Raw genomic sequence first — 57,256 nt, 5'->3', positions numbered from 1 at the left:
ACCGGCGGCATGGATTGCCGAACAGGCTGGGTTTAAAGTGCCTGAAAAAACCAACATCATCATCGCCGAATGCCGCGAAGTCGGCCCGAACGAGCCGTTGACCCGCGAAAAACTTTCGCCTGTTTTGGCCATGATTAAGGCGGATTCGACCGAACAAGGTTTGAAGTTCGCCGAAGAAATGGTTGCCTTTGACGGCTTGGGACACTCCGCCGCCATCCATACCGCTAACGAAGAATTGGTCAAAACGTTCGGCTCCCGCGTCAAAGCCCTACGCGTGATTTGGAATTCGCCTTCCACCTTCGGCGGCATCGGCGACGTGTACAACGCCTTCCTGCCTTCTCTGACCCTCGGTTGCGGCTCTTACGGTAAAAACGCCGTCGGCGGCAACGTCAGCGCAGTCAATCTGTTAAACATCAAAAAAGTAGGCCGTCGGAGAAACAACATGCAATGGTTCAAAGTGCCCGCCAAAATCTATTTTGAACGCGATTCCATTCAATATCTGCAAGACATGAAAGACTGCGAAAAAGTCATGATTGTGACTGACCGTTCGATGGTTGACCTGGGCTTTGTCGATAAAATCACCCATCAACTGCATCAACGCAAAAACAAAGTGACCATCCAGCTGTTTACTGACGTTGAAGCCGATCCGAGCGTCCAAACCGTCTATAAAGGCACGGATTTGATGCGCAGCTTCCAGCCGGACACCATTATTGCGCTGGGCGGCGGCTCGCCGATGGACGCGGCCAAAGCCATGTGGCTCTTCTACGAGCAGCCGCAAGTCGATTTTGAAGACTTGGTACAAAAATTCATGGACATCCGCAAACGCGCGTTCCGCTTCCCTGAATTGGGCCGCAAAGCCAAATTTATCGGCATCCCTACCACATCAGGCACAGGCTCCGAAGTAACACCGTTTACCGTCATCAGCGACGGCGACAAAAAATATCCGATTGCCGACTACTCGCTGACACCGACCATTTCGATTGTCGATCCTGCGTTTACCATGACCGTACCGGCAGGTGTAACCGCCGATACCGGTTTGGACGTATTGACCCACGCCGTAGAAGCATACGTTTCCGTACTGGCGAACGACTTTACAGACGGCCTCGCTCTGCAAGCCATTAAGCTCGTGTTCCAATACCTCGAACGCTCCTACAAACATGGTGCGGCCGATCCTGAAGCGCGTGAGCATATGCACAATGCCTCCACCATCGCAGGCATGGCGTTTGCCAATGCGTTCTTGGGTATCAACCACTCGATGGCACACAAAATCGGCGGCAAATATCATGTTCCGCACGGCCGTGCCAACGCCATCCTGCTGCCGCACGTCATCCGCTACAACGGCACGCGTCCGCAGAAAACCGCCACTTGGCCGAAGTACAACTACTACAAAGCCGACCTGAAATATCAGGAAATCGCCCGTACTTTAGGCCTGCCATGCAGCACACCGGCAGAAGGCGTCGAATCCTTCGCCCGCGCCTGCCATGAGCTGGCGGTCAACGTCGGCATCAAAATGTCTTTGAAAGAGCAGGGCATCGATGAGAAAACCTTCCTCGACGGCAGAAAAGAGTTGGCCATGATGTCTTTTGAAGACCAATGCACCCCGGCCAACCCACGCCTCGCCATGGTGGCCGATATGGAAGAAATTCTGACCAAAGCCTACTACGGCGAATAAAATCGGGCAGTTAAAAAGGCCGTCTGAAACCTGACTATAGGGTTTCAGACGGCCTTTCGTATTAGAACTAAAGTTGATACTTATTGTATGTGGAATTTAATTTGCAAACATTAAGAATAGTCATCATGAAATCAGAAATTTTAAAACAATTTGGCAAACATGTTCGTCATTTAAGACAACTCCAGGATTTAAGTCAGGAAGCATTGGCTGAAAAAGCGAATATGCACCGGACTTATATCGGAATGATAGAACGTGGAGAGCGTAACCCCGCCCTATTAAATCTTATTCGTTTGGCTAGTGCATTAGATATTTCTTTGCCTGAACTTTTAACTTTTAAGGACTATGTTAATGACGGGAACTGTGATAATGAATCTAACTGATTCGTATGGTTTTTTTATAGAAAACGTCGGAAGGACGCTAGGAGATCTAAAACTTGAATATCAAACCAGATTTCCCGAGTTCACCGCTGAAATGAAGATAAATAAAGGCGGGGTAGGGCAGTTTATCGAGAAATTGATAGGACTTGAGAATACAAATGCTTTGACAGATTTTTCTGATGGTGAGCTGAAAACCAATAAGGCAGATGCAGATGGTGCACCACTAGAGACTATGTTTATCTCGCAGATTTCCAGTAACTTTGATCAGTTAATCAGCGATCAGATAAGCTTTGAAGATAGTTGGATATACCAAAAAATAAAGAATTTGCTATATGTTCCTATTTGTAAAGTCGACAACGATCCTGACAAATGGTACATACAGTCAGCTTATCATGTGCAAATAAATGAAGGGGGTGAACTTTTCAGACAGTTATCTGCTGATTTCACGCAAATTAAAAGTAAGCTGTTAGCTGATATTAATTCCAGCGACGGATACATTCATACATCAAACGGTAGTTTTATACAAATCAGATCAAAAGATTTCAAGCCATACCATCCTATATTTTCTGCACAATATAATCGGAATATTTCAAATAAGAATCATGCATTTTATTTTAAAAAAGAATTCATGCGTGAAGTTCGTGAAATGGCCAGACAGGATAGAGATGGTGTTGTTCGAATAATTTAAAATAAGATGGGGTTACAGCTTTTGTTGTAGCCTTTTCTTTGCTAATTCAAAAAAATCTTCTTCTAGTTCGCAACCACAAAATTTCCGACCATGTTTTAAGGCAGCAACGCCTGTTGTGCCGCTGCCCATGAAAGGGTCAAAAATTAAATCTCCGATATTTGAAGCCGATAGTATGCAGCGTTCAAGCAAGGGGAGTGGTTTTTGTGTCGGATGTTTGCCGAATGTTTTTTCAGTTTTATTTGGTGGAGGAAATGTCCAAACACATTTCATCTGTTTGCCATTATTTTGTGCTTTCATCATTTCATAATGAAACGTATGTTTGGCTTTTTTATTTTTCTTTGCCCATAAGATTGTTTCTGTCGAATGGGTAAAAAAACGGCAGGACAAATTAGGGGGAGGATTGGGTTTTTCCCAAGTAATATTGTTCAAAATATGGTATCCGATGGTTTGCATCAGGTAGCCGATTAAATAAATATTATGGAATGTGCCGCAAACCCAAATTGTGCCGTTTGGTTTTAATAAGGCGTAACACAGTCGAAGCCATTCTTCGTAGAATTCCAAATCTGCCGCCATCCCTTTGGATTTATCCCAGTTGCCTTTATTGACGGAAACCATTTGTCCGTTTTGACAACTGAAACCATCATTGGAAAGAAAGTAAGGCGGGTCTGCGAAAATCATATCAAAACAGCCGTTTGGATGTTTTTCCAATATCTTCCGCATGACGTTAAGGGAATTTTCGTTGTAGAGAACAAGGTCGTCTGAAACGATTTTTTTCAAACGACTTTGATAAATGGCAGCTTCTTCAGCCAGTTTGTTGAAATCACTCATAAATTGCCAATAATTCTCCGACTTTTTTGCGACTGCTGCCCTTTGCGGCAATATTGCGTTGTACTTCAACCGTTTTTAGAATGGCAGAAGAATAAATATTTCTCGTAAATTCAGTATCATGATTTGAAATCAAAACGCCTTGAGAGTTAGGTGCAATTTGTTGGGCTGTCTGGGCAAGGCGGATTTGATCGTCCAAATTGAAGCCTTCTTTGGCATAAGTGGTAAATGAAGCGGTTGGGCTTAAAGGTGCATAAGGAGGATCACAATAAACAGTATCTGTATTGTTTGTCAGAGATAGGATTGTTTGAAAATCTCCGCACATTAATTCAACTCTGTCAGATTTTTGAATGAAACCTTCCATTTCTTGTTGTGGAAAGTAAGGAGATTTGTAGCGTCCGAATGGCACATTGAATGCCCCTTTGCTGTTGTAACGGCATAAACCGTTAAAAGCATGGCGGTTCAAATAAATAAATAGCGCTGAACGTTCGTGTAGATCTTGGCTGAAGTTGAATTGTTCCCGCAATTCATAGAATCTTGAATCGCTATTGTTTTCGGAAGTAAAGAAAGAGCGGGTATAGTCTATGAATCCGGATTTTTCTTCTTTTAGGATACGGAATAAGCCGATTAAGTCAGCGTTAATATCATTGAGCAGATAATGTTCGAAATCCAATGCGAGAGACAAAGCGGCAGAACCGCAGAAGGGTTCAATCAGACGTTTTCGTGCAGAAGTGGGTAGATTGTGTTCGATAAAGGGGACAAGTTTATGTTTGCCACCAGCCCATTTTAGGAAGGGTTTTGAAGCCATTAGGATGCCAAGTACAAGCGTGGTTGATTGGCTTCGAATTGTGCCAAAACATCGTGAGGAATACAACGGATTTATGTTTTAGGGACGTGTGTAGAGTGATTCTAAATCCAATGGAACCTTTTCATCCCAATGTGTTATTGGACTTATCAGCTTAATCTACCTTAAAAAGGCCGTCTGAAAACCTGTTTCCAAGTTTCAGACGGCCTTTATCCGTATGGCTAAACCTTAAAAGCGGTTTAGACGACGATATTTACCAAGCGTCCGGGAACGACGATGATTTTCTTCGCAGGCTTGCCTTCCATGAATTTCACTGCGCCTTCGTTGGCAAGGGCGGCGGCTTCGAGGTCGGCTTTGGATGTGTCGGCGGCGACGGTGATTTTGCCGCGCAGTTTGCCGTTGACTTGAACCATCACTTCGATTTCGGATTTGACCAAGGCGGCTTCATCGACTGTCGGCCAGCCTGCTTCCCACAGTTTCGCGCCGTTCAATTCGCTCCACAGGGTTTCGCAGATGTGCGGCACGATGGGCCACAGCAGGCGTACGGCGGCTTCCAATACTTCTTGAGCGACGGCGCGGCCTTGTTCGCTGCCGGTGTCGGTTTTGTCGTATTGGTTGAGCAGTTCCATTACGGCGGCGATGGCGGTGTTGAACTGCTGACGGCGGCCGTAGTCGTCGCTGACTTTGGCGATGGTAGAATGCAGTTTGTGGCGCAGGTCTTTGAGTTCTTTAGACAAACCGTCTTGGCTGTCTGCGAACGCTTTGACTGCTTCGCCTTGCTTCAAGTATTCGTAAACGGTACGCCACAGACGACGCAGGAAGCGGTGTGCGCCTTCGACGCCGCTGTCGCTCCATTCTAGGGACTGTTCGGGCGGTGCGGCAAACATCATGAACAGGCGGGCGGTATCCGCGCCGTAGGCGTTAATCAGCTCTTGCGGATCGACGCCGTTGTTTTTGGATTTGGACATTTTTTCCGTGCCGCTGATGACGACAGGCAGGCCGTCGGCTTTCAGAACAGCGGAAACAGGGCGGCCTTTGTCGTCGAAAGTCAGCTCGACATCGGCAGGGTTGATCCAGTCTTTGCTGCCGTTGGCGTTTTCGCGGTAGTAGGTTTCGCAGACGACCATACCTTGCGTGAGCAGGCGTTCGAACGGTTCGTCAACATTGACCAAGCCTTCGTCGCGCATCAGTTTGGTGAAGAAGCGCGCGTACAGGAGGTGCAGAATCGCGTGTTCGATACCGCCGATGTATTGGTCAACCGAGCCCCAGTATTTCGCGGCTTCTGCCGATACCATGCCTTCTGCGAATTGAGGAGACATGTAGCGGAAGAAATACCAGCTCGATTCCATGAAGGTGTCCATGGTGTCGGTTTCGCGTTTTGCCGCGCCGCCGCAGCATGGGCAGGTGGTTTCGTAAAACTCGGGCATTTTTGCCAGCGGCGAACCCATGCCGTCGGGTACGACGTTTTCAGGCAGGACGACGGGCAGTTGGTCGGCAGGGACGGGTACGTCACCGCATTTTTCGCAATGGACGATGGGAATCGGGCAGCCCCAGTAGCGTTGGCGTGAAATACCCCAGTCGCGCAGGCGGTATTGGGTTTTCGGTTCGCCAGCGTCTTGGCTTTGTAGCTTGGCGGCAATGGCGTCGAATGCCGTCTGAAAATTCATGCCGTTGAATTCGTTGCTGTTTACTAGGAAGTTATCTTCATTGTTTTGGAACTGCATATTCCAATTTAATCTGATGGTTTCCAATGCCCCGAAGATTTCACTCAAATACGGTTCATCGTCAAGGCCTGCCTTATTGACTTGTTCTAATACTCTATCTGCAAAACGTTGCGTTGGATTCTTTGAATAATCAAAAATATATTCAATATCAAACGGTAAGTTATTTTTAGCCGCAATTTTTTGTAATCGTGCTACCGCGCCATCAATCACTTTATTGCTGACAACCCATTTAATCGGCAAACCATATTTGCACGCGAATTCGAAATCGCGTTCGTCGTGCGCCGGAACAGCCATCACAGCGCCATCGCCGTAGCCCCACAATACATAGTTGGCAATCCACACTTCCAGTTTGTCGCCGTTAAGCGGGTTGATGACGTAGCGGCCGGTCGGCACGCCTTTTTTCTCCATCGTCGCCATATCGGCTTCGGCAACGGAGCCGGCTTTGCATTCGGCGATAAATGCCTGCAATTCGGGTTTGTCGGCGGCTGCGGCGGTTGCCAGCGGATGCTCGGCGGCAACGGCGACATAAGTCGCGCCCATCAGCGTGTCGGGACGGGTGGTATAAACTTGCAGGAATTTCGCGTAATCGCCTTCCAAACCTTGTTTGCTGTCGTCTGAAACGGCGAAGCGCACGGTCATGCCGCGAGATTTGCCGATCCAGTTGCGCTGCATGGTTTTGACTTGTTCAGGCCAGTGTTCCAGTTCGTCCAAGTCGTTGAGCAGTTCTTCGGCGTAATCCGTGATTTTGAAGTAATACATCGGGATTTCGCGTTTTTCGATCAACGCGCCGGAACGCCAGCCGCGTCCGTCGATGACTTGCTCGTTGGCAAGGACGGTTTGGTCGACCGGATCCCAGTTTACCGTGCCGTTTTTGCGGTAGACGATGCCTTTTTCAAACAGCTTGGTAAATAGCCATTGTTCCCAGCGGTAGTATTCGGGTTTGCAGGTAGCGACTTCGCGCTCCCAGTCAATCGCAAAACCCAGGCTTTTGAGCTGGGTTTTCATGTATTCGATGTTGTCGTACGTCCAAGCGGCAGGGGCGACGTTGTTTTTCATCGCCGCGTTTTCCGCAGGCATGCCGAACGCGTCCCAACCCATAGGCTGCATGACGTTGAAGCCGTTTAAGAGTTTGAAGCGGCTCAATACGTCGCCGATGGTGTAGTTGCGTACATGCCCCATGTGCAGCTTGCCGCTGGGGTAGGGGAACATGGAAAGGCAGTAGTATTTGGGTTTGGAAGCGTCTTCGGAGACGTTGAAAATACGCTCGTCGTCCCATTTTTTCTGCGCCGCAGGCTCGATGGCGGCGGGTTGGTAATGTTCTTGCATGGTCATTCTGTTTTTCGCTTGAAAACGTTGGAAAAAATAAAGATGGGATTATAGCAGGTTGTCGGGCCTGTCGGTTTGACAAAGGCCGTCTGAATGTTTGGATGTCGGAAAAGCACAATTTCAGACGGCCTTGAAAATACTGACTTGAGTTTTTGATACTCGCCCACATATCCCACCCAGTTTGAATTCATTCTTAACACTATCAAAATTATGAGCAATAAAGATTTTTACGAAACACTTGGTGTTGCCCGCAGCGCTAGCGACGATGAAATCAAAAAAGCCTACCGCAAGCTGGCAATGAAATACCATCCCGACCGCAACCCTGACAACAAAGAAGCGGAAGAAAAATTTAAAGAAGTCCAAAAAGCTTACGACACCTTGTCTGACAAGGAAAAACGTACCATGTACGACCAATACGGCCATGCCGCGTTTGAACAGGGCGCAGGTGCGGGCGGATTCGGTGGTGCGCAAGGCTTCGATTTTTCCGATATTTTCAGCCAAATGTTCGGCGGTGGCGGCAGCTCAGGCGGCCGTCAGCCGGATTACAGCGGCGCGGACTTGCAGGTCGGCATAGAGATTTCGCTTGAAGAAGCCGCCAAAGGCGTGAAAAAACGCATCAATATTCCGACTTACGAAGAATGTGATGTCTGCCACGGCTCAGGTGCCAAACCGGGCACATCTGCATCGACTTGTTCGACCTGTCACGGCTCAGGTACGGTGCATATCCGCCAAGCCATTTTCCAAATGCAGCAGACTTGTCCGACTTGTCACGGTACAGGCAAAGAAATCAAAGATCCTTGCGTCAAATGTCGTGGCGAAGGCCGCACCAAGACCAGCAAAACGGTTGAAGTCAACATTCCGGCAGGCATCGACGACGGTCAACGCATCCGCTTGAGCGGCGAGGGTGAGCCGGGTCAACACGGCGCGCCGGCAGGCGATTTGTACGTCAATGTCCGCGTAAGACAGCACAAAATCTTCGAGCGCAACGGCTTGGACCTGCATTGCGAACTGCCGATCAGCTTTGCCATTGCCGCATTGGGTGGTGAAGTCGAAGTGCCGACTTTGGACGGCAAAGTCAAACTGCACATTCCGAAAGAAACGCAAACCGGCCGCCGTATGCGCGTGAAAGGCAAAGGCATCAAGTCTCTGCGTTCCAGCTCGACCGGCGATTTGTACTGCCACATTTTGGTTGAAACTCCGGTCAACCTGACCGACCGTCAGAAAGAGTTGCTGGAAGAATTTGAAAAAATCTCCTCCGGCCTCGACCTCAGCCAAACCCCGCGCAAAAAATCGTTTTGGGAAAAGGTAGGCGATTTGTTCTCCGATAATTAATCGTTGTGAAAAAGGCCGTCTGAAACCTGTTTACATTGAGTTTCAGACGGCCTTTTTTATATTTTTCAGACTTTTATCATCTTTTGTTGTTTCAATATAATTTTCTGTGCCATTTCCAAAAACAGTTTCTGCTCGTCTGCAGACAGAACCGCCAAGGCTTCTTGGTTGATGGCTTTGGCAATTTCGGTGGAGCTTGATTGTAAAGCACGCGCGTGTTCTGTCAGCTTAATCAAACGGCTGCGTGCATCTTCAGGATTAGGCTCCCGTGTAATCAATCCGTCTCGCTCCATCCGTGCCAGAGTGTTGGCAATCGTTGCCTGCTTCAAATCGGCACGCTCAACTAATTCCTGTTGGCTCAAGCCGTCTTTATTCCATAGCTCGATCAAAATTGGAAATTGTGCAGGCGCAATCCCCAGTGGTTTTAAGCCTTCGCTCAATAAAATGGCAAATTGGCGGGCAATATGGTTCATCAAATAGCCTGCCGATTCAGTTTTGAAAACTTCGTTCACTTTGTTTCCTTTAAAATCAGGTTGTTGCGGATTATATCACAAATATAGCTTGCTATCTTAATTCATAGCACGCTATACTTATTTCAACTCGATAGCTTGCTATTTAAATGCTTTCAGACGACCTCTCTCAAATGTTCAAGGAAACCATAATGAACCGCAATACTTTATGCAAAATCCACGCCGCCGCAGGGGTGGGCGCATTTTTATTCATCGCTTCGTTTTGGAGCAGCACCGTGTTCAGCGAACTCTTTAGCTCGCATGAAACCATCGTTGTCGTAAAGCAAACCATTGTTTATGCGCTATTCGGACTGATGGCTTGTATGGCAGTTGCAGGTGCAACAGGCATGAAAATGGGTGGGAAAAGCAAACATACTGCGATTGCAGCGAAACGCCGACGCATGCCGTTTATCGCTGCCAACGGAATGCTGATTTTGCTGCCTTGTGCCTTTTTCTTGAATAACCGCGCTTCTGCCGGACAGTTTGACAGCGTGTTTTATATCGTTCAAATCGTAGAACTGATTGCCGGTGTGGCTAATCTGACGCTGTTGGGACTGAGCATGAAAGACGGATTTTCTATCCGTAAACCCAAATTGAAATCCATTTAATTGTTAATTTAAGAGAAAACATCATGAAACCTGATACTCCGCAACGTTACGGCACTACAACCCGCTTTCTGCATTGGACTATGGCGGCCTGCTATCTGTTTATGTTTGCAACCGCCATTGCTTGGAATATGGATGAAAGTCTGAAGTTTTTGACTAATCCTCATAAAGCGGTTGGCTTTCTTCTGCTGATATTGTCTGCTTGGCGTGTGATGCGGGCAATCCGCCAGTCCAGAAATCGACCGGTTGGCAGTATGGCTGCCAAATTTGGACATTGGGCAATGTATCTCCTGATGCTTGCCGTTCCAGTCACAGGTGTTATGAGACAAATTACTCAGGAAGGACAGATTCACGGAGCACTGGCATTTTCGTTGCTGTTCTTGTCTCTGGGACATATCGGCATGGTCGTTTACCACTACATCAAAGGCGAATCCGTAATGCCCCGAATGTTCGGAAGAGTTTAAATATCTCACATCAATTCAAACCTATAAGGAACTATCCATATGAATATCCGTAAAAAAACAGCTCTGATTGCCGCTGCCGCCACTGCCTTTGTCGCTGTCGGTTGTACTGCAAATGCCAAACAGTGGCAGGAAAAATGTGAAGCCTTTCAAAACAGTGTTGTCCTCATTAATACTTTTGAAGTGCCGCAGGGTAAAGAAGCCGAAGCTTTGGCTTCTTGGCAAAAAGCGCGTGATTTTTTGAAAACCCAGCCAGGCTATATAGCTACGCGCCTGCACCAAAATATAGATCCAAACGGTAAATATCATTTGGTCAACGTAGCCCGTTGGCGCAATATGGAAGATTTTAAAGCCGCTACTGCCAAGATGCGTCAGGCCCTGCCGGATAATATGCCTGAAGGGGTTGCAGCCAGCCCGGGTTTGTTTAAAGTGATTGAAAACGATATGCCGCATGGTTTTGGCAGATACAATGGCAAAGGATTCGGCCGTAAATTTGAAGTATGCGGCAAGTAATCGCAGGCCGTCTGAAACCTACTTGAATCAGGTTTCAGGCGGACTTTTGTTTTTCTTTCTGTTGCTTCAAGCCATGGTTTGCCTTACAATTCGCGCTTCACTCTTACGGGAGTAGCCATTCGGCGCAATGCCGAAACCGTTGTCAACATAATCGGCTTGTGCGGCCGTGGCAGCGGTATCTTCTCTGCTTTATCGGAAGACAGGCAAGACGTAAGCGTTGTCCATACCCTTGCGGGCGGTATGCACAGCGCTTTTTGTTTGCCCGCTTTTCGGTTGAGTATCTTAAATCATGGAAGCTTTTTTCTCCTCGACGCTGGGCGTTGCCATTGCCGAAATCGGCGATAAGACGCAATTGCTCGCACTCTTTTTAGCTGCACGTTTTGCCCACAAAAACGCGATTGTTGCCGGTATTTTTATTGCAACCCTGTTGAACCATCTTGTTTCAGCCGCACTCGGTGTCTGGCTGGCATCCGCTATTTCGCCCGAAGTCATGAAATGGGTGGTTGGCGGCAGTTTTATTGCGGTTGGATTGTGGCTGCTATTGCCGGACAAAGACGAAGATCCTGACGGTAAGTGGCTGAAATACGGCGCATTTACGGCGACGGTTGTCCTGTTTTTCTTGGCTGAAATCGGCGATAAAACGCAGATTGCAACAGTTCTTTTGGCAGCAAAATACCAATCTATCCTGCTGGTCGTGGTCGGCAGTATTGCCGGTTTGATGATTGCTTCTGTGCCTGCCGTGTATTTGGGCGAAATGCTGATGCGCAAGATTCCGGCCAAAGCAGTGCGCATTGCCGCATGTATCTTGTTCTGCCTGCTGGGTATTTTGACCCTGCTTGGCGACGGTATCGTGTTGAAGGCCGTCTGAAATGTGGGACATTGTTTTTGAACACAAAGATTTTGTGGTCATTAATAAGCCTTGCGGCGTATCGGTGCACAGCGAATCGGAAGGGGATGTTTGCCTGACCGCTTCGCTGGCGCAGCAGCTCGGTGTTGAACGCGTGTGGCTGGTTCACCGTTTGGACAAGGCCACCAGCGGCCTGTTGCTGTTTGCGCTCAACCGCGACAGCGCGGCGGCTTTGTCGGCACAGTTTGCCGAGAAAACTATGCGTAAAACGTATTTGGCACTCAGTACGCACAAGCCGGCGAAAAAGCAGGGCTGGGTGAAAGGCGGTATGGCGCGTTCGCGGCGCGGTACATGGAAGCTGACGCGAGACGAGGATAATTTTGCCGTTACCCGTTTCAGCAGCCAAAGCCTGAAGCCCGGTTTGCGCCTGTTTGTGTTGCAACCGTTTACCGGCAAAACCCATCAGCTGCGCGTGGCCATGAAAAGCATAGGCAGTCCGATTTTGGGCGATACGCTGTATGGCGGCGATGAGGCGGGACATCTGTTTTTGCACGCTTGGCGTTTGGTTTTCGACTATCGCGGCGAGCATTTCGATATTCGGGTTGCGCCCGATAAAACATGGCCGTCTGAAATCGATTTGTCGGCGTGTTTGGGTTCGGATGAATCCGAATAGAAGCAGTGAGATTTTTGTGTATATTAAAAAAGGCCGTCTGAAATTGTTCAGACGGCCTTTTGCTTGTTTTAAGTTTACATTTCCAATTCGCTCAAACCCGGCAAGTCGGCAAAACAGCGGTCGTGCGTGATTTGGCAGAAGTTGTCCAAATAGCCTTTGTTGGCATCTTCCGTACGAATGGCTGCATAAAGTTTGCTTTGCAGGCCGTCTGAAGTGATTTTGCGATGGACGACGTAGCCTTTTTCCAGATACGGCATGACCGTCCAATAGGGCAGGGCGGCGATGCCGCGTTTGCTGGCAACCAGTTGAATAATGGCAATGGTCAGCTCGCTGTGGCGGCGCGGCGGATTAATGCCTTTAGGCAGCAGCACTTTTTTAGGCAAATCCAGCATTTCGTCGGGGACGGGATAAGTAATCAGGGTTTCGTCGATAAAATCTTCCGCTTCCCAAACATCTTTGTCGGCAAGTGGGTGGTCTTCTGCACAGATGCCGACCATTTCATAGGCAAACAGAGGGCGGTAGCTGATGCCGTTGAGTGGCTCGGCTTCGGAAACGATGGCAAGGTCGGCACGGTGTTGTAGCAGCAGCCCGACCGGATCGGCTTGGAAACCGGAAACGATGTCCAATTCAACTTGCGGCCATAAGGGGCGGAACTCGCCCATGGCAGGCATCAGCCAGTCGAAGCAGGTGTGGCATTCGACGGCAAGCCTGAGTTCGCCCGCTTCGCCTTCGATAATCCGCACCAAATCACGTTCGGCGGCAGCAACCTGCGGCAACAGCTCGCGCGCCAGTTGCAATAGGCGCATACCGGCCGGAGTGAAGCGCAGTGGTGTGGATTTGCGTTCAAACAACGGCGTTTCGTAATAATTTTCCAAGGCGCGGATTTGGTGCGACAGGGCGGATTGGGTCAGGAAAACCCGTTTGGCGGCAAGGGAAACGCTGCCGGTTTCTTCTAAAGCCAGCAAGGTTTTGAGATGACGCAATTCGATAATAGAGTCCATGTGTTTTCAGACGGCCTGTGGGTAAGGTGGTGTATATTAAAATAATTCATGATGATGTGCAAATGATTAATGTTGGGAATGATTGCTGAAATCGGAATGTAAGAATTTGAGGCATAAACAGATTTTGCGGTTAGAATGCGAAGCTGTTTTTGAAGATAGATATAAGGAGCGGAATATGGCTTTACGCCGCGAAATTCTGGCTTGGTGCGATGAGACATTGCAGGTCTGGCTGTTTAAGGACTATGCGCCCAACGGTTTGCAGGTCGAAGGCAAAGAAGAAATTGCCAAAATCGCCACTTCGGTTACCGCCAGCAAAGCAGCAATCGATTTTGCCGTAGGGCAGGGGGCGGATATGCTTTTGGTTCACCACGGCATGTTTTGGAAAAGCGAGCCTGTCACGATTACCGGTTGGAAAAAAGCACGCATTGAAACCTTGCTGCAATACCAAATCAATATGGCGGGCTACCACCTGCCGCTGGACGCACACCCGCAATTAGGCAATAACGCACAGTTGGCTGAGAAACTCGATTGGGTGCTCGAAAAACAATTCGGCGAGCAAAACCTGTTGAATACAGGCCGTCTGAAAACCACGCAAACGTTGGCGCAGTTGTCTGAACGCATTGAGGCGGTATTCGGCCGCAAGCCGACCGTTATCGGCGATCTTGAACGCGAAATCAAACGCATTGCCTGGTGCAGTGGCGGTGCGCAGGGATTTTTTCAGACGGCCGTAGACGAAGGTGTCGATGTGTATCTGACCGGTGAGATTTCCGAAGCGCAATATCATCTTGCCAATGAAACGGGTGTGGCATTTATCAGTGCCGGCCACCACGCGACAGAACGTTACGGCGTCCGCGCCTTAGGCGATGCTGTGGCAGAAAAATTCGGTATTGAAGTGGTTCACTTTGATGAAAACAACCCTGCCTGAGTATTGAGCAATATCATAAAAACTTTACCTTATTTTAAATAATGCTTTGAGTATTACAACAAACTAGGTAGAATTACGCTGTTTAATGGCTCGGTATTCCCAAAATTTTAGGACGACTGAATAATGGATAATCAAGAAATCAACAACGGTCGCCGCCGTTTTCTGACACTGGCTACTTGCGGTGCAGGCGGTGTGGCGGCTCTAGGCGTAGCTACGCCTTTCGTGGCCAGCTTCTTCCCATCGGAGAAAGCTAAGGCTGCCGGTGCTGCTGTCGAAGTGGATGTCAGCAAAATCGAAGCAGGCCAAATGCTGACTGCCGAATGGCAGGGTAAACCGATTTGGCTGGTCAACCGCACAGATCAACAGCTCAAAGACCTGAAAAGTTTGGATGGTGCAGTTACAGACCCTAATTCCGAAGTGGATCAGCAACCGGAATACGCTAAAAACGAGCACCGTTCGATCAAGCCGAACCTCCTCGTCGCTATCGGTATCTGTACCCACCTGGGTTGCTCTCCGACTTACCGTCCCGACATTGCCCCTGCGGATTTGGGTGCAGACTGGAAAGGCGGTTTCTTCTGCCCTTGCCACGGTTCGAAATTCGACATGGCAGGCCGCGTATACAAAGGTGTTCCTGCACCGACCAATTTGGTTGTACCGCCTTACAAATATCTGAGCGATACGACTGTTTTGGTGGGCGAAGACTAAAAATAAGGAACGATAATTATGGCAAACCAAACCAATAGCAAAGCAAAAGCATTGTTAGGCTGGATGGACGCTCGCTTCCCTCTGTCTAAAATGTGGAATGAGCATTTGGCTCAATACTATGCGCCAAAGAACTTCAACTTCTGGTATTACTTCGGCTCTTTGGCTCTGCTCGTCCTTGTAATTCAAATCGTCAGCGGTATTTTCCTGACCATGAACTACAAACCGGACGGCAACCTTAACGCCTACCATCTGCCTGCTGCCTTTACTGCAGTAGAGTACATCATGCGCGACGTGTCCGGCGGCTGGATTATCCGCTACATGCACTCCACTGGCGCATCTTTCTTCTTCATCGTCGTTTATCTGCACATGTTCCGCGGTCTGATTTACGGTTCGTACAAAAAACCTCGTGAATTGGTGTGGATTTTCGGTTCCCTGATTTTCTTGGCATTGATGGCAGAAGCTTTTATGGGTTACCTGTTGCCTTGGGGTCAAATGTCCTTCTGGGGTGCGCAGGTAATTATTAACCTGTTCTCCGCCATCCCTGTTATCGGTCCTGATTTGTCCACTTGGATCCGCGGTGACTTCAACGTTTCCGACGTTACTTTAAACCGCTTCTTCGCCCTGCACGTTATCGCTGTACCTTTGGTATTGCTCGGCTTGGTTGTGGCTCACATCATCGCCCTGCATGAAGTGGGTTCTAACAACCCTGATGGCGTTGAAATCAAGAAAAACAAAGACGAAAACGGTATTCCACGCGATGGTATCCCATTCCATCCTTACTACACCGTTAAAGACATCTTGGGCGTCGTTGTATTCCTGATTGTCTTCTGTTCTGTGTTGTTCTTTGCACCTGAAGGCGGCGGCTACTTCCTCGAAGCGCCAAACTTCGATGCAGCGAATGCGCTGAAAACACCTCCGCACATTGCGCCGGTATGGTACTTCACTCCGTTCTACGCAATTCTGCGTGCGATTCCTTCCTTTGCCGGTACTCAGGTATGGGGCGTAATCGGTATGGGTGCAGCAGTTGTCCTGATTGCCTTGTTGCCTTGGTTGGATAAAGGCGAAGTTAAATCTGTCCGTTATCGCGGCCCAATCTTCAAAACTGCGTTGGTTCTGTTCATCATTGCCTTCATCGGTTTGGGTATTTTGGGTGCAATGGTAGCAACTGATACCCGTACTTTGGTTGCACGTATCCTGTCTTTCGTCTACTTTGCATTCTTCCTAGGTATGCCGTTCTATACCAAACTGGATACCAACAAACCAGTTCCTGAACGCGTAACCATGAGCACTACTAAACAAAAAATTATGTTCTTTGTTTATGTCGGTATTACCGTTGTTGGTGCTTACTTGTTTGCAACCAATATCTGATGAGGGCAGCGAAAATGAAACAAACTCTGAAAAACTGGTTTGCTGCCTTATTGCTGGCAGTGCCTATGAGTGCAGCCGTCGCCAGCGGCGGCCATGCAAACTATGAAAAAGTCGATATCGACCTGCGTGACCAAGTCAGCCTGCAGCACGGTGCGCAAATCTTTACAAACTACTGTTTGTCTTGCCACTCTGCCAGTGGTATGCGCTTCAACCGTCTGAAAGACATCGGTTTGACTGAAGATGAAATCAAGAAAAACCTGATGTTCACAACAGACAACGTTGGTGACGTGATGGTAGCGGCCATGGATCCGAAAGATGCTTCCAAATGGTTGGGTGCGCCTCCGCCGGATTTGACCCTGATTGCCCGTTCTAAAGGTGCGGACTACCTGTACGCTTATATGCGCGGCTTCTATAAAGACCCAACTCGTCCGACCGGTTGGAACAATACCGTTTTGGCCGGCGCGAGTATGCCTCACCCATTGTGGGAGCAACAAGGTGTTCAAGCCGTTGAATTGGATGCCAAAGGTCAGCCCGTTATGATTAAAGACGAGCATGGCAACCTGACTCCTAAACTGTATTGGGAATCTACCGGTCTGCATAGCCGTCGTCTGCCTAATGGTAAAGTAATCCAAAAAGAGTACGATGCTTATGTGCGCGATTTGGTGAACTACTTGGTATACATGGGCGAACCTGCTCAATTGCAACGCCACCGTATCGGTTACATGGTTTTGACATTCCTGTTTGCCGTAATGTTGCCGTTGGCGTACTTCCTGAAAAAAGAATTCTGGAAAGACGTTCATTAATTCTTTTGAATCAAAAAGGCAAACCTGTTTCAGGTTTGCCTTTTTTGTTTGCTTAATCAATTTATGTCGGATTAATGCAAATCTAAAAATTGCTTAATGTAAACAGTGTGTTATTTTAAATTTCTGGATTAAGTATTTGAAATTATGTATAATTCTTTCTGAATTTTTATAAGGCTTAAGGCCGTCTGAAAAGATTGATCAGGAGTAGAAGATTATGATGACTTTGTATTCGGGTATTACTTGTCCATTCAGCCAACGTTGCCGTTTTGTATTGTATGAAAAAGGCATGGATTTTGAAATCAAAGATGTGGACGTGTTCAATAAACCCGAAGACTTGGCTTTGATGAATCCGTATAACCAAGTACCGGTTCTGGTTGAGCGTGATTTGATTTTGCACGAATCAAACATCATCAACGAATACATTGACGAGCGTTTCCCTCATCCTCAGTTGATGCCGGGTGATCCTGTTATGCGCGGTCGCGGCCGTTTGGTACTGTACCGTATGGAAAAAGAATTGTTCAGCTTGGTGCAAGTGTTGGAAAACCCTGAATCTACCAATAAAGAACAAGCCAAAGCGCGTGAAGCCATTGGCAATGGTTTGACACTGTTGGCACCGTCTTTTACTAAAAACAAATACATCTTGGGCGATGACTTCTCCATGATTGATGTTGCCTTATCTCCACTGTTGTGGCGTTTGGACTATTACGACATCAAACTGGGTAAATCTGCTGCGCCTTTGCTGAAGTACGCCGAGCGTATTTTCCAACGCGAAGCCTTTATTGAAGCATTGACACCGGCTGAAAAAGCCATGCGCCGTTAAAGGACGGATCTATGGCAACTTCAACCAAACCGTATTTGTTGCGTGCTTTGTATGAATGGTGTTTGGATAATAACCAAACACCGCATATCGTGGCTTGGGTAAATGAACATACCCGTGTGCCGATGCAGTATGTACGCGACAATGAGATTGTTTTAAATATTGGCCCTACTGCCAGCCATAACTTGAATATCGACAACGAGTGGGTCAATTTTTCTGCACGCTTTTCCGGCGTAGCGCACGAGATTTGGATTCCGGTCGGTCATATTGTCAGTATATTTGGCCGCGAAAGTGGAGAGGGTATGGGGTTTGAGGTAGAACCATATCAGCCTGCTTCTATCGAAGCTGCAGTGGCCGAAGATAAAAAAGCTGAATCTGCGGAAGAAAAACCGAAAAAAGTATTGAAGCTTGTGAAGTAATTAAAGATAAAAGGCCGTCTGAAATGTTTCAGACGGCCTTTATTGATTGGGTATTGAAATGGCAAAATTAATGAGCAATCAGTTATTAATTAAGCCAAACAAAAAAGCTCTTGCGTTTAACAAGAGCTTTTTTGTTTAGTGGTGGAGGTAAGCGGGATCGAACCGCTGACCTCTTGCATGCCATGCAAGCGCTCTACCAACTGAGCTATACCCCCGAAATTTGGTGGCGAATCAGGGACTCGAACCCCGGACACAAGGATTATGATTCCTCTGCTCTAACCGACTGAGCTAATTCGCCGTTTCGTGAAGTCGCTATTATAGTTTTTTTTGAATATTTGGCAAGCGCTAATTTTGGTTTTTTTTATTTCTTATTGTTTTTAAAAAATAAAAAGTAGGTTGTCAGGCTATAGCTTATGGCAAATATCGCCGTGGCTAAAGCCTGCCCAGTCGATATCGATGTTTTTGCCAAAAGCGATCACTTTAAAAAGTTCGCCCATTTCATGCTGATGTATCAGTTTCTGTACTGCGGCGGCTGCTTGGATGTATTCAACTGAATCTGGGCTGCCGATTTGTGCCAGCAAATCGGTGATGCCGAGATTGAGCAGGAAATAAGATTGGGGCAGGTAGCCGATTAAGTCCAAACCTGATTCTATGCCGGCGCGTGCAATATCGGTGAAATTGACATGTGCAGTCAGATCGGTCAGGCCGATGTTGAAAAATGGGTCATGGATGGTGTGGTGGCGATAGTGGCCGATAAATGTGCCTTCTTTGCGTTGCGGATGGTAATACTGGGCGGCGTCGAAGCCGTAATCGATAAATATCATACCGCCGCGCTGCAATTTGGCGGCCAGGGTTTGGATAAAGGCATATTGTGCAGGATGTAGCTCGCTTGTGTATGAATGGAGGGGAGGGAGGTACAAGGAGGCTGTTTGTATCAGTTCGGCTTGGGTCAATGGTCTGATGGCTTCGATTAGCTCGTCATTCTCTAGGCTCACGCCGATTTGTTGAAACCCTTCATCTTGATAAATCAAGCGTTCCACCGGCATGGCATCCAATACTTCGTTGCCGATGATGATGCCGTCAAAGTGTTCGGGTAATGTGGTGAGGTGGATGACTTTTGTGGCTGCTTCGGGGGAAGTATGTTCAAGAATATGTTGGCGTTGTCTCTCTGCAAGCTCTGCTGATAGTTCGATAATATAGTAATGATTTAGGCCGTCTGAAAGGTTTTGCAAGAGTGTGGCAGCGAGATGACCTGTACCTGCACCAAATTCATAGATATTGCCTGCTGTTTGCGGCAGTAATTCGGCAAGTTGTTTGGCAAGGGTTTGTCCGAATAGGGGGGAGAGGGTGGGGGCGGTAATGAAGTCGCCGTCCGTACCGATTTTATGGCTGCCTCCGCTGTAATAGCCGTATTGAGGTGTGTAAAGGGCAAGCTCCATAAAACGGGAGAAGGGTATCCAGTTTTGATGTTGTTCAATTTCGTTTTTTATAAGCTTGGTCAGGTGTGCTGAAGAGGCTTGTGCATCAGGGGAAGGAAGGGGGAGTTGTGGCTTCATGACTGTTAGATAATGTAAAAAATTTGAATTTGTTTGTATATTATAGCCCCTTGTGAGAGGGGTGGTAATCGGGTGTAAAAATACTATATGTAGTATTTTAAAAACATAAACAATACTAGATATGGTGTTTTATGCCATATAAAATGGCTAGCATATTAATTTGTCATGCATTTTTGTATATATAAGCTATTGAATTTTAAGTGTTTAGTGTTTCATTTCAGATAAAGGGTTGATTTGACCTGATTGCCAAAATTTCTTATAGTGTCGGTTGGTGGGGCATAGTGGGTGAAAGTGGTTACTTTTTCCTAAAAAGTGTTCCGTAGAAGTGAAGACGAAATATTTTAGGAAGGTGGGATTTTTAATCCCACTCTAGTTTTATTTTAATCGAATTTGGGGTGTAATGTGTTTGGCGGTGCTCATGAATTGAGTATGGACAGTAAAGGGCGGTTGGCGATTCCTGCCAAATTCCGCGATATTTTGCTGCGCCGTTATACGCCTGCAATTGTGGTCACACTGGATTCCCGAAAAAAATTATTGATGTACCCCGAGCCCGTTTGGGAAGAAAAAGCCGAGCAGATTTTGAAGTTGAAAGTGGCCGGCAATGAAGCTTTGCAACGGTATCAGAATTTGCTGCTGCACAATGCGGAGATTTTGGAGTGGGATAGCGCCGGACGCGTTTTGATTCCGGCCAATCTGCGCAAACGCGTAGATTTTGAAAAAGAAGTTACTTTGGTTGGCCGTGCAAACCGTATGGAGTTGTGGGGCCGCGAACATTGGGAAGAGGAAATGAATCAGGCTTTGGATATCGATCCTGATGAATTGGCTTTCCAATTGAGTCAAACGGATTTGCAATTGTGAGTAAAGTTGAAAATTATCAGCATGTTACTGTCTTGTTGCATGAGGCGGTGGATGCGTTGGCAATCCGTGAAGATGGGATTTATGTGGACGGTACGTTCGGCAGGGGAGGGCATTCCCGGCTGATTTTGTCGCGTTTGGGCAAGCAGGGTCGTTTGGTTGTTTTTGACAAAGACCCTGAGGCGATTGCGGTAGCCAATGAGCTGGCGGTGCAAGATAAACGTGTCAGTGTCGTACACAATGGTTTTGAAACATTTCAGACGGCCTTGGATGAATTGGGCATCGATAAGATTGACGGTGCGCTTTTTGATTTGGGGATTTCGTCGCCGCAAATTGACGATGGCAGCCGCGGATTCAGTTTCCGCTTTGATGCGCCGTTGGATATGCGGATGGATCCGACTCGCGGGATGTCTGCGGCAGAATGGATTGCAACCGCATCCGAACAGGATTTACACGAGGTAATTAAGAATTATGGTGAAGAGCGGTTTAGTCGCCAGATTGCGCGCGCCATTGTTGCGCAACGCGAGGAGAGTCCCATCGATACAACCCGCAAGCTGGCGCAGCTTGTGGCGCAAAACGTCCGTACTCGTGAGCGCGGACAAGACCCTGCTACGCGCACCTTCCAAGCAGTTCGCATCTTTATTAACCGCGAGCTCGAAGAGGTAGAGGCAGTTTTGCCGCAGGTTGCAGGCCGTCTGAAAGAGGGTGGACGCTTGGCCGTCATTGCGTTCCATTCGCTGGAAGACAGAATTGTGAAGCAGTTTATTAAAAAATATTCGCAACATGCGCCTTTGCCCCGTTGGGCGGTGGTCAAGGAAGCGGATTTGCCTCAACCGCCTTTGAAGGCTGTGGGCAAAGCAATCAAACCGGGTTCGACAGAGACTGAAACCAATCCGCGTGCGCGCAGTGCAGTTTTGCGTGTGGCGGAGCGCAGCAGCGGCGAATTTTCGGTTGTTGACTAGGGAAAGCGTTTCGGCATTGTCGCAAGGGATGTTTCTGTTGACAGGCCGTCTGAAAGTTTGAAATGGGTAAGTTGAATATTTTATTACTGGTTTTGGTGACGGTTTCTGCCTTTGCCGTAGTGTTTAAGCAAAACCAGTCGCGCTTGCACTTTATCGAGTTGGATAAGGCGCAAAAGCGGGAAATTCAGTTGGAACAGGATTACGCGCGCTTGAAACTGGAGCAAGCAAGATTGGCAAACCACAAACTGATTAAAGTGGCGGCCGAAAAGCAACATCTGCTTCCGCCGGGTGCGCATAATACGGCTATGCTGGAACGCAAAAAATAAGAATATAGCCTTGTTTTCAAGGTGTTTACGGGAATTAATAGCTCACTGAGCAGCTAAGTCATGAGAAGTCCAACATGTTAATTAAGAACGAATATAAACCTCAAATGCTGTCTGGAACCACAAAAACAAAAAAACCGCTGACAAGTAACGGACGTATTGGTTTGGTGCTGGGTGCCGTTGCGCTGGCATTTACCGGTCTGTTGGTGCGCGGGGTTTATCTGCAAACCAGTCAGCATGAGTTTTTGAAAAATCAGGGCGACCAACGTTTTGTGCGCACACTTCCGCTGCCTGCATCACGCGGTATGATTACCGACCGCAATGGTGCTACATTGGCGTTGAGTGCGCCTACCGAATCATTGTATGCCATGCCTTCCGGCATGGAGGAAATGCCGACTGACGAGCAGTTAGAAAAACTGTCGGCCATTGCCGATGTGCCTGTTGAAGTTTTGAAAAATAAATTGTCTAAAAAAGACAAAGGCTTTATCTATCTGAAACGTCAACTCAGCTACGAGAAAGCAGAAGAAATCAAAGCATTGGGCATTAAAGGTATCGCATTCCAAAAAGAATTGAAACGCCATTACCCGATGGGCAATCTGTTTGCGCATGTTATCGGTTTTACCAATATCGACGGCAAAGGTCAAGAGGGCTTGGAGCTTTCCCGTGAAGACAGTCTGCGCGGTGAAGATGGTGCGAAAGTCGTATTGCGTGACAACAAAGGTAATATCGTTGACAGCCTCGACTCTCCACGCAACAGCGTGCCTAAAAATGGCCAAGACATGATTTTGTCTTTGGATCAGCGTATTCAAACGCTGGCTTATGACGAGTTGAACAAGGCTGTGGCTTATCACAAAGCCAAAGCGGGTACGGTTGTGGTATTGGATGCGCAAACCGGCGAAATTTTGGCTTTGGTCAACAGCCCTGCTTACGATCCGAATCAACCGGGTCAAGCCAATAGCGAACAGCGCCGTAACCGCGCCGTAACCGATATGATTGAACCCGGTTCTGCAATGAAACCGTTTACCATTGCCAAAGCATTGGATTCCGGTAAAGTGGATGCAACCGATACGTTCAATACCCTGCCTTACAAAATCGGTCCGGCTACCGTACAAGATACCCACGTTTATCCTACTTTGGATGTGCGCGGCATTATGCAAAAATCTTCCAACGTCGGTACCAGTAAACTTTCTGCCATGTTTACGCCTAAAGAAATGTACGATTTCTATCATGATTTAGGTGTGGGCGTGCGCATGCATTCAGGCTTTCCTGGCGAGACTGCAGGTTTGTTGAGAAGCTGGCGCAGATGGCAAAAAATCGAACAGGCAACCATGTCTTTCGGTTATGGCCTGCAATTAAGCCTGTTGCAATTGGCTCGTGCCTATACTGTCTTGACCCATGACGGCGAATTGTTGCCGGTCAGCTTTGAAAAACAAGCGGTTGCACCTAAAGGCAAGCGCGTCATCAAAGCCTCTACTGCGAAAAAAGTGCGCGAGTTGATGGTTTCCGTTACTGAAGCCGGCGGTACCGGTACTGCCGGTGCTGTTGATGGTTTCGATGTAGGTGCGAAAACCGGTACGGCGCGTAAACTGGTTAATGGCCGCTATGTGGACAACAAACACGTCGGTACGTTCATCGGTTTTGCTCCGGCTAAAAATCCACGCGTTATTGTGGCCGTTACCATTGACGAACCGACTGCCAACGGCTATTACGGCGGCGTGGTTGCCGGTCCCGTATTCAAAGAAGTCATGAGCGGAAGCTTGAACATCTTGGGTGTTTCCCCGACCAAGCCTTTAAGTAATACCGCTACCGTCAAAGTACCGTCATAATCCAAACAATCAAAGAGATATTGTTTATGTTCAGCAAGTTAACCCCCTTGGCTGAAACCAACTTTCCGCCTCTGCTGTGTGAAAACGCAGCAGGGCGTTTGTTGCATTCAGACAGCCGACAAATTAAACAGGGTGACATTTTCGTTGCCTGTCAGGGCGAATATACAGACGGCCGCAGCTATATTCCTGCCGCCATTGCCAACGGTGCAACCTTTGTTTTTTGGGATGATGACGGCAAATTTACATGGAATCCCGAATGGAACGTTCCTAATCAAGGCATTAAAGATCTGAAACATCGCGCCGGTATGTTGGCGGCGCAGGTTTACGGTAATGTTTCAGACAGCCTTAAAGTTTGGGGCGTAACCGGTACCAACGGCAAAACCTCTATCACACAATGGCTGGCGCAAGCTGCCGATCTGTTGGGCGAAAAAACCGCCATTATCGGCACAGTCGGCAACGGCTTTTGGGGCACATTGGAAGAAACCACACATACCACACCTGCTCCTGTCGATGTCCAAACCCTGCTCTACCGCTTCCGCCAGCAAGGCGCAACAGCCGCCGCGATGGAAGTTTCCAGCCACGGCCTTGACCAATCGCGCGTCAACGGCGTGCCGTTTCGCAGCGCAATCTTTACCAATCTCACCCGCGACCATCTCGACTATCACGGCACCATGGAAGCCTATGGTGCCATCAAATCGCGCCTGTTCTACTGGCATGGTCTGCAACACGCCATCATCAATGTCGATGATGAATACGGTGCAGAACTCGCAGGCCGTCTGAAAAAAGACTGTCCCGATTTAGCCGTTTATGGCTATGGTTTCAGCGAGCAAGCCGATATCCGCATTACCGATTTCACCGCTTCTTCAGACGGCATGGAAGCCGTATTCCAAACACCATGGGGCGAAGGAAAATGCCGTACCCGTCTGCTCGGACGATTCAACGCGCAAAACCTCGCCGCCTGCGTTGCCTTGCTGTGTGCCAACGGTTATCCACTCAATAACGTTTTGGAAGTACTGGCAAAAATCCGTCCCGCTTCAGGCCGCATGGATTGCATTATGAACAGCGGCAAACCTTTGGTCGTTGTCGATTATGCCCACACGCCGGATGCACTGGAAAAAGCACTCTCCACTTTGCAGGAAATCAAACCGCAGGGCGCGGCTTTGTGGTGCGTATTCGGCTGCGGCGGCAACCGAGACTGCGGCAAACGCCCATTGATGGGTGCGGCAGCAGTTCAGGGTGCCGATAAAGTAGTGGTTACCAGCGATAACCCGCGCTTGGAAAATCCTCAAGACATCATCAACGATATTTTGCCTGCTGTATCTAATCCTGAACGTGTCGAAGTTGATCGTGCCGTTGCCATCCGTTATGCGGTTGAGCAGGCTGCCGCTAACGACATCATTCTGATTGCTGGTAAAGGGCATGAAAACTATCAGGATGTACAAGGCGTGAAGCATCATTTCTCCGATTTTGAAATCGCAGAAAAAGCATTGGCAGAGCGCGGTTAAGCCATATCGCAAATGTTCAGACGGCCCGAAACCTTAAGGCCGTCTGAAAAAGATTTAAACATATACAATAAAAGCAATACGACACACGCATTACGGCACGTCAGCCATTAAACCCATCACAGTTGTTTGTTTCGGAAGACTTTTTAATAAGGCCGTCTGAACAACAAGGAGACCGATTTGATGCTGAAAATGCCGACAAAAACCTTATTAATCAGTGCAGCCGTAGTTTTATTTGCAGGCTGTACAACCAAACAACTTCCGCGTCCTACTGCCGAAATCGAGCAGTTGAGGGCGCAACAGCCTCCGGTCGAGCAAAGCCTGCCGAATCCCGTTAAAGGCAAGCGTTTTGACGACACTTGGGGCGCAGCGCGCAGTCAGGGGCGAAGGCATGAAGGTGTGGATATTTTTGCTAAGAAAAACACGCCGATACGCAGTACCACGCCCGGTATCGTCACCAAAATCGGGCGCAACCGATTGGGCGGTAAAGTTATCGGTATTCAAGGGCCGGGTGCGTGGCATTACTATGCCCACCTCAATAAATTTGCCCGTATCCGCCTGTATGAACGAGTAAAAGAAGGACAGGTCATCGGCTATGTCGGTAAAACCGGCAATGCCAGAACCACACCGGCCCACCTGCATTACGGTGTATATCTGCCGAACGGCGCGGTGAATCCGTATCCGCTGATTAATCAGAACAGATAGGCCGTCTGAACAAGATTTGAGAGTATGAACGCAAAGAAATTGGTTAAGGCAACGAATATCGTCGGTATGGTGGCAGTTGTGCTGCTGGTGTACTGGGTATTTGTTCTGATTCTATCCAATGTTTTCGGGCTTAAGGTGTTCCGCGAATACATTACGGAAATTTTCCTGATGAGTATTTTGGGGATTTTTGCCGTGATGGCGGGAGCCTTGATACTGAACATCATGCTGAATTTGACCCGTATTGCCGAGCGAGGACAAGAGGAAGAAAGCAAAGGTGGCCGAAAAACCTTATATTTGTTGTTGGCAGTATTTCCCGTTTTAGCAGCCCTGTTATTTGGCGGAAATTATCTGACTGTTCAGAAAAAACGTCAGATTTTGACTCAATCTCTAGAGCGTATCGTCAAGGATAATCCATCGCAAATCAATGCATTGGCAGATTATCGTTTTGATTTTGCGTATATTAAAAAAGCAGCGTTAATCCTTGAGCTGATGTCGAAGGAAGATTCTGCCTTTAAAGCAGCTACAGTGATTGTGCCGGATACGATCGGTAATAAACAGGTTTATTTGGCTTTCTCAGCTGATTCCCAGTTAAGTGGGATTGATGAGCAGGCACCCAATGCTCGGGGAGTAGGCGATGATAATGGTTTTGTCGTTACTCGGAATGGCAATAAAGAAACAATCAGCAAAACGCAATATCTTTATGCCCCAAATCTGAGCGAGCGTGAATACTTGCAGAGGGTATTTGCTGGACAAACAAATGAAATACGTTATGAGGCAAAAGATGGCAATTACAGCCTTTGCCACCCCTACCGCCAAAACGGTGAAACCATTGTATTGTGTTTTTCCGATTACCAGCAGTACGGGAAAATCGGCAGTTGATAAGAGAAAGTGATTTGTAGTATGAAAAGTTGGTTTTCCAATACATTTCCTGAATATAAAAAATTGCCCAAAAGCGGCAAATTTATGGCATGGCTGACTTTTGTGCAGGGCGTGGTTTGGTTGATTCTGGCATCAATTCAGAGTGTGCAAGGACTGATTAACAGCATAGCATGGGCTGTGTTTTTTGGGATTTTACTTTTCATTTTGGGTATGTTGGCGTTGTCTGCAGCATGGAATGCGTTTAAATTCCGTGAAGTCGGTTTTAAGAGAATGACATATGTGTACATGCCATGCTTATTGCAAATTGCTTTTGCAAGCGATGTATTTTCTTTTGTATTTTATATAGATAGTGTATTGAAACTATGGTTCAGCCTTACGGTAAATAAGCTTTCTGTCGGTGTAAATTTTGCCGCTATTCTTTTTATTGTGCTGGCAGGACGTAATTATCGTCATTTAAAAATGGTTTCCCAAAATACGGATAAAAATGTGGAACCGTTAGAACAAGTAGAACAAGGACAAGAAACACAATCATGAAACCACTAGACCTAAATTTCATCTGTCAAACGCTCGGCCTTCCGGTGCCGTCTGAAAATCAACCCGTTTCGCGTATTGTTACAGACAGCCGCGATATTCAGGAAGGCGACGTATTTTTCGCGCTTGCCGGAGAGCGCTTTGACGCGCATGACTTTGTTGAAGATGTTTTGGCAGCAGGGGCAACGGCAGTTGTGGTTTCGCGCGAAGATTGTGCGGCTTTGAAAGGCGCATTGAAGGTTGACGATACGCTTGCGGCTTTGCAAAAACTGGCGAAGGCGTGGCGTGAAAATGTGAATCCGTTTGTCTTTGGCATTACCGGCTCTTCCGGTAAAACGACGGTTAAAGAGATGTTGGCCTGCGTATTGCGTCATCGATTCGGTAATGAAGCTGTGTTGGCGACTGCCGGCAATTTTAACAATCATATCGGCCTGCCGCTGACTTTGTTGAAACTGAACGAAAAACACCGCTACTCCGTCATTGAAATGGGTATGAACCATTTTGGCGAATTGTCTTTGCTGACCCAAATTGCCGGTCCGAATGTTGCTCTGGTTAATAACGCTTTGCGCGCGCATGTCGGTTGCGGTTTTGATGGCGTCGGCGATATTGCTAAAGCAAAAAGTGAAATCTACGAAGGTTTGCTTTCAGACGGCATTGCGCTGATTCCGTGCGAAGATGCCAATATCGCTACATTTGAAGCTGCTACTGCGCAATTGAATGCTCAGACTTTCGGCGTTGCCAGTGGCGATGTCCATGCAGAAAATATTGAGTTGAAACCGTTGTCCTGCGAATTTGATTTGGTGCGTGGCAATGAACGTGTTGCCGTGGTGTTGCCAGTCCCCGGCCGTCACAATGTGCATAATGCCGTAGCGGCGGCTGCTCTGGCTTTGGCGGCAGGTTTGAGCCTTGCCGAAGTTTCAGACGGCCTGAAAAATTTCAGTAATATCAAAGGTCGTCTGAATATCAAGCAAGGCATTAAAGGCGCGACTTTGATTGACGATACTTATAATGCCAACCCCGACAGTATGAAAGCCGCCATTGATGTGCTCGCTGCTATGCCTGCGCCGCGTATTTTTGTGATGGGCGACATGGGCGAATTGGGTGAGGACGAAGCCGCCGCCATGCACGCCGAAGTTGGCGCGTATGCACGGGATAAAGGCATCGAGGCCGCATATTTTGTCGGCGACAACAGCGTTGAAGCAGCGGAAACGTTTGGCGCGGAAGGTTTGTGGTTTGCTGACAAAGATCCGCTGATTCAAGTGTTGAGCCACGATTTGCCTGAACGCGCTACTGTATTGGTCAAGGGATCACGCTTTATGAAGATGGAAGAAGTGGTCGAGGCACTGACGGATAAAGAGGTTGTCTGAAAATGGAACAGAAAAGGAAACGGCCTATACTGTTGCAGGTTATCGTTGGGATGATGGTAGTGGCAGCAGTTTTATGGCCGGTTGCAGTGTGGCAGTACATCAAAGATGTAGGATTTGAGACAATAAGCGAAGCATACGAAAGCACAAGAGGACGTTGGGGTTGGTTTGAATTTTGGTTAGGAAATTTTCATTTGCTTGTGCAAGTGATATTGATGCTGGTTAGTGCTGTTGGATTATGGAGAGGTAAGGATTGGGCGCGTAGGTTATGGCTGTATACTGTATATCGTCTACAATATGGTCGGTTATTTGGTTTCCCCTAGAATCGGGTTTCCATTGTTGGATGTCATTATTCGCGCTGCAATTTGTTACAGCTTGTTTTGCTTACATCCCAAGGATTATTTTCAGACCCAAGAAAATAAAACTTAAGAAGGCCGTCTGAAATATGAAAAAGATTTTACTATTGACTGGTTTGCTGATTGCCGCGTTTTATGCCGGAATGAAAGTACAGGCATTTATCTATGAAGATACCTGCTTGGATTTAGGCGGCGGAAAGAATCCCGGAAACTATCCGATTTGCGTGGTAGAGAAATAATCTTACTCAATAAGGCCGTCTGAAATTTCAGACGGCATACCGATTTATTTTTAATTGGGCAATAAGCCCACTGTAACAACAAAAACAAAAAAGGAAGCCCCATGTTTTTATGGCTCGCACATTTCAGTAACTGGTTAACCGGCCTGAATATTTTTCAATACACCACATTCCGTGCCGTGATGGCTGCGCTGACTGCTTTGGCGTTTTCTCTATTGCTTGGTCCGTGGACCATCCGCAAGCTGACTGCGCTTAAAGTCGGCCAAGCCGTCCGTACTGACGGCCCTCAAACCCACCTGATCAAAAACGGTACGCCAACCATGGGCGGCTCGCTGATTTTGACCGCTATTACCGTGTCCACAATTTTGTGGGGCAACTGGGCAAATCCTTATATCTGGATTCTCTTAGGCGTCTTGCTTGCTACCGGCGCACTCGGTTTTTACGACGACTGGCGTAAAGTGGTTTATAAAGACCCTAACGGCGTGTCTGCCAAATTCAAAATGGTGTGGCAGTCCAGCGTTGCCATCATCGCCGGTTTGGCGTTGTTCTACCTTGCGACAAATTCTGCCAACAATATCCTGATTGTTCCCTTCTTCAAACAAGTTGCCTTGCCGCTTGGCGTAGTTGGCTTCTTGGTATTGTCCTACCTGACCATCGTCGGCACATCCAATGCCGTTAACCTGACCGACGGATTGGACGGCTTAGCCGCATTCCCCGTTGTACTTGTCGCCGCCGGTCTTGCTATCTTTGCCTATGCCAGCGGCCACTCCCAATTTGCCCAATACCTGCAATTGCCTTACGTTGCCGGCGCAAACGAAGTGGTGATTTTCTGTACCGCCATGTGTGGTGCGTGTCTCGGCTTTTTGTGGTTTAACGCCTATCCGGCACAAGTCTTTATGGGCGACGTCGGCGCGCTCGCGCTTGGTGCGGCGCTCGGTACCGTTGCCGTCATCATCCGCCAAGAATTTGTCCTCGTCATCATGGGCGGCCTGTTTGTTGTTGAAGCCATTTCCGTTATGTTGCAAGTCGGTTGGTACAAACGAACCAAAAAACGCATCTTTCTGATGGCGCCGATTCATCACCATTACGAACAAAAAGGCTGGAAAGAAACCCAAGTCGTTGTCCGCTTCTGGATTATCACCATCGTCTTGGTGCTGATTGGTTTAAGTACCCTCAAAATCCGCTAAATCTCCAAAGGCCGTCTGAAAGTTTCAGACGGCCATTATGTAAGGTAAGCATGCTTGCCTGAATCCTACGTCCCAAAATAAATCCCGCAATAATCCACACAGAAAGTCTCCAAACATGTACCAATCTTTCGGCGGCGCAACCGGCATCCGCACCCTGACCGACCGTTTCTACGACTTAATGGAACTTGAGCCGAAATACCAAGCCTTACGCCAAATGCACGGCGAAGACATGACCCTGATACGCGAAAAGCTCTACGAATTTTTCAGCGGCTGGCTCGGCGGTCCACAACTCTTTGTCGAAAAATACGGCCATCCCCAACTGCGTGCCCGCCATATGCCTTTTGCCGTCAACGTACAAGTCCGCAACGAATGGATCGCCTGCTTTGCCCAAGCCATGAGCGAACTGGACATCGATAAAGCACTTGCCGAGCCGGTTTTAATCCAAGTTTTTGCCATGGCAGATTGGTGTCGTAACCAAAACGAAGACGGTATCGAACCGCCTATGCCGCCAATGGCGGTTGACCCATGGGTGCGCACACCGGAATTGCAGCAGATTTTGAGTAGCTACGGTGTAAACAGATTTTTTGAGGAATTTTCAGATTAAGTCTGTTTGAAAATGCTGCTATGACATTAAAGAATATAAGAGAGAATGTAAAATGAAAAATTGGTTAAGAAAAATAGCAGTTGCTTTGTTTGGATTCGGACAGATGGCTAATACAAGTGATATCCCAAATTTTGCAGAAACAGAGCAAGAAGCCAAACAAGGGAATGCTGCATCCCAATTTAATTTAGGTTTGATGTATTACTTGGGGAAAGGGGCTACCAAAGATTATAAACAGGCAGAACATTGGTTCCGTAGAGCGGCAGAACAGGGGGATGTTGAAGCGCAGAGCAATCTAGGGGGATTATATTATAAGGGACAAGGTGTTGCTCAAGATTATGAGCAAGCCAAATATTGGTTTCAAAAAGCTGCTGCACAAGGCTTTGCTAAAGCTCAGTATGATTTAGGAACAATCTATTTTTTTGGTAAAGGCATTGAACAAGATTATGATCAAGCAGCTCAATGGTATGAAAAGGCGGCAGAACAAGGGTATCTTGATGCCCAATACAATTTAGCCATTATGTATGATAACGGATTAGGTGTCGGTAAAGCTCCTGAGAAGGCGTTCCAATGGTATCGAAAGGCGGCGGAGCAGGGAGATAATCAAGCACAATATACTGTGGCTACAAGGTATATGCATGGTTTAGGCGTGCAAAAAGATTTTAAACAGGCGGTGCTATGGCTACATCGTGCAGCAGATCAAGAAAATATCAAAGCTCAATCAGATCTTGGCGTGGCTTATCATAATGGATTCGGTGTTCGTCAAGATGATAAGCAGGCCTTATATTGGTATCGTAAAGCAGCGGAGCAAGGAAGTTCTGAGGCCCAATACAATTTAGGTGTAATGTATCTAAAAGGGCAAGGTGTACGTCAAAGTAAAATAGTTGCTAAAGAATGGTTTAAGAAGGCTTGTGCTAATGGAGACAAGCAAAGTTGTGATGCTTATCAAAAATTGGATTAGGCAGGATATTAAATTTTGCTAAGGGCCGTCTGAAAAACTAGGATAAAACAGAAATAATAATTTGAATGTAATGGATTTTAGAATGAATGTTTCGGTGAAAAAAATAATAATGGGCGTGATGGCTTGCTTTGGGTTAGGACAGGCAGCTTTAGCTGAGAGTATTCCAAATTTTAAGAATATGCTGAGAGCTGCGGAGCAAGGAGATCCAGAAGCTCAATTAAGTATTGGAGCAATGTATGCCAATGGACAGGGTATTAGTCAAGACAACAGACTAGCAGTGCAGTGGTTTCGTAAGGCAGCAGAGCAAGAGAATGCTAAAGCTCAATTTAACCTGGGTGTAATGTATCAGCTAGGGCAGGGTGTTGGTCAAGATTATGTACAGGCGGCAGAATGGTATCGTAAGGCTGCCGAACAGGGTGATACTGGAGCCCAAAATAATTTGGGCATGCTGTATCAAAATGGACAAGGTGTTAGCAAAGACTATGCTCAGGCTGCAAAATGGTTTTATAGGGCTGCGAATCAGGAAAATACAGATGCTCAGTTAAATTTGGGTATGCTGTATGCTAATGGGCAAGGTGTTGGCAAAGACTATGAGCAGGCGTTGAAATGGTTTCGTAGAGCGGCTGGTCATGGAGATGCCATAGGTCAGTATAATTTAGGTGTGGCATATGCTAACGGGGAAGGAGTGCATCAGGATTACATACAGGCTATAGGATGGTATCGTAAAGCTGCGGAACAAGGGAATGTAGATGCACAATATAATTTAGGCGATATGTATGCGAGAGGGGAAGGTGTACGTCAAGATTATGTAGAGGCGATTAAGTGGTACAGAAAGGCAGCAGAGCAGGGAGATGCTCAAGCTCAATTTAATTTGGGCATGATGTACCTTCAAGGGCAAGGAGTCCGTCAAGACAATGCACAGGCAGTGCAGTGGTTTGGCAGGGCGGCAGAACAAGGGCATGCTAAAGCCCAATATAATTTTGGTGTGATGTATGCCAACGGAGAAGGTGTTCGTCAGAACTATAAGATTGCCAAGGAGTGGTTTGGTAAGGCTTGTGATAACGGAATACAGCTAGGTTGCGATGCTTACCGAGAATTGAATCAGAAAGGATATTGAATCCTTACTCAAAGGCCGTCTGAAAAAACTTAGGACAAAACCAAAATGACTTTTCAAAATAAAAAAATCCTCGTCGCCGGACTCGGCGGCACGGGTATTTCCATGATTGCCTACCTGCGCAAAAACGGCGCGGAGGTTGCCGCGTATGATGCGGAGCTGAAAGCCGAGCGCGTGTCACAAATCGGTAAGATGTTTGACGGGCTGGTGTTTTACACGGGCCGTCTGAAAGATGCGTTGGATAATGGTTTCGATATTCTGGCGCTCAGTCCCGGCATCAGCGAGCGGCAGCCGGATATCGAGGCCTTTAAGCGAAACGGCGGACGCGTGTTGGGCGACATCGAATTGCTGGCGGACATTGTGAACCGCCGCGGCGACAAGGTGATTGCGATTACCGGCAGCAACGGCAAAACCACGGTAACAAGCCTGGTCGGCTATCTCTGCATCAAGTGCGGGCTAGATACCGTTATCGCGGGCAATATCGGCACGCCGGTTTTGGAGGCGGAATTGCAGCGCGAAGGCAAAAAGGCGGACGTGTGGGTGTTGGAGCTTTCCAGTTTCCAACTGGAAAACACCGAAAGCCTGCGCCCGACTGCGGCGACGGTGCTGAACATTTCCGAAGACCATCTCGACCGCTACGACGACTTGCTCGACTACGCGCATACCAAGGATAAGATTTTCCGTGGCGATGGCGTGCAGGTTTTGAATGCGGACGACGTGTTCTGCCGCGCGATGAAGCGCGCCGGGCGCGATGTGAAATGGTTTTCGTTGGAACACGAAGCCGATTTTTGGTTGGAACGCGAGACAGGCCAACTGAAACAAGGAGATGAAGATTTGATTGCCACGCAAGACATCCCGCTACAAGGTTTGCACAACGCCGCCAACGTTATGGCTGCCGTCGCTTTGTGCGAGGCCATCGGTTTGCCGCGAAATGAATTGCTCGAACACGTCAAAACCTTTCAAGGCCTGCCGCACCGCGTAGAAAAAATCGGCGAGAAAAACGGCGTGGTATTCATCGACGACAGCAAAGGCACAAACGTCGGCGCAACCGCCGCCGCGATTGCCGGTTTGCAAAATCCGCTCTTCGTGATTTTGGGCGGCATGGGCAAAGGGCAGGACTTCACGCCCCTGCGCGACGCGCTTGCCGGCAAGGCAAAAGGCGTGTTCCTGATTGGTGTCGATGCGCCGCAAATCCGCCGCGATTTGGACGGCTGCGGTCTGAATATGACCGACTGCGCCACTTTGGAAGAAGCGGTTCAGACGGCATATGCCCAAGCTGGAGCGGGCGATATCGTGTTGCTCAGCCCGGCTTGTGCGAGCTTTGATATGTTTAAAGGCTATGCGCACCGTTCGGAAGTGTTTATTGAAGCGTTTAAGGCTTTGTAAGGCCGTCTGAAAGATGAAAAGAGGGTTGGTTTTACCGTAAACCTTGTGTGTCATTGTCTCAAAGGTCGTCTGAAAACGTTAAGGCAGTTTCAGACGACCTTTTTGCAGCAACGGTAAACTTGTTCCTTGCCTTTATCCGGTGTTACTGTTTCTTAAAATTTGCCTATGCGGGCAAACGGCGAGGCGGCGGGCAGCTATGCCTGACCGACAAAACGTGTGTTTATCAATCCGAAAGGAAAACCCATGAATTTTCAAGACTACATCCGTTACGATGCCGTCGGTTTGGCAGAGCTGATCCGTAAAAAAGAAGTCTCCGCCGATGAAGTGTTGCAGGCTGCTTTAAACCGCTTGGATGAAGTCAATCCCAAGCTCAATCTGTTGGCGCACGATTTGCGCGAACGCGCGGCGGCGTGGCAGGGGTCGTCTGAAAATGCCGATACGCCGCTGGCGGGCGTACCGTTTTTGCTCAAAGACTTGCTGGCGGATTGGGAAGGCGCGCCGACATGGTCGGGTTCGCGTATGATGCAGCATTACATTGCCAAACAAAACAGCGATTTGACCCAAGCCTATCTCGATGCGGGGCTGCGCGTGTTCGGCAAAACCACTACGCCCGAATGGGGCGCGTATCCCGTTACCGAAACCGAAATTTACGGCATCACGCGCAATCCGTGGCATTTGGATTACACCGCGGGCGGCAGCAGCGGAGGCGCGGCGGCGGCAGTGGCTTCGGGCGTCGTACCCGCAGCGCACGGCAGCGACGGTGGCGGCTCCATTCGCTTACCCGCGCACAACTGCGGCGTGTTCGGGCTGAAACCCACGCGCGGCCGCAGCAGTTACGCGCCGAACGCATCGGAGGCATGGCAAGGTTTGGTATGCGACCATGTGTTGACCCGCAGTGTACGCGACAGCGCGGTTTTGCTGGACATCGCCGCCCAAACCCAAGCCCGCGCCCTGTATGCTTGCCCGCCGCTGCCCGAAAACGGTTTTGCAGGCAGCCTGAAACAAGAAACAGGTCGTCTGAAAATAGCTTTTTGGAAACAGGCATGGTTTGGCGGTGGCAACGACGAAGGCACGGAAGCCGCGTTCGCCCATAGTTTGAAACTGATGCAAGACGCGGGACACAAATTGGAAGAAGCCACGCCCGATTTTGCGCCGCCTGAACAGCTCAACCGAGCCGCCCGCATCATCGTCATGGGCGAAACGGCAAAACTGTTCTACCAATATCAATACGAAACCGGACAAAAACTGCCGCACTGCCTGCTTGAGCCGACAACGTGGGCAATGATTGTGCAGGGTCGGCAAATCAGTGCGGGCGAAATGGCATGGGCGCGCGACGTGATGCTGGCGCAGGAACGTGCCGCCAAAGCATTTTTCACACGCTACGACGTGTTGATGACGCCCGTCTGCCCGCGCACCACGCCGAAAATCGGCGAAATGATGCCGCCGCCCGCCGCACAAAAAGCCATGCGCCTGCTGTTCGGCACGCTGCGCTTGGGTTTTCTGTTGAAAAACAACCCGTTTTTAGAAAAAGAAGCCGCCACGACGCTGCAATACGTCGGTTATACGTCGCCGCTGAACATGAGCGGCAACCCCGCCATGAGCGTGCCGCTTTACCGGCATAACGGGCTGCCTGTCGGTACCCAGTTCGCCGCCGCACACGGGCGCGAAGACACGCTGCTTAGCCTCGCCGCGCAGTTGGAACAGATACAGCCGTGGGCGGAAATACCGCAGTTGGCGTAGGGTTTGCATGGGATAAAAAGTAGCCTATTTCCTGAAGAAAAGATTTATACAAGGCTATCTGAAAACATAAAAGCGATTTCAGACGACCTTTTGCCGATATCAAAGGGTAGGGGAGGGCGCAAAGAACGTCAGAATCCGACATCTTTAAAGAATCTGAATTGTTGGTTTGGAAATAAACCTTTAAAATAACGTTAATTCATTTTTTCAGACGGCCTCTTGCCCATTTGCAGGCCGTCTGAATATTTTATTCAAGCCGTTACGGATGTTTTCATGATTAGTCTTTCCAAAATGCTTGACCGGCCGATTGCGCGCGATGGTCGGAAGTTTGATGTTTCTCTCTTGTGGATGGTCGTCTTAATGACGGTCTTCAGCCTGATTATGATTTATTCGGCTTCTATTGCGTATGCAGCATCGGAAGGGGGCAGCCAGTTTTCTTTTGTGTCCAAACAGGCAATGTTTATCCTGTTTACAGTGGCTATATGCTTGCCGCTTTTCCTGCTGAAGATGAGTTTCTGGCGGCGGATTATTCCGTTTTATTTTGCTGTTTCAGGTTTGCTGTTGTTGCTGGTTTTGTTTGTCGGCCGTGAGATTAATGGCGCGACGCGCTGGATTCATATCGGGCCGCTCAACTTGCAACCGACTGAATTTTTCAAATTGGCAACGGTTTTGTATTTGTCCAGCCTGTTTACGCGCCGTGAAGAAATGTTGCGCGATTTGGATTCTTTGGGTTGGTCGTCTTTGTTTACCGGTATTGGCGATTTGGTGTGCAGCCCTTTTAAAAGTGACGCGTGGGTAAGGGTAAAGGAACGCTTCCGCAAGTTTAAGACTTTGATTCTGCCGATTATGTTGGTGGCGGTCGGTTTGGTTTTGATTATGGGTCAGCCGGACTTTGGCTCGTTTGTCGTGATTGTCGTGATTACCATGGGTATGCTGTTTTTGGCAGGTTTTCCGTGGAAGTATTTTGCCGTATTGGTGGCGACCGTTGTGAGCGGTATGGGCTTGTTGATTTTGGCCGCACCTTACCGTATGGCGCGTGTGGCGGCGTTTTTGGACCCTTGGAGCGATCCTTTGGGTAAAGGCTATCAGCTGACGCATTCCTTGATGGCGATTGCGCGCGGCGGCTGGTTTGGCGAGGGCTTGGGTGCAAGTTTGGAAAAACGTTTCTACCTGCCTGAAGCGCATACGGACTTTATTTTTGCCGTTATCGGTGAAGAATTTGGCTTTGTCGGGATGCTGGTTTTGGTGTTCTGCTACGGCTGGCTGGTGTGGCGCGCGTTTTCCATCGGCAAGCAGGCGCGTGATTCGGGCTTGATGTTCAGCGCGTATATTGCCAACGGTATCGGTATTTGGATTGGTATTCAAAGTTTCTTCAATATCGGTGTAAACATCGGTATCCTGCCTACTAAAGGTCTGACTTTGCCGTTTATGTCTTACGGCGGTTCGGCTGTCTTTATCATGCTGGTGTGCGTTACTTTGTTATTGCGCATTGATTATGAAAACCGCCAAAAAATGCGCGGTTATTCGGTGGAGTAAAACCATGAGCGGTAAAACTTTTATGCTGATGGCCGGCGGTACGGGCGGCCATATTTTCCCTGCATTGGCGGTTGCCGAGTCGCTGCAAAAGCACGGCCATCATGTGATTTGGCTGGGCAGTCAGGATTCGATGGAAGAGCGTATCGTGCCGCAATACGGCATACGCTTGGAAACGCTGGCCATTAAAGGTATTCGTGGCAACGGTATTAAGCGCAAGCTGATGTTGCCGTTTACGCTGTATAAAACCGTCCGTGCGGCGCAGCAGATTATTAAGAAACACCGTGTCGAGTGTGTTATCGGTTTTGGCGGTTTCGTTACCTTCCCCGGCGGTTTGGCGGCAAAACTGTGCGGTGTGCCGATTGTGATTCACGAGCAAAATGCCGTGGCAGGTTTGTCCAACCGCCAACTGTCGCGCTGGGCGAAACGGGTGTTATACGCTTTCCCGAAAGCGTTCAGTCACGAAGGCGGTTTGGTCGGCAACCCCGTCCGCGCGGATATTGCCAACCTGCCTGAGCCTGCCGAACGCTTCCAAGGGCGTGAAGGTCGTCTGAAAATCTTGGTGGTCGGCGGCAGTTTGGGTGCGGATGTGTTGAACAAAACCGTTCCGCAAGCTTTGGCATTATTGCCTGAGGCTGCCCGTCCGCAAATGTATCATCAGTCCGGCCGCAATAAATTGGGTAACCTGCAGGCGGATTATGATGCATTGGGTGTGCAAGCCGAGTGCGTTGAATTTATTACCGATATGGTATCTGCCTACCGCGATGCCGATTTGGTGATTTGCCGTGCCGGCGCGCTGACGATTGCCGAGTTGACGGCTGCAGGTTTGGGTGCATTGCTGGTGCCATATCCGCACGCAGTGGACGATCATCAAACAGCCAATGCGCGCTTTATGGTGCAGGCCGAAGCTGGTTTGCTGCTGCCGCAAACCCAACTGACGGCAGAAAAACTGGCCGAAATCCTCGGCGGATTAAACCGTGAAAAATGCCTGAAATGGGCGAAAAATGCCCGTACGCTGGCGTTGCCGCACAGCGCGGACGATGTGGTGGAAGTTGCCATCTCTTGTACCGAATAAGCAGGCAGACTTCGATTCAAGGCCGTCTGAAAAGTTGATTAACGGCGTTTCAGACGGCCTTTATTGCTTTTGTTAAAATTCCTTTACAATAAAAGCATAGCGCAGAAGCGGATAGCCCTTTAAAATAACGCCTTTACGCACTAAAAACCAACCGGAACGCAACGTTATGATGAAAAATCGAGTGACCAACATCCATTTTGTCGGAATCGGCGGCGTCGGCATGAGCGGTATTGCCGAAGTTTTACACAATTTGGGCTTTAAAGTTTCCGGTTCGGATCAGGCGCGTAATGCCGTTACCGAGCATTTGAGCGCTCTCGGCATCCAAGTTTACCCAGGTCATACTGCCGAACACGTCAATGGCGCCGACGTGGTTGTTACCTCTACTGCGGTCAAAAAAGACAATCCTGAGGTTGTTGCCGCATTGGAACAGCAGATTCCCGTGATTCCGCGCGCGCTGATGTTGGCAGAGTTGATGCGCTTCCGCGATGGTATCGCCATTGCCGGTACGCACGGTAAAACCACAACCACCAGCCTGACCGCTTCTATTCTCGGCGCGGCAGGACTTGACCCGACTTTCGTTATCGGCGGCAAGCTCAATGCCGCAGGTACCAACGCCCGTTTGGGTAAAGGCGAATACATTGTTGCCGAAGCCGACGAATCCGATGCTTCTTTCCTGTATCTGACGCCGATTATGTCCGTCGTAACCAATATCGACGAAGACCATATGGACACTTACGGACACAGCGTTGAGAAACTGCATCAGGCGTTTGTGGACTTTATCCACCGTATGCCATTCTATGGAAAAGCCTTTTTGTGTATCGATAGCGAACACGTCCGTGCGATTTTACCGAAAATCAGCAAACCTTACGCCACTTACGGCTTGGACGATACTGCCGATATCTACGCGACCGATATTGAAAACGTTGGCGCGCAAATGAAATTTACCGTTCATGTTCAAATGAAAGGACACGAGCAAGAGCCGTTTGAAGTTGTTTTGAATATGCCCGGCCGCCACAACGTCCTCAATGCGTTGGCGGCTATCGGCGTTGCGCTGGAAGTTGGCGCATCGGTTGAAGCCATTCAAAAAGGCTTGCTCGGCTTTGAAGGTGTCGGTCGCCGCTTCCAAAAATATGGCGACATTAAATTACCAAACGGCGGAACTGCTTTGCTGGTGGACGATTATGGCCATCATCCTGTTGAAATGGCAGCAACCCTTTCCGCTGCGCGCGGTGCATACCCTGAAAAACGTTTGGTCTTGGCTTTCCAACCACACCGCTATACCCGCACACGTGATTTGTTCGAAGATTTCACCAAAGTCCTCAATACCGTTGATGCGCTGGTGTTGACCGAAGTTTATGCCGCAGGCGAAGAGCCGATTGCCGCAGCCGATTCCCGCGCCTTGGCACGCGCCATCCGCATATTGGGCAAACTTGAGCCGATTTACTGCGAAAACGTTGCCGACTTGCCGCAAATGCTGCTGAATGTTTTGCAGGACGGCGATGTTGTGTTGAATATGGGTGCCGGCAGCATCAACCGCGTTCCGTCTGCATTGGTGGAATTGTCGAAACAATCATAATAAACGGGCATATTGGTCTTTGAGGGCAGATAGGTCGTCTGAACAATATTCAGACGGCCTGTATCAGTATTTAAGAAAGTGGAAATTATGCAGAATTTTGGCAAAGTGGCCGTGTTGATGGGCGGCTTCTCTAGCGAGCGCGAAGTTTCTCTGGACAGCGGCGCCGCTATTTTGGCTGCCTTGAAAAGCAAAGGCGTCGATGCCCATGCGTTCGACCCCAAAGAAACTCCGTTGTCTGAATTGAAAACACAAGGTTTTCAGACGGCCTTCAATATTCTGCACGGTACTTTCGGCGAAGATGGCGCGGTTCAAGGCGCGTTGGAACTGATGGGTATTCCTTACACCGGCAGTGGTGTGGCCGCTTCCGCGCTGGGTATGGACAAATACCGCTGCAAACTGATTTGGCAGGCCGTGGGTTTGCCTGTTCCTGAGTTTGCTGTATTGCATGACGACAGCGACTTTGATGCTGTTGAAGAAAAATTGGGCCTGCCGATGTTTGTGAAACCTGCCGCGGAAGGCAGCAGCGTCGGTGTGGTAAAAGTAAAAGAAAAAGGCCGTCTGAAAAGCGTTTACGAAGAATTGAAACATTTGCAGGGTGAAATTATTGCCGAACGCTTTATCGGAGGCGGCGAGTATTCTTGCCCGGTATTGAACGGCAAAGGCCTGCCGAGCATTCATATTATTCCAGCTACTGAGTTTTACGACTACGAGGCTAAATACAACCGCGACGATACGGTTTATCAATGCCCGTCGGAAGATTTGAGTGAGGATGAGGAAAACCTGATGCGCGAACTGGCCGTGCGTGGCGCGCAGGCGATTGGTGCGGACGGTTGTTCGCGCGTGGACTTCCTAAAAGATACGGACGGTAAGCTGTATCTTTTGGAAATCAATACCTTGCCCGGTATGACCAGCCACAGTTTGGTGCCAAAATCTGCAGCCCATACCGGCGTAGATTTTGCTGATTTATGTATTGAGATTTTGAAGACCGCTCATGTGGGATGATGCAGGCGCATTGGGTCGGCTGACCCGCCGGCTATTGGTGCTGATGACCTTTCTACTGATAGGTTCGGGCATAGCTTGGCTTTACAATTCCAAATATTTTCCTGTGAAACAGATTGCCATTCAGGGTAAGCTGAAATATGCTTCCAACAAAGAATTGCAAACCGTTGCACGAGAGCATATCAGGGGTAATATGTTCCGCGCCGATATTGATTCGGCGCAGGCCGCTTTTCAGGAATTGCCTTGGATTGACTCGGCAATGGTACGCCGCCGTTTTCCGGAAACCGTGGAAATTATCCTGACCGAGCGTGTGCCGGTTGCGCATTGGCGCGCTGGCGGCTTGGTGGACAGTAAGGGCAATGTGTTTGCCGCAAGTCTGAAACAGGACCTGCCTATATTTGAAGGGCAGCAGGGGACAGGCAAAGACATGGTCAAACATTATGCGGACTTTTCCGGTATTTTGAGTCCGTTGAAACTGACTATCAAAGAATTGATCTACACGCCGCGGTCGGCATGGTTGCTTGTATTGAACAACGGCATTACCGTGCGCTTGGGGCGTGAAAACGAAATCAAACGTTTGCAGCAGTTTGTCCAGATTTGGCCATCGCTGCTGCGTAAAAAACAAAGTCGTATCGAGTATGTCGATATGCGTTATAAGGATGGTTTTTCAGTCCGTTACAGGCCGTCTGAAAACCCTTCCGAGAGTGAATAGCCGATTAGACGTGAAGCAATCTTGTTTCAAAAATAATCAAACCGTCAGTCAGACAACATAGCGAACGAGCAATTATGGAACAACAACAAAATAAATATATCAGTGCCTTAGACATTGGTACGTCCAAGGTCATCGCCTTAATCGGCGAGATTCGGGAAGATAACGAAATCCACATTGTTGGCTTGGGTCAAAGCCCTTCACGCGGCCTGCGTGCAGGTATGGTGACCAATATCGACGCTACCGCGCAAGCCATTCGTCAGGCGGTAGAAGATGCCGAGCTGATGGCAGATACCAAAATTTCCCACGTTGTCACCGGTATTGCCGGTAACCATATCCGCAGCCTGAATTCACAAGGCGTGGTCAAAATTAAAGATGGCGAAGTATCGCAAGCCGACATCGATCGTGCCATCGAAACAGCCAAAGCCATCAATATTCCGCCTGATCACAATATCTTACATACCGTGGTTCAAGAGTACATCATCGACAACCAACCCGGTGTGAAAGAGCCTATCGGCATGAGCGGCGTGCGTTTGGATACCCGTGTACACATCATCACCGGTGCGAACACTGCTTTGCAAAATATCCAAAAATGTATCCAACGTTGCGGCCTGCAAATGGATCAAATCATGCTTCAGCCTTTGGCAAGCGGTCACGCCGTTTTGACTGAAGACGAAAAAGATTTGGGCGTGTGCGTCATCGATATCGGTGGCGGTACAACCGACATCGCGGTTTATACCAATGGCGCCATCCGTCATACTGCGGTTATTCCTGTTGCCGGCGATTTGATTACCAAAGACTTGGCTCAAGCCTTGCGTACGCCGCACAGTGCAGCCGAGTACATCAAAATCCATTACGGTGCTGCTATTCCGACTATGGACGGCTTGGATGAAATGATTGAAGTTCCTAGTGTTGGCGACCGTCAATCACGTCAAATTTCACGTCGTGTATTGGCTGAAATCATCGGCCCGCGTGTAGAAGAAATTTTGGAGTTGACGCTGAACGAATTGCGCCGCTCCGGTTTCCCAGAAGAAGTGCTGACTTCCGGTATCGTTTTGACCGGCGGTGCTTCTATGTTGACCGGTATTGTTGAGTTGGCGGAAGAAGTCTTCAACCTGCCGGCGCGTATCGGTGTTCCACAAGAAATGGGCGGCGTATCCGAGCGTATTCGTAATCCACGCTATTCAACAGCGATCGGCCTGCTTCAGACGGCCTATGCTGCCGAAGAGGGTGAGCAAACCAGCCGAACCGGTGCGATTGCACTGAATGATTCAGGCAAAAAAATGGGTCTGTGGGAAAAAATCCAAAGATTCTTCAGAGATAATTTCTGATAAAAGTTTTCAGGGCAGGCGGTGCAGCAACCGTTTGTCCTGAATATTTAAGTGGAATTAAACAGTTTTAAATAATTGCCAAGTGAATAATTTAAAACTTGTATATTTTCTGTTAAAAAATGTAGTAAAAATATAACGCCGACAGCCGAATGGTAAGAAGATTTTTGCCAGTATCTGAATACTTCTTATATAATACGGATAATGAGTTATTTTTGAACCGTCCTTATAAAGCGGGGCGCGGAGGATTATTGAATGGAATTTGTTTACGACGTAGCAGAATCAGCAACGAGCCCTGCTGTTATTAAAGTTATCGGTTTGGGTGGCGGCGGTTGTAATGCCATCAACAACATGGTTGCCAACACTATTCATGGTGTTGAGTTCATCAGTGCCAATACCGATGCGCAATCATTGGCTAAAAACAATGCGGCTAAACGCATTCAATTGGGTACAAACCTGACTCGCGGTTTAGGTGCCGGTGCAAATCCTGAAATCGGCCGCGCTGCTGCCCAAGAAGATCGCGAAGCCATCGAAGATGCCATCCGCGGTGCAAACATGCTGTTCATCACTACCGGTATGGGTGGCGGTACAGGTACTGGCTCTGCTCCTGTTGTGGCTGAAATCGCTAAAGAAATGGGTATCCTGACCGTTGCGGTTGTAACCCGTCCGTTTGCTTACGAAGGCAAACGCGTACACATCGCTCAAGCAGGTTTGGATCAGCTCAAAGAGCGCGTTGATTCCCTGATTATTATCCCTAACGACAAATTGATGACTGCTTTGGGCGAAGACGTGACCATGCGTGAAGCTTTCCGTGCGGCCGACAATGTACTGCGTGATGCGGTTGCCGGTATTTCCGAAGTGGTGACTTGTCCTAGCGACATGATCAACTTGGACTTCGCCGACGTGAAAACTGTGATGAGCAATCGCGGTATCGCCATGATGGGTTCTGGTTTCGCACAAGGTATCGACCGTGCTCGCTTGGCTACCGACCAAGCTATCTCCAGCCCGCTCTTGGATAACGTTACTTTGGATGGTGCACGCGGTGTATTGGTAAACATTACCACTGCTCCTGGTTGCCTGAAAATGTCTGAGTTCAACGAGATTATGCGTATCGTCAACCAAAATGCACACCCTGAAGTGGAATGCAAATTTGGTGCTGCCGAAGACGAGAGCATGAGCGAAGACGCTATCCGTATTACCATCATTGCTACCGGCTTGAAAGAAAACGGTACTGACAACCAACTGCGCGCTGCTGCTCGTACCCAACAATTGGTACGTGGTGCGGAAGAAACGCCTCAAGCTCAAAGCCAAAGCAGTGCTGAAAGCCTGGTTCGTACCAACCGCAATATCCGTTCTATGAATCTGACTGCGGCTGATTTCAGCAACCAGTCTGTACTGGATGACTTTGAAATTCCGGCTATCTTGCGCCGTCAGCAACATACTTCTGAGAAATAATCAGGATCATGTATGAAAAGACCTGCCTTAAAGGCGGGTCTTTTTTATTAGCAAAATAAACTTAAGGCCGTCTGAAAGTTTTCAGACGGCCTTAAGTTCAAATAAAGCAAATAACAAACTCACCCTTTATTTAGGATTTGCTTGTTTTCACCCTCACGACGCAACTCTTTAGGCAAGACAAATACAATGCTTTCTTCTGCACCTTCTCCTTCGCGTATGGTCTCGTGTCCCCAGTTTTGAATGGTTTGCAAGACTTCTCGAACCAAGACTTCGGGCGCAGATGCCCCGGCAGTGACACCGACCTTGGTTTTGTTTTCAAACCATTCTTTCTTCAGATAGGTAGCATTATCGACCATATAGGCATCAACTCCGCGCAATGCGGCTACTTCACGCAAGCGGTTGCTGTTGGAAGAGTTGGGCGAGCCGACAACAATCACAATATCGCATTCTTCCGCCAATTCTTTAACGGCAGTTTGACGGTTGGTTGTAGCGTAGCAGATGTCTTCTTTGTGCGGATTGCGGATATTGGGGAAGCGTTGGTTTAAAGCAGCAATAATGTCTTTGGTTTCGTCTACCGATAAAGTGGTTTGGCTGACGTAGGCAAGTTTGTCAGGATTTTTGATGTTCAGTCCGGCTACATCTTCCACTGTCTCAACCAAAAACATTTTACCCGGGGGCAACTGTCCCATCGTGCCTTCCACTTCGACGTGGCCTTTGTGGCCGATCATGATGATTTCGTAATCTTGCTCATCGAGGCGGGCTACTTCTTTATGAACTTTGGTGACCAGAGGGCAGGTGGCATCAAAAACGCGGAAACCACGTTGTGCCGCTTCTTCCTGTACGGCTTTGGATACGCCGTGAGCAGAGTAAATCAGTGTGGCACCCTTTGGGACACCCGCCAAGTCATCGACAAAGACGGCACCTTTTGCCCGCAGATTGTCCACGACGAATTTGTTGTGAACGACTTCATGGCGGACGTAAATGGGTGCGCCGAATTCTTCGAGTGCACGTTCAACAATGCTGATAGCACGGTCAACACCGGCACAGAAGCCGCGGGGATTGGCAAGGATAATGGTTTTTTGAGTCATGTGCGTTCCGTTTTCAGACGGCCTTTGTGTCGTTTGAAGGTGTTTTTTTGTGCAGCAAACCGTCTATTACCAAGCAAACTGCGCCAACGCAGATAAAGCTGTCGGCAATGTTAAATGCGGGGTAGAACCAGTTTTGCCAATAGAAAAGCAGAAAATCGACAACGTGGCCGTGAATCAGACGGTCAACCACATTGCCAATTGCGCCGCCGATAATCATGGCTGCCCCCAGTTTGCCCCAGCGTCCAAACTCATCGCGCCAGATGGCACGGGCCAAATACAGGCTGATGACGACGGCCAGACCTAAAAAGAAGAATTTTTGCCAGCCGCCTTGGTCTGCCAAAAAGCTGAATGCCGCGCCTGGATTATAGGCAAGCGTCAGGTCAAAAAAGTCTGGAATGATATTGAGGCGTTCGCCTTCGGTAAAGTGTTTCAAGATTTCCCATTTGCTCAGTTGGTCAAGAATGATGGCAACGAGGGAAAGTAAGAAAAAGGGCGTTTTTGCAGAAGAGGATGAACTCATGTTTTCAGACGGTTTATGTAATAAAGGGCTTATTTTACCTGAAAGCAGGCAGGAAGTGTTTGCGATGGCATCGACGTTAAGGCCGTCTGAAAATAGAAACGCCGCCACTTGAATGTATCAAAGGGCGGCGTGGCATGTATGTGAGGGCTTATTGGTTTTTAAGTAATGGGAAGCCCAGTTTCTCGCGACTTTCAACGAATTTTTGCGCAACGATACGGCTCAGTGCACGAATGCGGCCGATGTAGGTTGCGCGCTCGGTAACGGAAATGGCGCCGCGTGCATCCAAGAGGTTGAACGTGTGGCCGGCTTTGAGTACAAGCTCGTAAGCAGGTAGGGCAAGACTGGTGTCTTCAACTGCAAGCAGGCGTTTAGCTTGTTCTTCGTAGTTGTTGAATTGGCGCAAGAGCCAATCGGCATCGCTGTATTCGAAGTTGTAGGTGGATTGTTCGACTTCGTTTTGATGATAAACGTCGCCGTAAGTGACGATGTTACCATCAAGGGTTTTTGCCCAAACGAGGTCGTACACGTTTTCTACGCCTTGCAAATACATGGCGAGACGCTCGATACCGTAGGTGATTTCACCAAGTACAGGGGAGCAGTCGATACCGCCGACTTGTTGGAAGTAGGTGAATTGGGTTACTTCCATACCGTTGAGCCAAACTTCCCAACCCAAACCCCAAGCGCCGAGAGTAGGGTTTTCCCAGTCGTCTTCGACAAAGCGGATGTCGTGTACTTTAGGGTCGATACCCAATTCGCGCAGGGAGTCGAGGTATAGGTCTTGAATATTGGCGGGAGCTGGTTTGAGCGCAACTTGGAATTGATAGTAGTGTTGCAGGCGGTTGGGGTTGTCGCCATAGCGGCCGTCTTTGGGGCGGCGGCTGGGTTGAACGTAAGCGGCAAACCAAGGCTCCGGGCCTAATGCGCGCAGGCAGGTGGCTGGATGCGAAGTACCGGCACCGACTTCCATATCGAAAGGTTGGATAACGGTGCAGCCTTTGTCTGCCCAGTAGTTTTGTAATTTGAAAATAATTTGTTGGAAGGTGAGCATGGTGGATGGAATAGATTGGAATAAAGAGGGTATTTTACTGTTTTGAGCTTGTTTTGGATAGGCTGAAGGAAGCGGCGTAGGTTATTTGCTGTTCAATAGGTCTGAAAAAGGGTCGTCTTCTGAAGAAACAGTGTATTTTTCTTGCGCCCATTCGCCTAAATCAATGAGTTTACACCGTTTGCTGCAGAAAGGGCGGTAGGGGCTGTCGGTGTTCCAAACGACTTTTTTGTGGCAGGTCGGACATTTTACAACAGGAGCGGTCATGCAGTTTCTTTCAGAGTTTTTGCAATGGATTGATAGTATTGATGCAAATGGGCAACCTTGATTTTTGCTTCTTCCATGCTATGGGTATTGTCCAATACATCGTCGGCATGCAGCAGTCTGTCACGTCGAGAAGCTTGGGTGGCCATGATTTGACGCGTTTGTTCTTCTGAAAAACCATTGCGCTGGTGTACGCGTTTGATTTGGACGGACTCTGGAACATCTACAACCAAAATACGGTCGGTCTCCGCTTTAAATGCCGGATTCTCAATCAAAAGCGGTACATCGACAATGCCGTAGGCGGATGAGGCAAGTTTTTGTTTCTGCTGTTGGATTTTGTTTAAGATTAATGGCAGAAGCAGGTTTTCCAGTTGTTTTTTAGATTGAGGCCGTCTGAAAACTTCTTCCCGTAAAGCCATACGATTCAGACGGCCTTTATGATCAAAAACCTCATCCCCGAAAAGCTGGCGGATGGCAGGAAGGGCTTCGCCGTTTTCAGCGGTCAGTGAGCGGCTGATGGCATCAGCATCGATAATGGGTACGCCAAGTTCGGCAAACATTTGGGCGATAGATGATTTGCCACTACCGATACCGCCGGTCAAGCCTATCCATAATGTCATTATCGGAATCCTGATTGTACGAGCCACCATTGTACCAGTTGGGTAATAGGTGCATTGGCAACCAAAATAATCCATCCTGCCACAGCAAGACTGGGACCAAAAGCAAAATATTGGCCTTTGCCGACACGGGCGATGAGTGCGCCCACCAGCCCGACTAAGGCAGCCATGAAGATCAGAACAGGCAAAATTCCTACGCCCAGCCATGCACCAAGCGCAGCCAAAAGTTTGAAGTCGCCATTGCCCATGCCGATTTTACCGGTCAGAAGTTTATAGACGGCGCATAAAGTATAAAGGCTCATATAGCCTGCGATTGCGCCTAAAACGGCTGAATGCAGGGGCACGAATGTATCATTCAGATTAAACAGCAGGCCGATCCAAATTAGGGGCTGAGTCAGGCTGTCGGGTAAATATTGAGTATTGGCATCGATAAAGGTCAGCGCAATCAATATGGCAGTCAGAATGAATCCGCCAATAGTTGCCCATGACCAGCCGTATTGCCATGCGACAATACCGAATAAGACACCTGTCAGCAGCTCAATCAGCGGATAGCGTATGCCGATAGCGGTTTTGCAGGAGTGGCATTTTCCTCCCAGGAAAACATAGCTGAGGATGGGGATGTTTTGCCAAAGTTTGATTGGGCTTTTGCATTTGGGGCAGCGTGAATCCGGTTTGCGCAGATTAAATGGCTGTTTTTCTTCGTCTTTCAGCTCGATGCCCAAATGCTCTTTAGAAAATTGTGTCCATTCGCGTTCCATCATTATCGGCGTGCGATAAATAACAACGTTCAGAAAGCTGCCAATCAGTAATCCCAAAATAACGGCTAAAGGAATAGCGAATGGCGCAAGAACGGAGAGGGCGTCGATGGCAGAGTAAATACTATCAAGCATATCAACCTACGACATTACCCAAGTTAAACAGAGGCAGATACATGGCAATCAGCAAGATACCGATGAGCGAACCCAATACCACCATGATGATAGGCTCCATCAAGGCAGATAAGCGGGAGACGGAGTTGTCTACTTCATCTTCGTAGAATTCGGCTGCTTTGTTCAGCATATCGTCCAAAGAGCCTGACTCTTCGCCGATGGCTGCCATTTGGATCACCATATTTGGGAACATATCTGTACTTTGCATACTGGATGTTAGCGACAGGCCTTGGGTTACCTTGGCTCGAATATCTTGAGTGGCTTCTTCATAGAGAATATTGCCGGATGCGCCTGCAACTGAATCTAATACTTCCACCAAAGGAACGCCGGCTGCGAAGAGGGTGGAAGTCGTACGCGCCCAACGGGCGATGGTCGCTTTTCGGACGATGGTGCCAAAAACAGGCAGTCTCAAAATCAAAGCATCGATTCGTTTTTGGAAAGTAGGCGATTTTTCATGGAGTTTGTACAGGCCGAAGGCCGAAACAATCAAAAGGATGATCATAATCCAGCCGTAGTCGACGAATAAATCAGACAAGTTCATGACAAGTTGGGTAAGGCTTGGTAACTCTGCACCCATATTGGCATAAACTTCTTTAAAGGCAGGTAGCACAAACATCATCATGATGAAGATAAGCGCAATCGCCACCACGATAATGGCAATCGGATAGGTCAGTGCGGTTTTGACTTTTTTCTTAATGGCTTGGGTTTTTTCTTTATAGACAGCCAGTTTGTCCAATAAGCTTTCCAATACGCCGCCGGACTCGCCTGCGCTGACCAGATTGCAATAGAAGCGGTCGAAATATTTTGGATATTTGGAGAATGATTTGCCTAATGCGCTACCTTGTTCGACATCGGAGCGAACCTGCATCAGCATTTCGGTCATGCTCGGATTGGAGTGGCCGCGAGCAACGATTTCAAAAGCCTGCATCAGCGGCAAGCCTGCCTTCATCATCGTTGCCAGTTGGCGCGTAAACACCGTGATGTCTTCTTGGGTAATACGGCGTTTGCGTGCGGTTTTAACTTTGCTGATACGCAAAGGGCGAATGCCTCTGCGTTGGAGTTTTTTGCGTGCTTCTTCTTCGTCTTTGGCAACTACTTCACCACGGACAAGACGTTCGGTCTCGGTATTTTTTCCTTCAAATGTAAAACGCTTGCCTTTGCTTCTTGAGCCGAACAGACTTCTTTTTTGCTCTGCTTGAGCCATGAGTTATCCCTTGTTTGTAAGAAATAAAGCGGACTGTTTCCCCGTACCGCTTTATTTTAATTTTCGAAAATATGGCAGTTTAGTCATTGGTATGAGCAGTCACTTCTTCCAACGAGGTCAGGCCTTGCATGACTTTCATGAGGCCGGCACGACGCAAGTCTACCATGCCTTCCTGATAGGCCATGTTCATGATATCAACTTCTGTACCGTTGTTCATAATGACTTTTTGCATTTCATCGCTGACCGGCATGACTTCATAAATACCGATGCGGCCTTTAAAGCCTTTGCCGCGGCAGCTGTCGCAGCCAACCGGGCGGTAGAGTTTCCAATCTTGAGCCAAGTCTGCATCGGTAAAGCCGGCTTTTTTCAATGCTGGAACCGGCGGGCGCTCAACTTCGCGTTTGCAGTTTGGACACAGTCTGCGCAACAACCTTTGCGCCATAATCAGGCTGACCGAGCTGGCGATGTTGAAAGGCGCAACACCCATGTTCAAAAGGCGGGACAGCGTGGCTGGTGCATTATTGGTATGCAGGGTAGAGAAAACCATGTGGCCGGTTTGGGCGGCTTTAATGGCGATGTCGGCGGTTTCCAAGTCACGAATCTCACCGACCATAATAATATCAGGATCTTGACGCAAGAAGGATCGGAGTGCGGCAGCAAACGTCAGGCCTTGTTTTTCATTGACGTTGACTTGGTTGACGCCTGGCAGGTTAATCTCGGCCGGATCTTCTGCCGTTGAAATATTCACATCTTCTGTGTTCAAAATACTCAGGCAGGTATAGAGCGAAACGGTTTTGCCCGAACCTGTCGGACCGGTAACCAATACCATGCCGTAAGGGCGGTTGATGGCTTCCAGCAGCATTTCTTTTTGGAAAGGCTCCAAACCGAGCTGGTCGATATTGAGCGATGTACCATCGGAATTTAGGATACGCATCACCACTTTTTCGCCAAACAATGTCGGCAAAGTGCTGACACGGAAGTCAATCGGACGGCCGTGTTTATGGAAGGCAATTTGAATTCTGCCGTCTTGCGGAATACGTTTTTCGGAAATATCCAAACGCGCCATCACTTTGATACGCGATGCCAACTGGCCGCGTACGGCGACAGGCGGCTGTACGACTTCACGCAATTGCCCGTCCACACGGAAACGGACGCGCGCCATTTGTTCGTAGAATTCAAAGTGGATGTCCGATGCGCCCGCGTTCAGGGCATCGGATAAGGTTTTGTGGATGAAACGGGGGATAGGGCCGTCTTCAGCTTCTTCATTGTCGATATAAAGCGATTGCGATTGCTGCGTTGCTTCATGTTCGTCGTTGATTTCTTTCAGAATGGTTGTCGAACGTTGACCCAGCCATTCCAGCAATGAGCTGAGCTGGTCGTCGGGAACTACGACCAAGTCGACACTTAAACCTGAAGCAAAAGCGATTTTTTGAAAGTTTTGGATTTGGGTTGGATCGGATACGGCGAAATAAACCTTGCGTCCGCGTTTGAAAATCGGAATGCAACGGTTTTGCACCATTTGCTCTTCCGTCAGAATGTCGCTGACTACATTATTGCGCGGGTAGTAGTGCAAATCCAAAAGGGGATAGCTGAATACGCGCGCAACTAACTCCCCCAAAGCTTTAGGGGAGATGATGCCGTCTGAAAACAGGTTGGGCAGGATTTCTTTGCCTGATTGTAAAAGGTTGTTGTAATGTTCCGCTTGTTGATTTGAGATGGTCTGGCTTTGAACCAAAACACGCAATAATCCGACACTCATTTTATTTTCCGTTTCTTGTGCAGTTTTCCCTTTAATTTAGAGGAAAGCCGTATTATTTTATCATTATTATGATTAAAGCATATATTTAATTATGCAAATCTGCTTAAGTTGCAAAGACATGCTTCTGCTTTAATTGTATTTTTATTTCAGACGGCCATTATAAAGCAAGGAGAATAGGCGTTAAACTCGATATTTTTGGATTATGATGAAAAAACAACAATTTTGTCGTATGAATCCAATCAATAACGAAATTATATTTCATGTTGCTATTGCTTGTTTGGAGATGGCAGAAAAGGTTGTTTTGATGGACAGACGGTTGGAATTTGAAATATGAAAAGGCCGTCTGAAACTGAGCAATCAGGTTTCAGACGGCCTTTTAGCTATTTAAATCCGATAGGATTGATTAGGCTTTGTTTTTCAGACGGCCATGCAATTCCTGTACGCTGTACACGCCCAAGTGTTCGCGGCTTTTTGCGCCTTCGCTCATGGCTTCGCCGCCGGCGATGGTGGTGTATTGCGGTACGCGTTGGGTGAGGGAGGTGCGGCGGATACTGTGGCTGTCGGTAACAGATTGTACTGTGCTGCCGACGGTGTTGACCACCAGTGCGATTTCGCCGTTTTTAATTGCGTCCACGATGTGTGGGCGGCCTTCCTGCACTTTGTTGACCGCTTGCACGATGATGCCGTGTTCTTTCAAGTATTCGGCGGTACCGCGAGTGGCGCAGACACCGTAGCCGAGTGCTTGGAAGTTTTGTGCGGTTTTGACGATGAGCGGTTTGTCTTCGTCGCGTACGGCGAGGAACACTTTGCCTGTTGTGCTCAAGCGTTCGCCTGCGCCGAGTTGGGCTTTGAAGTAGGCTTCGCCGAAGCTTGCGCCTACGCCCATGACTTCGCCGGTAGAGCGCATTTCAGGGCCGAGAATGGTGTCCACACCTGGGAATTTGATGAATGGGAACACGGCTTCTTTAACGGCGTAGAAGTCCGGGATGACTTCTTTTTCTACGCCTTGCTCTTTTAGCGAAATGCCTGCCATCACGCGTGCGCCGACTTTGGCGAGCGGTACGCCGGTGGCTTTGGATACGAACGGTACGGTACGGCTGGCGCGTGGGTTTACTTCCAGTACGAAGACCACGCCGTCTTGTACGGCAAACTGTACGTTCATCAAGCCGACCACGCCCAGTGCGTATGCCATGGCTTTGGTTTGGCGGCGGATTTCGTCTTGAATCTCTTCGCTCAAAGAGTATGGAGGCAATGAACAGCCGGAGTCGCCGGAGTGGATACCTGCTTGTTCGACGTGTTGCATGATGCCGCCGATCACGACGTCTTGGCCGTCTGAAACGCAGTCTACGTCCACTTCGATGGCGTTGTTCAAGAAGAAGTCGAGCAATACGGGGCTGTCTTCGGAAACTTGTACGGCTTCGCGCATGTATTTTTGCAACTCTTCGGCAGAGTGAACAATCTGCATGGCGCGGCCGCCGAGTACGTAAGAAGGACGGACAACCAACGGATAACCGATTTCTTCGGCTTTAACGAGGGCTTCTTCTTCGTTGTGGGCGATGCGGTTAGGTGGTTGACGTAGGCCTAAGTCGTTCAACACTTTTTGGAAGCGTTCGCGGTCTTCGGCGGCGTCGATGCTGTCGGCAGATGTACCGATGATGTTTACGCCGTTTTCAACCAATGCATTAGCCAGTTTGAGCGGAGTTTGGCCGCCGTAATGCACAATCACGCCCCACGGGTTTTCGGTGCGGACGATTTCCAATACGTCTTCCAATGTCAGCGGCTCGAAGTAGAGGCGGTCGCTGGTGTCGAAGTCGGTGGATACAGTTTCGGGGTTGCAGTTCACCATAATCGTTTCAAAACCGGATTCGCGCAGGGCGAGTGCGGCATGAACGCAGCAATAGTCAAACTCGATGCCCTGACCGATGCGGTTCGGGCCGCCGCCGAGAATCATCACTTTTTTACGGTCGGAAGGACGGGATTCGCATTCTTCTTCGTAAGTGGAGTAGAGGTAGGCGGTTTCGGTGGCAAACTCGGCGGCGCAGGTGTCAACGCGTTTGTAAACCGGATGCAGTTTCAGCACGTAGCGGTGTTCGCGGACTTCTTTTTCGCTTACGTTCAACAATTGTGCCAAACGTTTGTCAGAGAAGCCTTTGCGTTTCAGACGACGTAAAGCAGCATAATCCAAGTCTTGCAACTGGCCGTCTGAAACCGATTTTTCTTCTTTTACCAAGTCTTCGATTTGCGCCAAGAACCAAGGATCGATGGCGCAGATTTCGTGGATTTTTTCCAGCGTGAAGCCTGCACGGAACGCATCGGCTACAAACAGCATACGCTCAGGGCCCGGGTTGGCCAGTTCGCGGCGGATTTCCGCTTTGTCTTCGCTGCGCGGATTGAAGCCGCACAAGCCGGTTTCCAAACCGCGCAAGGCTTTTTGGAAGCTTTCTTGAATGGTACGGCCCATCGCCATTACCTCGCCCACAGATTTCATCTGCGTGGTCAAGCGGTCGTCTGCGGCAGGGAATTTTTCAAATGCGAAACGCGGGATTTTGGTTACCACATAGTCGATGGAAGGCTCGAACGATGCAGGCGTGCGGCCGCCGGTAATGTCGTTGCGCAACTCGTCCAGCGTAAAGCCGACCGCCAGTTTGGCTGCTACTTTGGCAATCGGGAAGCCGGTTGCTTTAGAGGCCAACGCAGAAGAACGGCTCACGCGCGGGTTCATCTCAATCACAATCATCTCGCCGTTTTCAGGGTTCACCGCAAATTGCACGTTCGAGCCACCCGTGTCCACGCCGATTTCGCGCAATACCGCCAACGAAGCGTTGCGCATGATTTGGTATTCCTTGTCCGTCAGCGTTTGCGCCGGCGCAACCGTAATCGAGTCGCCCGTATGCACGCCCATCGGGTCGAAGTTTTCAATCGAGCAAATGATGATGCAGTTGTCGGCCTTATCGCGTACCACTTCCATCTCGTACTCTTTCCAGCCGAGAACGGACTGCTCAATCAGCAACTCATGCGTAGGCGACGCATCAAAACCGCGTTCGCAAATCGCCAAAAACTCATCTTTGTTATAGGCAATGCCGCCGCCCGAACCGCCCATGGTGAAAGACGGACGAATCAGGGTAGGGAAGCCGACCTGTTCTTGCGCCGCCAAAGCTTCGTTCATTGTGTGGCAGACAAAAGATTTCGGGCAAGACAAGCCGATTTTTTCCATCGCTTCTTTAAAGCGGCCGCGGTCTTCCGCCTTGTCAATCGCGTCTTCGGTCGCACCGATTAATTCGACATTGTATTTCGCCAACACGCCGTTGCGCGCCAAATCCAGCGCACAGTTCAGCGCGGTCTGGCCGCCCATCGTGGGCAGAATCGCGTCAGGCCGCTCTTTGGCAATAATTTTTTCCACCGTCTGCCACATAATCGGCTCGATGTAGGTAACATCCGCCATTTCAGGGTCGGTCATGATTGTGGCGGGGTTAGAATTCACCAGAATGACTTTATAGCCTTCTTCACGCAAGGCTTTGCAGGCCTGTGCGCCCGAATAGTCAAATTCGCAGGCTTGACCGATAACGATAGGGCCGGCGCCGATGATAAGGATGGATTTTAGGTCGGTACGTTTGGGCATGGTGTTTTACCTTAGAGATTTCAGGTTATTTAAAACTATATTTAACGGGATTGCTGGCACCCCGTTTACGATATTCTTCAGGCAGCCTTTTACGTTGGTATTTTTGGCGGACTTCATCATTTTTAGAAAGTGATTCGCCGTGAAAACCAAAACGTCCTACTATGGTTTCATTAAGCTCAGGAAAATTTTCCTTAGTAGCTGGCAGCCATTCATGCGCTTGTAAAACATCCACAATTAAGCCTTTTTCAACCGCCAAGATGTAATGCGCACGTTTTGCCCGCTCAACATCAAGCCGCCAGGCTAGGCGAACAGCATCATAAGCCGATTTTTCTTTATCTAAAGAACGATTAATATTAATAATCAATAGATTATGATCGCTGTCAAATTGTGCAACAGGTGCATCGTATTTATCTTGTATTTCAGATACATGCATCGAACCAAATTCACTATTGCCATGTCCGCTTTGTTCATTTGATAGCCCCGGATAGGCATCTATTAAAGCAGCTTCTACTTCAAAAGCGGTTTTCTCATTCATGCCATGTCGATGAATGACATGGATAACTTCCAATTTGGCTTTTTGGATAGCGCGAATCCTACTATATTTTAAATTCAGTTCATCTTCGCCATCTTCCGCTATTTTCAAACATTGTTTCAAATGTTCAAAAACCCGGTTGTCTTTGCCTTTGCCTACATAAAAAGTTTCACCATTTCTTGGGTCAATTAAGCGGTAAACGTAATATGCAAGGGCTTTGCAAACTTCAGATGAAAACTTGTCCATATTCTTTTTTCCTCAAATGTATTTAGATAGCAAGCTATTAGCTTGTATGCAGGGTGCGTGCGATACGCACGCGTTCTCCATTTTCCCTGCACTTTAACCCATCGCGTGCGTGCCTTGCGGTACATATTAAAGGCCGTCTGAAAAAACGCTCGCGGGGTTTGTTCCATCTGCCTTGCGATAAAAAACTACCTGAAAAATTCCTGCTATTGATATTTTGGCCACTTTTTTCAGACGACCGTTTGCGTTTTTATTTTGCACAGGCCGTCTGAAAACTTCCTTAAAAAC

The 57,256-nt window shown here is 48.5% G+C and carries 54 protein-coding genes and 2 tRNA genes (1 of these 56 cut by a window edge); 38 read left to right on the top strand and 18 right to left on the bottom strand.

Annotated elements, in window-relative coordinates; all coding sequences use genetic code 11:
- The 3 genes from adhE to HMPREF2871_RS05215 all read left to right on the top strand — a co-directional run.
- Positions 1–1,672: the 3' portion of a bifunctional acetaldehyde-CoA/alcohol dehydrogenase gene (adhE, locus tag HMPREF2871_RS05220; protein WP_049344546.1), read on the top strand. It extends 944 nt beyond the left edge of the window; 1,672 of the gene's 2,616 nt are visible here — the last part of the coding sequence; its start codon lies off the left edge, out of view; its stop codon occupies positions 1,670–1,672.
- Between the two features lie 125 nt (positions 1,673–1,797).
- Entirely contained in the window at positions 1,798–2,052 is a 255-nt protein-coding gene (locus HMPREF2871_RS11395; RefSeq protein WP_070591788.1) for a helix-turn-helix domain-containing protein, read from the top strand.
- Positions 2,039–2,737, top strand: a complete 699-nt coding sequence (locus HMPREF2871_RS05215; RefSeq protein ID WP_141747915.1) for a MutH/Sau3AI family endonuclease — start codon at positions 2,039–2,041, stop codon at positions 2,735–2,737. Before HMPREF2871_RS11395 ends, HMPREF2871_RS05215 begins: the two co-directional genes overlap by 14 nt.
- Positions 2,738–2,749: 12 nt before the next feature.
- Here HMPREF2871_RS05215 and HMPREF2871_RS05210 read toward each other — a convergent pair whose 3' ends face one another.
- The 3 genes from HMPREF2871_RS05210 to leuS form a co-directional block, all read right to left on the bottom strand.
- Complete coding sequence (locus HMPREF2871_RS05210; protein ID WP_049344544.1) at positions 2,750–3,565, bottom strand: DNA-methyltransferase; 816 nt, start codon at positions 3,563–3,565, stop codon at positions 2,750–2,752.
- On the bottom strand, positions 3,558–4,370 hold the full coding sequence (locus HMPREF2871_RS05205) for a DNA adenine methylase (protein ID WP_049344542.1): 813 nt from the start codon (positions 4,368–4,370) through the stop codon (positions 3,558–3,560). The genes HMPREF2871_RS05210 and HMPREF2871_RS05205 overlap by 8 nt, the downstream gene beginning before the upstream one ends.
- A 236-nt stretch (positions 4,371–4,606) precedes the next feature.
- On the bottom strand, positions 4,607–7,417 hold the full coding sequence (gene leuS / locus HMPREF2871_RS05200) for a leucine--tRNA ligase (RefSeq protein WP_049344540.1): 2,811 nt from the start codon (positions 7,415–7,417) through the stop codon (positions 4,607–4,609).
- Between the two features lie 210 nt (positions 7,418–7,627).
- Here leuS and dnaJ point away from each other — a divergent pair, with 210 nt between their 5' ends.
- Positions 7,628–8,749 (top strand): molecular chaperone DnaJ, encoded by a 1,122-nt coding sequence (dnaJ, locus tag HMPREF2871_RS05195; RefSeq protein ID WP_070629685.1) that lies wholly within the window; start codon positions 7,628–7,630, stop codon positions 8,747–8,749.
- 65 nt (positions 8,750–8,814) lie between these two features.
- Here dnaJ and HMPREF2871_RS05190 read toward each other — a convergent pair whose 3' ends face one another.
- Positions 8,815–9,219, bottom strand: a complete 405-nt coding sequence (locus tag HMPREF2871_RS05190; RefSeq protein WP_049344559.1) for a MarR family winged helix-turn-helix transcriptional regulator — start codon at positions 9,217–9,219, stop codon at positions 8,815–8,817.
- Between the two features lie 188 nt (positions 9,220–9,407).
- Between HMPREF2871_RS05190 and HMPREF2871_RS05185 the strand changes: the two genes are divergently transcribed.
- The 5 genes from HMPREF2871_RS05185 (at position 9,408) to HMPREF2871_RS05165 (ending at position 12,354) form a co-directional block, all read left to right on the top strand.
- Entirely contained in the window at positions 9,408–9,863 is a 456-nt protein-coding gene (locus HMPREF2871_RS05185; RefSeq protein WP_049344537.1) for a hypothetical protein, read from the top strand.
- A 23-nt stretch (positions 9,864–9,886) separates the two neighbouring features.
- Positions 9,887–10,324, top strand: a complete 438-nt coding sequence (locus HMPREF2871_RS05180; RefSeq protein ID WP_049344535.1) for a cytochrome b — start codon at positions 9,887–9,889, stop codon at positions 10,322–10,324.
- A 39-nt stretch (positions 10,325–10,363) separates the two neighbouring features.
- Positions 10,364–10,834, top strand: coding sequence for an antibiotic biosynthesis monooxygenase family protein (locus HMPREF2871_RS05175; RefSeq protein WP_004518910.1), 471 nt, complete (start codon positions 10,364–10,366; stop codon positions 10,832–10,834).
- 289 nt (positions 10,835–11,123) lie between these two features.
- Complete coding sequence (locus HMPREF2871_RS05170) at positions 11,124–11,702, top strand: TMEM165/GDT1 family protein (protein WP_004518907.1); 579 nt, start codon at positions 11,124–11,126, stop codon at positions 11,700–11,702.
- 1 nt (position 11,703) lies between these two features.
- Positions 11,704–12,354: a TIGR01621 family pseudouridine synthase gene (locus HMPREF2871_RS05165; RefSeq protein ID WP_049335349.1), complete on the top strand. Its 651-nt coding sequence runs from the start codon at positions 11,704–11,706 to the stop codon at positions 12,352–12,354.
- Positions 12,355–12,428: 74 nt separating this feature from the next.
- On the opposite strand, the gene HMPREF2871_RS05160 is transcribed toward HMPREF2871_RS05165, so the two are convergent.
- Complete coding sequence (locus HMPREF2871_RS05160; protein WP_003748251.1) at positions 12,429–13,355, bottom strand: LysR family transcriptional regulator; 927 nt, start codon at positions 13,353–13,355, stop codon at positions 12,429–12,431.
- 175 nt (positions 13,356–13,530) lie between these two features.
- Between HMPREF2871_RS05160 and HMPREF2871_RS05155 the strand changes: the two genes are divergently transcribed.
- From HMPREF2871_RS05155 to HMPREF2871_RS05130, 6 genes are all read left to right on the top strand, one after another.
- Complete coding sequence (locus HMPREF2871_RS05155) at positions 13,531–14,280, top strand: Nif3-like dinuclear metal center hexameric protein (RefSeq protein WP_049335348.1); 750 nt, start codon at positions 13,531–13,533, stop codon at positions 14,278–14,280.
- A gap of 123 nt (positions 14,281–14,403) precedes the next feature.
- Complete coding sequence (petA, locus tag HMPREF2871_RS05150) at positions 14,404–14,985, top strand: ubiquinol-cytochrome c reductase iron-sulfur subunit (protein WP_049344533.1); 582 nt, start codon at positions 14,404–14,406, stop codon at positions 14,983–14,985.
- An 18-nt stretch (positions 14,986–15,003) separates the two neighbouring features.
- Entirely contained in the window at positions 15,004–16,353 is a 1,350-nt protein-coding gene (locus HMPREF2871_RS05145; RefSeq protein WP_003681866.1) for a cytochrome b, read from the top strand.
- 14 nt (positions 16,354–16,367) lie between these two features.
- Positions 16,368–17,156, top strand: coding sequence for a cytochrome c1 (locus HMPREF2871_RS05140; protein WP_003748257.1), 789 nt, complete (start codon positions 16,368–16,370; stop codon positions 17,154–17,156).
- 214 nt (positions 17,157–17,370) lie between these two features.
- Positions 17,371–17,976 carry a glutathione S-transferase N-terminal domain-containing protein gene (locus HMPREF2871_RS05135; protein ID WP_039861850.1) on the top strand — a complete coding sequence of 202 codons (606 nt, stop codon included), beginning with the start codon at positions 17,371–17,373 and terminating at the stop codon, positions 17,974–17,976.
- 11 nt (positions 17,977–17,987) lie between these two features.
- Positions 17,988–18,392 (top strand): ClpXP protease specificity-enhancing factor, encoded by a 405-nt coding sequence (locus HMPREF2871_RS05130; RefSeq protein WP_049335344.1) that lies wholly within the window; start codon positions 17,988–17,990, stop codon positions 18,390–18,392.
- Between the two features lie 139 nt (positions 18,393–18,531).
- On the opposite strand, the gene HMPREF2871_RS05125 is transcribed toward HMPREF2871_RS05130, so the two are convergent.
- The 3 genes from HMPREF2871_RS05125 to HMPREF2871_RS05115 form a co-directional block, all read right to left on the bottom strand.
- Positions 18,532–18,607, bottom strand: a tRNA-Ala gene (locus tag HMPREF2871_RS05125).
- Between the two features lie 6 nt (positions 18,608–18,613).
- Positions 18,614–18,690 (bottom strand) — tRNA-Met (locus HMPREF2871_RS05120).
- A 106-nt stretch (positions 18,691–18,796) separates the two neighbouring features.
- A complete protein-coding gene (locus HMPREF2871_RS05115; protein ID WP_049335342.1) occupies positions 18,797–19,948 on the bottom strand; it encodes a class I SAM-dependent methyltransferase in 1,152 nt (383 codons plus the stop codon).
- A 402-nt stretch (positions 19,949–20,350) separates the two neighbouring features.
- On the opposite strand from HMPREF2871_RS05115, the gene mraZ reads away from it, so the two are divergent.
- From mraZ to ftsZ, 23 genes are all read left to right on the top strand, one after another.
- Positions 20,351–20,806, top strand: a complete 456-nt coding sequence (mraZ, locus tag HMPREF2871_RS05110) for a division/cell wall cluster transcriptional repressor MraZ (protein ID WP_039861849.1) — start codon at positions 20,351–20,353, stop codon at positions 20,804–20,806.
- Positions 20,803–21,765 carry a 16S rRNA (cytosine(1402)-N(4))-methyltransferase RsmH gene (gene rsmH, locus HMPREF2871_RS05105; RefSeq protein WP_004518896.1) on the top strand — a complete coding sequence of 321 codons (963 nt, stop codon included), beginning with the start codon at positions 20,803–20,805 and terminating at the stop codon, positions 21,763–21,765. Before mraZ ends, rsmH begins: the two co-directional genes overlap by 4 nt.
- A gap of 62 nt (positions 21,766–21,827) precedes the next feature.
- Complete coding sequence (ftsL, locus tag HMPREF2871_RS05100; protein ID WP_003681879.1) at positions 21,828–22,091, top strand: cell division protein FtsL; 264 nt, start codon at positions 21,828–21,830, stop codon at positions 22,089–22,091.
- Positions 22,092–22,165: 74 nt separating this feature from the next.
- Positions 22,166–23,914, top strand: coding sequence for a peptidoglycan D,D-transpeptidase PBP2 (locus HMPREF2871_RS05095; protein ID WP_004518895.1), 1,749 nt, complete (start codon positions 22,166–22,168; stop codon positions 23,912–23,914).
- Between the two features lie 26 nt (positions 23,915–23,940).
- Positions 23,941–25,419, top strand: coding sequence for a UDP-N-acetylmuramoyl-L-alanyl-D-glutamate--2,6-diaminopimelate ligase (locus tag HMPREF2871_RS05090; RefSeq protein ID WP_004518894.1), 1,479 nt, complete (start codon positions 23,941–23,943; stop codon positions 25,417–25,419).
- A 180-nt stretch (positions 25,420–25,599) separates the two neighbouring features.
- Positions 25,600–26,121, top strand: coding sequence for a M23 family metallopeptidase (locus HMPREF2871_RS05085; protein ID WP_049335339.1), 522 nt, complete (start codon positions 25,600–25,602; stop codon positions 26,119–26,121).
- A 24-nt stretch (positions 26,122–26,145) separates the two neighbouring features.
- Positions 26,146–27,000, top strand: coding sequence for a hypothetical protein (locus HMPREF2871_RS05080; RefSeq protein WP_004518892.1), 855 nt, complete (start codon positions 26,146–26,148; stop codon positions 26,998–27,000).
- 21 nt (positions 27,001–27,021) lie between these two features.
- Complete coding sequence (locus HMPREF2871_RS05075; protein WP_004518891.1) at positions 27,022–27,534, top strand: hypothetical protein; 513 nt, start codon at positions 27,022–27,024, stop codon at positions 27,532–27,534.
- Entirely contained in the window at positions 27,531–28,898 is a 1,368-nt protein-coding gene (gene murF, locus HMPREF2871_RS05070) for a UDP-N-acetylmuramoyl-tripeptide--D-alanyl-D-alanine ligase (protein WP_004518890.1), read from the top strand. Before HMPREF2871_RS05075 ends, murF begins: the two co-directional genes overlap by 4 nt.
- Before the next feature lie 442 nt (positions 28,899–29,340).
- Positions 29,341–29,490, top strand: coding sequence for a hypothetical protein (locus HMPREF2871_RS11880; protein WP_049335337.1), 150 nt, complete (start codon positions 29,341–29,343; stop codon positions 29,488–29,490).
- A 101-nt stretch (positions 29,491–29,591) separates the two neighbouring features.
- A complete protein-coding gene (gene mraY, locus HMPREF2871_RS05060; protein ID WP_004518887.1) occupies positions 29,592–30,674 on the top strand; it encodes a phospho-N-acetylmuramoyl-pentapeptide-transferase in 1,083 nt (360 codons plus the stop codon).
- Positions 30,675–30,789: 115 nt separating this feature from the next.
- Positions 30,790–31,278 (top strand): group II truncated hemoglobin, encoded by a 489-nt coding sequence (locus HMPREF2871_RS05055; protein ID WP_004518885.1) that lies wholly within the window; start codon positions 30,790–30,792, stop codon positions 31,276–31,278.
- Positions 31,279–31,330: 52 nt separating this feature from the next.
- Complete coding sequence (locus tag HMPREF2871_RS05050) at positions 31,331–32,236, top strand: SEL1-like repeat protein (RefSeq protein ID WP_049335334.1); 906 nt, start codon at positions 31,331–31,333, stop codon at positions 32,234–32,236.
- 70 nt (positions 32,237–32,306) lie between these two features.
- Complete coding sequence (locus HMPREF2871_RS05045; protein ID WP_079453672.1) at positions 32,307–33,353, top strand: SEL1-like repeat protein; 1,047 nt, start codon at positions 32,307–32,309, stop codon at positions 33,351–33,353.
- Between the two features lie 45 nt (positions 33,354–33,398).
- The gene (murD, locus tag HMPREF2871_RS05040; protein WP_049335333.1) at positions 33,399–34,736 is read left to right on the top strand and encodes a UDP-N-acetylmuramoyl-L-alanine--D-glutamate ligase; all 1,338 of its coding nucleotides are present in this window, start codon (positions 33,399–33,401) and stop codon (positions 34,734–34,736) included.
- 243 nt (positions 34,737–34,979) lie between these two features.
- Positions 34,980–36,476, top strand: a complete 1,497-nt coding sequence (locus HMPREF2871_RS05035; protein WP_049335331.1) for an amidase — start codon at positions 34,980–34,982, stop codon at positions 36,474–36,476.
- A 270-nt stretch (positions 36,477–36,746) separates the two neighbouring features.
- Entirely contained in the window at positions 36,747–38,009 is a 1,263-nt protein-coding gene (locus HMPREF2871_RS05030; RefSeq protein ID WP_049335329.1) for an FtsW/RodA/SpoVE family cell cycle protein, read from the top strand.
- 4 nt (positions 38,010–38,013) lie between these two features.
- Positions 38,014–39,081, top strand: coding sequence for an undecaprenyldiphospho-muramoylpentapeptide beta-N-acetylglucosaminyltransferase (gene murG, locus HMPREF2871_RS05025; RefSeq protein WP_049335327.1), 1,068 nt, complete (start codon positions 38,014–38,016; stop codon positions 39,079–39,081).
- A 166-nt stretch (positions 39,082–39,247) separates the two neighbouring features.
- Positions 39,248–40,657 (top strand): UDP-N-acetylmuramate--L-alanine ligase, encoded by a 1,410-nt coding sequence (gene murC / locus HMPREF2871_RS05020; protein WP_049344531.1) that lies wholly within the window; start codon positions 39,248–39,250, stop codon positions 40,655–40,657.
- An 87-nt stretch (positions 40,658–40,744) separates the two neighbouring features.
- Entirely contained in the window at positions 40,745–41,659 is a 915-nt protein-coding gene (locus HMPREF2871_RS05015; protein WP_049335322.1) for a D-alanine--D-alanine ligase, read from the top strand.
- A complete protein-coding gene (locus tag HMPREF2871_RS05010) occupies positions 41,649–42,368 on the top strand; it encodes a cell division protein FtsQ/DivIB (protein ID WP_049335319.1) in 720 nt (239 codons plus the stop codon). Before HMPREF2871_RS05015 ends, HMPREF2871_RS05010 begins: the two co-directional genes overlap by 11 nt.
- A gap of 74 nt (positions 42,369–42,442) precedes the next feature.
- A complete protein-coding gene (gene ftsA, locus HMPREF2871_RS05005) occupies positions 42,443–43,696 on the top strand; it encodes a cell division protein FtsA (protein ID WP_003682483.1) in 1,254 nt (417 codons plus the stop codon).
- Positions 43,697–43,948: 252 nt separating this feature from the next.
- Entirely contained in the window at positions 43,949–45,148 is a 1,200-nt protein-coding gene (gene ftsZ / locus HMPREF2871_RS05000; protein ID WP_004518872.1) for a cell division protein FtsZ, read from the top strand.
- A 119-nt stretch (positions 45,149–45,267) separates the two neighbouring features.
- Here the strand turns inward: ftsZ and ispH are convergent, their stop codons facing one another.
- From ispH to HMPREF2871_RS04950, 10 genes are all read right to left on the bottom strand, one after another.
- Complete coding sequence (gene ispH, locus HMPREF2871_RS04995; protein ID WP_004518871.1) at positions 45,268–46,236, bottom strand: 4-hydroxy-3-methylbut-2-enyl diphosphate reductase; 969 nt, start codon at positions 46,234–46,236, stop codon at positions 45,268–45,270.
- Positions 46,237–46,249: 13 nt separating this feature from the next.
- Entirely contained in the window at positions 46,250–46,756 is a 507-nt protein-coding gene (lspA, locus tag HMPREF2871_RS04990; protein ID WP_039861846.1) for a signal peptidase II, read from the bottom strand.
- 148 nt (positions 46,757–46,904) lie between these two features.
- Complete coding sequence (gene glyQ / locus HMPREF2871_RS04985) at positions 46,905–47,804, bottom strand: glycine--tRNA ligase subunit alpha (protein ID WP_004518869.1); 900 nt, start codon at positions 47,802–47,804, stop codon at positions 46,905–46,907.
- Positions 47,805–47,885: 81 nt separating this feature from the next.
- On the bottom strand, positions 47,886–48,068 hold the full coding sequence (yacG, locus tag HMPREF2871_RS04980) for a DNA gyrase inhibitor YacG (RefSeq protein ID WP_004518868.1): 183 nt from the start codon (positions 48,066–48,068) through the stop codon (positions 47,886–47,888).
- Positions 48,065–48,685, bottom strand: coding sequence for a dephospho-CoA kinase (gene coaE, locus HMPREF2871_RS04975; protein WP_004518867.1), 621 nt, complete (start codon positions 48,683–48,685; stop codon positions 48,065–48,067). Before coaE ends, yacG begins: the two co-directional genes overlap by 4 nt.
- Positions 48,685–49,572 (bottom strand): prepilin peptidase, encoded by an 888-nt coding sequence (locus HMPREF2871_RS04970; RefSeq protein WP_004518866.1) that lies wholly within the window; start codon positions 49,570–49,572, stop codon positions 48,685–48,687. Before HMPREF2871_RS04970 ends, coaE begins: the two co-directional genes overlap by 1 nt.
- 1 nt (position 49,573) lies before the next feature.
- The gene (locus HMPREF2871_RS04965) at positions 49,574–50,815 is read right to left on the bottom strand and encodes a type II secretion system F family protein (protein ID WP_004518865.1); all 1,242 of its coding nucleotides are present in this window, start codon (positions 50,813–50,815) and stop codon (positions 49,574–49,576) included.
- Positions 50,816–50,894: 79 nt separating this feature from the next.
- Entirely contained in the window at positions 50,895–52,574 is a 1,680-nt protein-coding gene (gene pilB, locus HMPREF2871_RS04960) for a type IV-A pilus assembly ATPase PilB (RefSeq protein ID WP_004518864.1), read from the bottom strand.
- A gap of 403 nt (positions 52,575–52,977) precedes the next feature.
- Positions 52,978–56,193: a carbamoyl-phosphate synthase large subunit gene (gene carB, locus HMPREF2871_RS04955; RefSeq protein ID WP_049344528.1), complete on the bottom strand. Its 3,216-nt coding sequence runs from the start codon at positions 56,191–56,193 to the stop codon at positions 52,978–52,980.
- Between the two features lie 25 nt (positions 56,194–56,218).
- Positions 56,219–56,971 (bottom strand): LEM-3-like GIY-YIG domain-containing protein, encoded by a 753-nt coding sequence (locus HMPREF2871_RS04950; protein WP_049344526.1) that lies wholly within the window; start codon positions 56,969–56,971, stop codon positions 56,219–56,221.
- Positions 56,972–57,256 lie beyond the last annotated feature (285 nt).

Origin of the sequence: Neisseria sp. HMSC067G12, from assembly GCF_001812725.1 — a bacterium.
GTDB classification, from domain to species: domain Bacteria; phylum Pseudomonadota; class Gammaproteobacteria; order Burkholderiales; family Neisseriaceae; genus Neisseria; species Neisseria perflava.
The sequence above is the reverse complement of the archived record's forward strand: the minus strand, read 5'-3'. Positions and strand labels throughout refer to the sequence as shown.

What these genes read in the sequence shown, in the direction of transcription:
- HMPREF2871_RS05030 (WP_049335329.1), top strand. Translation starts at nt 36,747, where the DNA reads ATGATTAGTCTTTCCAAAATGCTTGACCGGCCGATTGCGCGCGATGGT.
- HMPREF2871_RS05130 (WP_049335344.1), top strand. Translation starts at nt 17,988, where the DNA reads ATGGCAACTTCAACCAAACCGTATTTGTTGCGTGCTTTGTATGAATGG.
- HMPREF2871_RS11395 (WP_070591788.1), top strand. Translation starts at nt 1,798, where the DNA reads ATGAAATCAGAAATTTTAAAACAATTTGGCAAACATGTTCGTCATTTA.
- ftsL (WP_003681879.1), top strand. Translation starts at nt 21,828, where the DNA reads ATGGGTAAGTTGAATATTTTATTACTGGTTTTGGTGACGGTTTCTGCC.
- HMPREF2871_RS05080 (WP_004518892.1), top strand. Translation starts at nt 26,146, where the DNA reads ATGAACGCAAAGAAATTGGTTAAGGCAACGAATATCGTCGGTATGGTG.
- petA (WP_049344533.1), top strand. Translation starts at nt 14,404, where the DNA reads ATGGATAATCAAGAAATCAACAACGGTCGCCGCCGTTTTCTGACACTG.
- HMPREF2871_RS05205 (WP_049344542.1), bottom strand. Translation starts at nt 4,370, where the DNA reads ATGGCTTCAAAACCCTTCCTAAAATGGGCTGGTGGCAAACATAAACTT.
- HMPREF2871_RS05175 (WP_004518910.1), top strand. Translation starts at nt 10,364, where the DNA reads ATGAATATCCGTAAAAAAACAGCTCTGATTGCCGCTGCCGCCACTGCC.
- HMPREF2871_RS05115 (WP_049335342.1), bottom strand. Translation starts at nt 19,948, where the DNA reads ATGAAGCCACAACTCCCCCTTCCTTCCCCTGATGCACAAGCCTCTTCA.
- HMPREF2871_RS04965 (WP_004518865.1), bottom strand. Translation starts at nt 50,815, where the DNA reads ATGGCTCAAGCAGAGCAAAAAAGAAGTCTGTTCGGCTCAAGAAGCAAA.
- murD (WP_049335333.1), top strand. Translation starts at nt 33,399, where the DNA reads ATGACTTTTCAAAATAAAAAAATCCTCGTCGCCGGACTCGGCGGCACG.
- HMPREF2871_RS05095 (WP_004518895.1), top strand. Translation starts at nt 22,166, where the DNA reads ATGTTAATTAAGAACGAATATAAACCTCAAATGCTGTCTGGAACCACA.
- HMPREF2871_RS05045 (WP_079453672.1), top strand. Translation starts at nt 32,307, where the DNA reads ATGGATTTTAGAATGAATGTTTCGGTGAAAAAAATAATAATGGGCGTG.
- dnaJ (WP_070629685.1), top strand. Translation starts at nt 7,628, where the DNA reads ATGAGCAATAAAGATTTTTACGAAACACTTGGTGTTGCCCGCAGCGCT.
- carB (WP_049344528.1), bottom strand. Translation starts at nt 56,193, where the DNA reads ATGCCCAAACGTACCGACCTAAAATCCATCCTTATCATCGGCGCCGGC.
- HMPREF2871_RS05015 (WP_049335322.1), top strand. Translation starts at nt 40,745, where the DNA reads ATGCAGAATTTTGGCAAAGTGGCCGTGTTGATGGGCGGCTTCTCTAGC.
- HMPREF2871_RS05160 (WP_003748251.1), bottom strand. Translation starts at nt 13,355, where the DNA reads ATGGACTCTATTATCGAATTGCGTCATCTCAAAACCTTGCTGGCTTTA.
- HMPREF2871_RS05140 (WP_003748257.1), top strand. Translation starts at nt 16,368, where the DNA reads ATGAAACAAACTCTGAAAAACTGGTTTGCTGCCTTATTGCTGGCAGTG.
- HMPREF2871_RS05170 (WP_004518907.1), top strand. Translation starts at nt 11,124, where the DNA reads ATGGAAGCTTTTTTCTCCTCGACGCTGGGCGTTGCCATTGCCGAAATC.
- lspA (WP_039861846.1), bottom strand. Translation starts at nt 46,756, where the DNA reads ATGAGTTCATCCTCTTCTGCAAAAACGCCCTTTTTCTTACTTTCCCTC.
- HMPREF2871_RS05190 (WP_049344559.1), bottom strand. Translation starts at nt 9,219, where the DNA reads ATGAACCATATTGCCCGCCAATTTGCCATTTTATTGAGCGAAGGCTTA.
- pilB (WP_004518864.1), bottom strand. Translation starts at nt 52,574, where the DNA reads ATGAGTGTCGGATTATTGCGTGTTTTGGTTCAAAGCCAGACCATCTCA.
- HMPREF2871_RS05210 (WP_049344544.1), bottom strand. Translation starts at nt 3,565, where the DNA reads ATGAGTGATTTCAACAAACTGGCTGAAGAAGCTGCCATTTATCAAAGT.
- leuS (WP_049344540.1), bottom strand. Translation starts at nt 7,417, where the DNA reads ATGCAAGAACATTACCAACCCGCCGCCATCGAGCCTGCGGCGCAGAAA.
- HMPREF2871_RS05090 (WP_004518894.1), top strand. Translation starts at nt 23,941, where the DNA reads ATGTTCAGCAAGTTAACCCCCTTGGCTGAAACCAACTTTCCGCCTCTG.
- murC (WP_049344531.1), top strand. Translation starts at nt 39,248, where the DNA reads ATGATGAAAAATCGAGTGACCAACATCCATTTTGTCGGAATCGGCGGC.
- HMPREF2871_RS05055 (WP_004518885.1), top strand. Translation starts at nt 30,790, where the DNA reads ATGTACCAATCTTTCGGCGGCGCAACCGGCATCCGCACCCTGACCGAC.
- HMPREF2871_RS05155 (WP_049335348.1), top strand. Translation starts at nt 13,531, where the DNA reads ATGGCTTTACGCCGCGAAATTCTGGCTTGGTGCGATGAGACATTGCAG.
- HMPREF2871_RS05165 (WP_049335349.1), top strand. Translation starts at nt 11,704, where the DNA reads ATGTGGGACATTGTTTTTGAACACAAAGATTTTGTGGTCATTAATAAG.
- HMPREF2871_RS05085 (WP_049335339.1), top strand. Translation starts at nt 25,600, where the DNA reads ATGCTGAAAATGCCGACAAAAACCTTATTAATCAGTGCAGCCGTAGTT.
- ftsA (WP_003682483.1), top strand. Translation starts at nt 42,443, where the DNA reads ATGGAACAACAACAAAATAAATATATCAGTGCCTTAGACATTGGTACG.
- murG (WP_049335327.1), top strand. Translation starts at nt 38,014, where the DNA reads ATGAGCGGTAAAACTTTTATGCTGATGGCCGGCGGTACGGGCGGCCAT.
- HMPREF2871_RS05180 (WP_049344535.1), top strand. Translation starts at nt 9,887, where the DNA reads ATGAAACCTGATACTCCGCAACGTTACGGCACTACAACCCGCTTTCTG.
- HMPREF2871_RS05035 (WP_049335331.1), top strand. Translation starts at nt 34,980, where the DNA reads ATGAATTTTCAAGACTACATCCGTTACGATGCCGTCGGTTTGGCAGAG.
- glyQ (WP_004518869.1), bottom strand. Translation starts at nt 47,804, where the DNA reads ATGCTCACCTTCCAACAAATTATTTTCAAATTACAAAACTACTGGGCA.
- murF (WP_004518890.1), top strand. Translation starts at nt 27,531, where the DNA reads ATGAAACCACTAGACCTAAATTTCATCTGTCAAACGCTCGGCCTTCCG.
- HMPREF2871_RS05145 (WP_003681866.1), top strand. Translation starts at nt 15,004, where the DNA reads ATGGCAAACCAAACCAATAGCAAAGCAAAAGCATTGTTAGGCTGGATG.
- HMPREF2871_RS05215 (WP_141747915.1), top strand. Translation starts at nt 2,039, where the DNA reads ATGAATCTAACTGATTCGTATGGTTTTTTTATAGAAAACGTCGGAAGG.
- HMPREF2871_RS05050 (WP_049335334.1), top strand. Translation starts at nt 31,331, where the DNA reads ATGAAAAATTGGTTAAGAAAAATAGCAGTTGCTTTGTTTGGATTCGGA.
- coaE (WP_004518867.1), bottom strand. Translation starts at nt 48,685, where the DNA reads ATGACATTATGGATAGGCTTGACCGGCGGTATCGGTAGTGGCAAATCA.
- HMPREF2871_RS05185 (WP_049344537.1), top strand. Translation starts at nt 9,408, where the DNA reads ATGAACCGCAATACTTTATGCAAAATCCACGCCGCCGCAGGGGTGGGC.
- HMPREF2871_RS11880 (WP_049335337.1), top strand. Translation starts at nt 29,341, where the DNA reads ATGAAAAAGATTTTACTATTGACTGGTTTGCTGATTGCCGCGTTTTAT.
- HMPREF2871_RS05135 (WP_039861850.1), top strand. Translation starts at nt 17,371, where the DNA reads ATGATGACTTTGTATTCGGGTATTACTTGTCCATTCAGCCAACGTTGC.
- mraY (WP_004518887.1), top strand. Translation starts at nt 29,592, where the DNA reads ATGTTTTTATGGCTCGCACATTTCAGTAACTGGTTAACCGGCCTGAAT.
- HMPREF2871_RS05010 (WP_049335319.1), top strand. Translation starts at nt 41,649, where the DNA reads ATGTGGGATGATGCAGGCGCATTGGGTCGGCTGACCCGCCGGCTATTG.
- HMPREF2871_RS05075 (WP_004518891.1), top strand. Translation starts at nt 27,022, where the DNA reads ATGAAAAGTTGGTTTTCCAATACATTTCCTGAATATAAAAAATTGCCC.
- ispH (WP_004518871.1), bottom strand. Translation starts at nt 46,236, where the DNA reads ATGACTCAAAAAACCATTATCCTTGCCAATCCCCGCGGCTTCTGTGCC.
- HMPREF2871_RS04970 (WP_004518866.1), bottom strand. Translation starts at nt 49,572, where the DNA reads ATGCTTGATAGTATTTACTCTGCCATCGACGCCCTCTCCGTTCTTGCG.
- yacG (WP_004518868.1), bottom strand. Translation starts at nt 48,068, where the DNA reads ATGACCGCTCCTGTTGTAAAATGTCCGACCTGCCACAAAAAAGTCGTT.
- ftsZ (WP_004518872.1), top strand. Translation starts at nt 43,949, where the DNA reads ATGGAATTTGTTTACGACGTAGCAGAATCAGCAACGAGCCCTGCTGTT.
- HMPREF2871_RS04950 (WP_049344526.1), bottom strand. Translation starts at nt 56,971, where the DNA reads ATGGACAAGTTTTCATCTGAAGTTTGCAAAGCCCTTGCATATTACGTT.